Origin of the sequence: Pseudomonas sp. WAC2 (assembly GCF_030403525.1) — a bacterium.
GTDB lineage: Bacteria > Pseudomonadota > Gammaproteobacteria > Pseudomonadales > Pseudomonadaceae > Chryseomonas > Chryseomonas luteola.
Genome location: NZ_JAUEPD010000001.1, coordinates 456,610 through 513,935, shown reverse-complemented (window position 1 = coordinate 513,935; position 57,326 = coordinate 456,610). Strand labels below are relative to the sequence as shown.

The 57,326-nt window shown below is 53.5% G+C and carries 52 protein-coding genes and 4 tRNA genes (2 of these 56 only partly in view); 30 read left to right on the top strand and 26 right to left on the bottom strand.

Annotated elements, in window-relative coordinates:
• The 3 genes from QWJ10_RS02400 to yjiA all read left to right on the top strand — a co-directional run.
• Positions 1-613, top strand: the final stretch of a protein-coding gene (locus QWJ10_RS02400) for a carbon starvation CstA family protein (protein WP_074822916.1). It extends 1,454 nt beyond the left edge of the window; the window shows 613 of its 2,067 coding nt (coding positions 1,455-2,067); its start codon lies off the left edge, out of view; its stop codon occupies positions 611-613.
• A gap of 12 nt (positions 614-625) precedes the next feature.
• On the top strand, positions 626-829 hold the full coding sequence (locus QWJ10_RS02395) for a YbdD/YjiX family protein (protein WP_010797159.1): 204 nt from the start codon (positions 626-628) through the stop codon (positions 827-829).
• A gap of 68 nt (positions 830-897) precedes the next feature.
• Positions 898-1,875, top strand: coding sequence for a GTPase (yjiA, locus tag QWJ10_RS02390; RefSeq protein ID WP_289924118.1), 978 nt, complete (start codon positions 898-900; stop codon positions 1,873-1,875).
• A gap of 49 nt (positions 1,876-1,924) precedes the next feature.
• Here yjiA and glyA read toward each other — a convergent pair whose 3' ends face one another.
• The gene (gene glyA, locus QWJ10_RS02385; RefSeq protein WP_010797161.1) at positions 1,925-3,178 is read right to left on the bottom strand and encodes a serine hydroxymethyltransferase; all 1,254 of its coding nucleotides are present in this window, start codon (positions 3,176-3,178) and stop codon (positions 1,925-1,927) included.
• Between the two features lie 110 nt (positions 3,179-3,288).
• The gene (locus QWJ10_RS02380; RefSeq protein WP_289924114.1) at positions 3,289-7,458 is read right to left on the bottom strand and encodes an EAL domain-containing protein; all 4,170 of its coding nucleotides are present in this window, start codon (positions 7,456-7,458) and stop codon (positions 3,289-3,291) included.
• Positions 7,459-7,754: 296 nt separating this feature from the next.
• Between QWJ10_RS02380 and ettA the strand changes: the two genes are divergently transcribed.
• A complete protein-coding gene (gene ettA, locus QWJ10_RS02375; RefSeq protein ID WP_010797164.1) occupies positions 7,755-9,419 on the top strand; it encodes an energy-dependent translational throttle protein EttA in 1,665 nt (554 codons plus the stop codon).
• Between the two features lie 47 nt (positions 9,420-9,466).
• On the opposite strand, the gene QWJ10_RS02370 is transcribed toward ettA, so the two are convergent.
• The 3 genes from QWJ10_RS02370 to QWJ10_RS02360 form a co-directional block, all read right to left on the bottom strand.
• Positions 9,467-9,964, bottom strand: coding sequence for a gluconokinase (locus tag QWJ10_RS02370; protein ID WP_125887187.1), 498 nt, complete (start codon positions 9,962-9,964; stop codon positions 9,467-9,469).
• Positions 9,965-10,912, bottom strand: coding sequence for a threonine/homoserine exporter RhtA (gene rhtA / locus QWJ10_RS02365; protein WP_289924111.1), 948 nt, complete (start codon positions 10,910-10,912; stop codon positions 9,965-9,967).
• Positions 10,913-11,019: 107 nt separating this feature from the next.
• The gene (locus QWJ10_RS02360; RefSeq protein ID WP_289924109.1) at positions 11,020-11,400 is read right to left on the bottom strand and encodes a hypothetical protein; all 381 of its coding nucleotides are present in this window, start codon (positions 11,398-11,400) and stop codon (positions 11,020-11,022) included.
• Between the two features lie 283 nt (positions 11,401-11,683).
• Between QWJ10_RS02360 and QWJ10_RS02355 the strand changes: the two genes are divergently transcribed.
• The 5 genes from QWJ10_RS02355 (at position 11,684) to QWJ10_RS02335 (ending at position 16,340) form a co-directional block, all read left to right on the top strand.
• Positions 11,684-14,116, top strand: a complete 2,433-nt coding sequence (locus QWJ10_RS02355; RefSeq protein ID WP_010797168.1) for an ATP-binding protein — start codon at positions 11,684-11,686, stop codon at positions 14,114-14,116.
• A gap of 157 nt (positions 14,117-14,273) precedes the next feature.
• Positions 14,274-14,615 (top strand): hypothetical protein, encoded by a 342-nt coding sequence (locus tag QWJ10_RS02350; protein WP_010797169.1) that lies wholly within the window; start codon positions 14,274-14,276, stop codon positions 14,613-14,615.
• Positions 14,616-14,735: 120 nt separating this feature from the next.
• Positions 14,736-15,230: a TIGR00645 family protein gene (locus QWJ10_RS02345; protein ID WP_010797170.1), complete on the top strand. Its 495-nt coding sequence runs from the start codon at positions 14,736-14,738 to the stop codon at positions 15,228-15,230.
• 61 nt (positions 15,231-15,291) lie between these two features.
• A complete protein-coding gene (locus QWJ10_RS02340) occupies positions 15,292-15,609 on the top strand; it encodes a DUF6482 family protein (protein ID WP_010797171.1) in 318 nt (105 codons plus the stop codon).
• A gap of 113 nt (positions 15,610-15,722) precedes the next feature.
• Positions 15,723-16,340, top strand: coding sequence for an FKBP-type peptidyl-prolyl cis-trans isomerase (locus QWJ10_RS02335; protein ID WP_010797172.1), 618 nt, complete (start codon positions 15,723-15,725; stop codon positions 16,338-16,340).
• 26 nt (positions 16,341-16,366) lie between these two features.
• On the opposite strand, the gene QWJ10_RS02330 is transcribed toward QWJ10_RS02335, so the two are convergent.
• Together QWJ10_RS02330 and QWJ10_RS02325 are read right to left on the bottom strand one after the other, a co-directional pair.
• Complete coding sequence (locus QWJ10_RS02330) at positions 16,367-16,621, bottom strand: hypothetical protein (RefSeq protein ID WP_010797173.1); 255 nt, start codon at positions 16,619-16,621, stop codon at positions 16,367-16,369.
• Positions 16,622-16,783: 162 nt separating this feature from the next.
• Positions 16,784-17,755 (bottom strand): polyprenyl synthetase family protein, encoded by a 972-nt coding sequence (locus QWJ10_RS02325; protein WP_010797174.1) that lies wholly within the window; start codon positions 17,753-17,755, stop codon positions 16,784-16,786.
• Between the two features lie 311 nt (positions 17,756-18,066).
• Here QWJ10_RS02325 and rplU point away from each other — a divergent pair, with 311 nt between their 5' ends.
• The 4 genes from rplU (at position 18,067) to proB (ending at position 21,122) form a co-directional block, all read left to right on the top strand.
• Entirely contained in the window at positions 18,067-18,378 is a 312-nt protein-coding gene (gene rplU, locus QWJ10_RS02320; RefSeq protein WP_010797175.1) for a 50S ribosomal protein L21, read from the top strand.
• Between the two features lie 23 nt (positions 18,379-18,401).
• Positions 18,402-18,659, top strand: a complete 258-nt coding sequence (gene rpmA / locus QWJ10_RS02315) for a 50S ribosomal protein L27 (protein ID WP_010797176.1) — start codon at positions 18,402-18,404, stop codon at positions 18,657-18,659.
• Between the two features lie 107 nt (positions 18,660-18,766).
• Entirely contained in the window at positions 18,767-19,993 is a 1,227-nt protein-coding gene (gene cgtA, locus QWJ10_RS02310; protein ID WP_289924100.1) for an Obg family GTPase CgtA, read from the top strand.
• A 10-nt stretch (positions 19,994-20,003) separates the two neighbouring features.
• Complete coding sequence (proB, locus tag QWJ10_RS02305) at positions 20,004-21,122, top strand: glutamate 5-kinase (RefSeq protein WP_289924531.1); 1,119 nt, start codon at positions 20,004-20,006, stop codon at positions 21,120-21,122.
• A gap of 105 nt (positions 21,123-21,227) precedes the next feature.
• On the opposite strand, the gene rpsT is transcribed toward proB, so the two are convergent.
• Complete coding sequence (gene rpsT / locus QWJ10_RS02300) at positions 21,228-21,506, bottom strand: 30S ribosomal protein S20 (RefSeq protein ID WP_010797179.1); 279 nt, start codon at positions 21,504-21,506, stop codon at positions 21,228-21,230.
• Between the two features lie 236 nt (positions 21,507-21,742).
• Between rpsT and murJ the strand changes: the two genes are divergently transcribed.
• The 6 genes from murJ (at position 21,743) to ispH (ending at position 29,087) form a co-directional block, all read left to right on the top strand.
• On the top strand, positions 21,743-23,281 hold the full coding sequence (gene murJ / locus QWJ10_RS02295) for a murein biosynthesis integral membrane protein MurJ (RefSeq protein ID WP_289924097.1): 1,539 nt from the start codon (positions 21,743-21,745) through the stop codon (positions 23,279-23,281).
• 99 nt (positions 23,282-23,380) lie between these two features.
• Positions 23,381-24,325, top strand: coding sequence for a bifunctional riboflavin kinase/FAD synthetase (gene ribF / locus QWJ10_RS02290; protein ID WP_010797181.1), 945 nt, complete (start codon positions 23,381-23,383; stop codon positions 24,323-24,325).
• A gap of 10 nt (positions 24,326-24,335) precedes the next feature.
• The gene (gene ileS, locus QWJ10_RS02285; protein ID WP_289924094.1) at positions 24,336-27,167 is read left to right on the top strand and encodes an isoleucine--tRNA ligase; all 2,832 of its coding nucleotides are present in this window, start codon (positions 24,336-24,338) and stop codon (positions 27,165-27,167) included.
• Positions 27,160-27,663, top strand: a complete 504-nt coding sequence (gene lspA, locus QWJ10_RS02280; protein WP_010797183.1) for a signal peptidase II — start codon at positions 27,160-27,162, stop codon at positions 27,661-27,663. The genes ileS and lspA overlap by 8 nt, the downstream gene beginning before the upstream one ends.
• On the top strand, positions 27,656-28,102 hold the full coding sequence (locus tag QWJ10_RS02275) for a peptidylprolyl isomerase (RefSeq protein ID WP_010797184.1): 447 nt from the start codon (positions 27,656-27,658) through the stop codon (positions 28,100-28,102). Before lspA ends, QWJ10_RS02275 begins: the two co-directional genes overlap by 8 nt.
• 40 nt (positions 28,103-28,142) lie before the next feature.
• Positions 28,143-29,087: a 4-hydroxy-3-methylbut-2-enyl diphosphate reductase gene (gene ispH, locus QWJ10_RS02270; RefSeq protein WP_289924087.1), complete on the top strand. Its 945-nt coding sequence runs from the start codon at positions 28,143-28,145 to the stop codon at positions 29,085-29,087.
• Positions 29,088-29,143: 56 nt separating this feature from the next.
• Here ispH and QWJ10_RS02265 read toward each other — a convergent pair whose 3' ends face one another.
• The 7 genes from QWJ10_RS02265 to QWJ10_RS02235 form a co-directional block, all read right to left on the bottom strand.
• Entirely contained in the window at positions 29,144-29,602 is a 459-nt protein-coding gene (locus QWJ10_RS02265) for a type IV pilin protein (RefSeq protein WP_312482355.1), read from the bottom strand.
• A gap of 8 nt (positions 29,603-29,610) precedes the next feature.
• Positions 29,611-33,546: a PilC/PilY family type IV pilus protein gene (locus QWJ10_RS02260; RefSeq protein ID WP_289924084.1), complete on the bottom strand. Its 3,936-nt coding sequence runs from the start codon at positions 33,544-33,546 to the stop codon at positions 29,611-29,613.
• A gap of 2 nt (positions 33,547-33,548) precedes the next feature.
• On the bottom strand, positions 33,549-34,022 hold the full coding sequence (locus QWJ10_RS02255; protein ID WP_289924082.1) for a PilX N-terminal domain-containing pilus assembly protein: 474 nt from the start codon (positions 34,020-34,022) through the stop codon (positions 33,549-33,551).
• Positions 34,019-34,993, bottom strand: a complete 975-nt coding sequence (locus QWJ10_RS02250; protein WP_289924080.1) for a PilW family protein — start codon at positions 34,991-34,993, stop codon at positions 34,019-34,021. The genes QWJ10_RS02255 and QWJ10_RS02250 overlap by 4 nt, the downstream gene beginning before the upstream one ends.
• Positions 34,990-35,451 carry a type IV pilus modification protein PilV gene (gene pilV, locus QWJ10_RS02245; protein ID WP_289924079.1) on the bottom strand — a complete coding sequence of 154 codons (462 nt, stop codon included), beginning with the start codon at positions 35,449-35,451 and terminating at the stop codon, positions 34,990-34,992. Before pilV ends, QWJ10_RS02250 begins: the two co-directional genes overlap by 4 nt.
• Positions 35,448-35,927, bottom strand: a complete 480-nt coding sequence (locus QWJ10_RS02240; protein WP_288659134.1) for a GspH/FimT family pseudopilin — start codon at positions 35,925-35,927, stop codon at positions 35,448-35,450. The genes pilV and QWJ10_RS02240 overlap by 4 nt, the downstream gene beginning before the upstream one ends.
• A 115-nt stretch (positions 35,928-36,042) precedes the next feature.
• Complete coding sequence (locus QWJ10_RS02235; RefSeq protein ID WP_289924075.1) at positions 36,043-36,561, bottom strand: GspH/FimT family pseudopilin; 519 nt, start codon at positions 36,559-36,561, stop codon at positions 36,043-36,045.
• Positions 36,562-36,663: 102 nt separating this feature from the next.
• Here QWJ10_RS02235 and thiO point away from each other — a divergent pair, with 102 nt between their 5' ends.
• Positions 36,664-37,773, top strand: coding sequence for a glycine oxidase ThiO (thiO, locus tag QWJ10_RS02230; RefSeq protein WP_289924073.1), 1,110 nt, complete (start codon positions 36,664-36,666; stop codon positions 37,771-37,773).
• Here thiO and QWJ10_RS02225 read toward each other — a convergent pair whose 3' ends face one another.
• The 4 genes from QWJ10_RS02225 to QWJ10_RS02210 form a co-directional block, all read right to left on the bottom strand.
• The gene (locus QWJ10_RS02225; RefSeq protein WP_019367124.1) at positions 37,774-39,114 is read right to left on the bottom strand and encodes a sigma-54 dependent transcriptional regulator; all 1,341 of its coding nucleotides are present in this window, start codon (positions 39,112-39,114) and stop codon (positions 37,774-37,776) included.
• 2 nt (positions 39,115-39,116) lie between these two features.
• Entirely contained in the window at positions 39,117-40,700 is a 1,584-nt protein-coding gene (locus QWJ10_RS02220) for an ATP-binding protein (protein WP_289924069.1), read from the bottom strand.
• Positions 40,690-40,929, bottom strand: a complete 240-nt coding sequence (locus QWJ10_RS02215) for a PP0621 family protein (protein ID WP_019367126.1) — start codon at positions 40,927-40,929, stop codon at positions 40,690-40,692. Before QWJ10_RS02215 ends, QWJ10_RS02220 begins: the two co-directional genes overlap by 11 nt.
• A 217-nt stretch (positions 40,930-41,146) precedes the next feature.
• Complete coding sequence (locus QWJ10_RS02210; protein WP_019367127.1) at positions 41,147-42,160, bottom strand: outer membrane protein assembly factor BamD; 1,014 nt, start codon at positions 42,158-42,160, stop codon at positions 41,147-41,149.
• A gap of 157 nt (positions 42,161-42,317) precedes the next feature.
• Here QWJ10_RS02210 and rluD point away from each other — a divergent pair, with 157 nt between their 5' ends.
• The 6 genes from rluD to QWJ10_RS02180 all read left to right on the top strand — a co-directional run bounded on the left by rluD (position 42,318) and on the right by QWJ10_RS02180 (position 47,157).
• Complete coding sequence (rluD, locus tag QWJ10_RS02205) at positions 42,318-43,280, top strand: 23S rRNA pseudouridine(1911/1915/1917) synthase RluD (RefSeq protein ID WP_026004137.1); 963 nt, start codon at positions 42,318-42,320, stop codon at positions 43,278-43,280.
• Positions 43,277-44,020, top strand: coding sequence for a peptidoglycan editing factor PgeF (gene pgeF / locus QWJ10_RS02200; RefSeq protein WP_289924063.1), 744 nt, complete (start codon positions 43,277-43,279; stop codon positions 44,018-44,020). Before rluD ends, pgeF begins: the two co-directional genes overlap by 4 nt.
• A 136-nt stretch (positions 44,021-44,156) precedes the next feature.
• Positions 44,157-46,721, top strand: a complete 2,565-nt coding sequence (gene clpB, locus QWJ10_RS02195) for an ATP-dependent chaperone ClpB (RefSeq protein ID WP_289924061.1) — start codon at positions 44,157-44,159, stop codon at positions 46,719-46,721.
• 191 nt (positions 46,722-46,912) lie between these two features.
• Positions 46,913-46,988: transfer RNA gene (locus QWJ10_RS02190), tRNA-Asn, on the top strand.
• Positions 46,989-46,998: 10 nt separating this feature from the next.
• Positions 46,999-47,075 (top strand) — tRNA-Pro (locus tag QWJ10_RS02185).
• 6 nt (positions 47,076-47,081) lie between these two features.
• Positions 47,082-47,157: transfer RNA gene (locus QWJ10_RS02180), tRNA-Lys, on the top strand.
• Positions 47,158-47,344: 187 nt separating this feature from the next.
• On the opposite strand, the gene QWJ10_RS02175 is transcribed toward QWJ10_RS02180, so the two are convergent.
• The gene (locus tag QWJ10_RS02175) at positions 47,345-48,643 is read right to left on the bottom strand and encodes an NAD(P)/FAD-dependent oxidoreductase (RefSeq protein ID WP_289924058.1); all 1,299 of its coding nucleotides are present in this window, start codon (positions 48,641-48,643) and stop codon (positions 47,345-47,347) included.
• A gap of 105 nt (positions 48,644-48,748) precedes the next feature.
• Entirely contained in the window at positions 48,749-49,231 is a 483-nt protein-coding gene (locus QWJ10_RS02170) for an MOSC domain-containing protein (protein WP_197872022.1), read from the bottom strand.
• A gap of 203 nt (positions 49,232-49,434) precedes the next feature.
• On the opposite strand from QWJ10_RS02170, the gene QWJ10_RS02165 reads away from it, so the two are divergent.
• Positions 49,435-49,908, top strand: coding sequence for an FAD/FMN-containing dehydrogenase (locus QWJ10_RS02165; protein WP_139208705.1), 474 nt, complete (start codon positions 49,435-49,437; stop codon positions 49,906-49,908).
• A 90-nt stretch (positions 49,909-49,998) separates the two neighbouring features.
• Here the strand turns inward: QWJ10_RS02165 and yacG are convergent, their stop codons facing one another.
• The 5 genes from yacG to pilB all read right to left on the bottom strand — a co-directional run bounded on the left by yacG (position 49,999) and on the right by pilB (position 54,712).
• On the bottom strand, positions 49,999-50,202 hold the full coding sequence (yacG, locus tag QWJ10_RS02160; RefSeq protein ID WP_010797204.1) for a DNA gyrase inhibitor YacG: 204 nt from the start codon (positions 50,200-50,202) through the stop codon (positions 49,999-50,001).
• On the bottom strand, positions 50,195-50,809 hold the full coding sequence (coaE, locus tag QWJ10_RS02155) for a dephospho-CoA kinase (protein ID WP_289924050.1): 615 nt from the start codon (positions 50,807-50,809) through the stop codon (positions 50,195-50,197). The genes yacG and coaE overlap by 8 nt, the downstream gene beginning before the upstream one ends.
• Positions 50,809-51,678, bottom strand: a complete 870-nt coding sequence (locus QWJ10_RS02150; protein ID WP_289924048.1) for an A24 family peptidase — start codon at positions 51,676-51,678, stop codon at positions 50,809-50,811. The genes coaE and QWJ10_RS02150 overlap by 1 nt, the downstream gene beginning before the upstream one ends.
• A complete protein-coding gene (locus QWJ10_RS02145; protein WP_019366303.1) occupies positions 51,678-52,895 on the bottom strand; it encodes a type II secretion system F family protein in 1,218 nt (405 codons plus the stop codon). The genes QWJ10_RS02150 and QWJ10_RS02145 overlap by 1 nt, the downstream gene beginning before the upstream one ends.
• Positions 52,896-53,026: 131 nt before the next feature.
• Positions 53,027-54,712 carry a type IV-A pilus assembly ATPase PilB gene (gene pilB / locus QWJ10_RS02140; RefSeq protein WP_289924045.1) on the bottom strand — a complete coding sequence of 562 codons (1,686 nt, stop codon included), beginning with the start codon at positions 54,710-54,712 and terminating at the stop codon, positions 53,027-53,029.
• 219 nt (positions 54,713-54,931) lie between these two features.
• Here pilB and QWJ10_RS02135 point away from each other — a divergent pair, with 219 nt between their 5' ends.
• The 3 genes from QWJ10_RS02135 to QWJ10_RS02125 form a co-directional block, all read left to right on the top strand.
• Positions 54,932-55,390, top strand: a complete 459-nt coding sequence (locus QWJ10_RS02135) for a pilin (RefSeq protein ID WP_289924043.1) — start codon at positions 54,932-54,934, stop codon at positions 55,388-55,390.
• 126 nt (positions 55,391-55,516) lie between these two features.
• A tRNA-Thr gene (locus QWJ10_RS02130) sits at positions 55,517-55,592 on the top strand.
• 687 nt (positions 55,593-56,279) lie between these two features.
• Positions 56,280-57,326, top strand: partial view of a DUF1631 domain-containing protein gene (locus tag QWJ10_RS02125; protein ID WP_289924042.1) — the 5' portion only. It continues 1,149 nt past the right edge of the window; only the first 1,047 of its 2,196 coding nucleotides appear in the window; it begins with the start codon at positions 56,280-56,282; its stop codon lies off the right edge, out of view.

Genomic DNA, 57,326 nt, shown 5'->3' with positions numbered 1-57,326 from the left:
TGATGCCGGAACCCGTGCGGGTCGCTTCATGCTGCAGGATTTGTTGGGCAATTTCGTACCGGCACTCAAGCGTACCGACTCCTGGATCGCCAATATGATTGGCACAGGTGGCTGCGTTGCGCTCTGGGGGTATCTGTTGTACCAGGGCGTTGTCGATCCGCTGGGCGGCATCAATACGCTCTGGCCGCTGTTCGGTATCTCCAACCAGATGCTGGCCGGTGTTGCCTTGATGTTGGGTACGGTCGTGCTGATCAAGATGAAGCGCCAGCGTTACGCCTGGGTAACTGCACTACCGGCCGTGTGGCTGCTGATCTGTACAACCACGGCCAGTCTGATCAAGCTATTTGACAGCAATCCGGCGGTTGGCTTCCTGGCTCAGGCGCACAAATACCGTGATGCGCTGGCGGCTGACCAGATCCTGGCACCGGCCAAGTCGGTTGAGCAGATGCAGCAGATCATGATCAACAGTTATACCAATGCGACTCTGACCGTACTGTTCCTGATCGTAGTCGCCAGCGTACTGTTCTATACCGTGAAGGTGGGTTATGCCGCCTTGTCCAAGCCTCAGCGTACGGACAAGGAAACGCCTTTCCAACCGCTGACAAATGTCTGATGGGAGCTGCGCATGTTCAATGACCTCGCCAATCTTGGAAAGTACCTGGGGCAGGCGGCTCGCCTCATGGTCGGAATGCCGGATTACGACACCTATGTCGAGCACATGCGCGGCAAACATCCGGACCTGCCTGTCATGACCTACGAAGAGTTCTTTCGTGAGCGGCAGGAAGCGCGTTATGGTGGCGGCAAAGGCAAGACCTTCCGCTGCTGCTAAGCACGTCAAGGTGTGATTCAACCGGGCCAGGCCTTTTAGCCTGGCCCGTTTCATTTAAGGCCGCTTATATGTCTACAACTCCCATCCCTGTAACGGTTTTGACCGGCTTTCTCGGTGCTGGCAAGACAACCCTGCTGCGTTACCTGCTTGAAGGTGATCATGGCCTCAAGATCGCTGTCATCGAAAATGAGTTCAGTGAGGCCGACATTGACGGCGCCTTGCTGGGCGATAAGGCTGTACGCATCGTAAAGGTAGCCAATGGTTGCGTCTGCTGTACCGGCAGTAAAGACCTGTCCTACGCGCTGACGGTATTGCTGGAGCAGCTCGACCAGGGCGAGATCGAATTCGACCGACTGGTGATCGAGTGTACCGGCCTGGCCGATCCAGGCCCGGTTGCTCAGACCTTCTTCATGGATGAGGATCTGCGCGAACGCTATCTGCTGGATGGCATCATTACGCTGGTGGATGCTGTTCATGCCCAGGAGCAGCTATCCAGATCCATTGCCCAGGCCCAGGTGGGCTTTGCGGATCGCCTGTTGGTTAGCAAGCGCGATCTGGTGGATGAGGCTGCCTTCACGGCTTTGAGCGAGCGTTTGCAGCGCATCAACCGAAGGGCGCCGGTTCATGTGGTGGATCATGGTCAGGTTGACCTGAGCGTCCTGTTGGATATCAGAGGGTTCAATTTGAACGATCAGTTGGATCGTCAGATGCTTTTCCGCCCGCTAACGCCGGTGCGTACCCAGACGCCGGACAACATCACTTCGCTGGCGCTCAAGGCCGAACGTCCGCTCGATATCGACCGCGTCAGTCGCTTCATGGAAGGGGTGCTTGAGCGGCACGGCAGTAATCTGCTGCGTTACAAGGGTATTCTGGACATTGCCGGAGAACCTCGAAAGCTCTTGTTTCAGGGTGTTCAGCGGCTGTACGGCGCTGACTGGGACCGGGAGTGGGAGGAGGGCGAAGTACGGGAAAGCGTAATCGTCTTTATTGGCATGGAATTGCCGGAGGCCGAGCTGCGCGAAGGTCTCGAGGCGGCACAAGTCTGAGGCATATGAAAAAGCCCGGCATAAGCCGGGCTTTTCGTAAGGCTTAAGCTTACTGACCGTAAACCGGCAGCTTGGCGCAGATAGCCTGGACTTTTTCGCGTACGCCATCGATCACGGACTCATCGCCCATGTTATCGAGGATGTCGCAGATCCAGCCGGCCAGCTCACGGCATTCAGCTTCCTTGAAGCCGCGGGTGGTAACGGCCGGAGTACCGATACGCAGGCCCGAGGTCACGAAGGGGGAGCGGGGATCGTTCGGAACGGAGTTCTTGTTTACTGTGATGAATGCACGGCCTAGAGCCGCATCGGCATCCTTACCGGTGATGTCCTGCTTGATCAGGGACAGTAGGAACAAGTGGTTCTGAGTACCGCCGGAAACCACATCGAAGCCACGCTGGATAAACACCTCGGCCATGGCCTGGGCATTCTGGATGACTTGCTGCTGGTACTGCTTGAACTCAGGCGCCAGCGCTTCCTTAAAGCATACGGCCTTGGCGGCGATCACATGCATTAGCGGACCACCCTGGGCGCCTGGGAAGACAGCCGAGTTCAGCTTCTTCTCGATTTCTTCATTGGCTTTGGCCAGGATCAGGCCGCCACGAGGACCACGCAGGGTCTTGTGGGTCGTCGTGGTCACGACATCGGCGAACGGAACCGGATTCGGGTAGATACCTGCGGCAACCAGACCGGCAAAGTGAGCCATGTCGACGAACAGGTAAGCGCCCACCTTATCCGCGATTTCACGGAAACGGGCGAAATCCAGTACCTGCGAGTATGCCGAGTAACCGGCCACGATCATCTTCGGCTTGTGCTCAACCGCCAGACGCTCGACTTCATCATAGTCGATCAGGCCGTTTTCATTGATACCGTACTGAACTGCGTTATAAATCTTGCCGGAAGAGCTGACGCTGGCGCCGTGAGTCAAGTGACCACCATGGGCCAGGCTCATGCCGAGGATCGTATCACCAGGCTGCAGCAGCGCCAGGTAAACAGCAGAGTTGGCCTGCGAGCCTGCGTGGGGCTGAACGTTAGCGTAGTCGGCACCAAACAGCTGTTTGGCACGGTCAATTGCCAGTTGCTCGACCTTGTCGACGAATTCGCAACCACCGTAGTAGCGCTTGTGTGGATAGCCTTCGGCGTATTTGTTGGTCAGGACAGAGCCCTGGGCTTCCATGACAGCCGGGCTGGTGTAGTTTTCCGAAGCGATCAGTTCGATGTGATCTTCCTGACGCTGGGCTTCCTGCTCCATGGCGGCATACAGATCGGCGTCGAAGCGGGCGAGGGTTAAGTCACGGCTGAACATGGGGTTCCCCTGAAAAGCGGCTGGGCTAAAAGAGGGCGCATTCTATCCCAATCCATAGTGGACTGGGTATGAGCACCCGTCATGCAGCGGTCGAACAGCATTCATGGCGGCTACATCAGCCGCAATCGGGCCTCGATCAGCTCGGGTGACAGCGGTTTGTCGAACAGATACCCCTGAACTTCGTCGCATTCATGGTCACGCAGGAATTTGAGCTGCTCTTCATTTTCCACCCCTTCGGCAATGACCGACAGGTTGAGGCTGTGGGCCATGGCAATGATGGCGCGCGCAATCTGGGCATCCTGCTCTCCATGGGGCAAGCCATCCACAAAGCTGCGGTCGATCTTGAGAATGTCGATGGGAAGCTGCTTCAGGTAGTTGAGCGAGGAGTAGCCGGTTCCAAAGTCATCTACCGAAATGCATACCCCCAGCTCTTTCAGGCTTTTGAGTGTCATCAGCGCATCATCCACGTTCTGCATGAGGATGCTTTCCGTGAGTTCAAGCTCAAGACAGGCGGGGGATAAGCCCACTTCCTGCAGGATCTGGGCAATATGTTCGCCCAAGCGATTGTCGGCGAACTGTCGGGCCGAGAGATTGACGGACACCTTTGGAATGCGAACCTTTTCATCATGCCAGACGCGCAGCTGGCGGCAGGCTTCCTTGATGACCCAATCCCCAACCTGAATGATCAAACCGGTTTCTTCGAGCACTGGAATGAAATCGACAGGCGAGACGTTGCCGCGGCGCGGGTTGCTCCAGCGGAGCAGGGCCTCAAGGCCGGTCAGCTGACCATTGGAGCACCGGTACTGCGGCTGGTAATGCAGGGTAAATTCATTTTGCAGCAAGGCGTGTCGCAGATCGGCTTCAAGCTCGATGCGCTCCAGCGCACGGGCATTCATTTCCGCCTGGTAGAACTGGAAGTTGTTCTTGCCCATTTCCTTGGCGTGGTACATCGCCGTGTCCGCGTTTTTCATTAGCTGACTGAGTTCACTGCCATCCTGAGGCGATAGCGCGATCCCGATACTGGCGCTGACGAAAAACTCACGATTTTCCAGAATAAATGCTTCGGACAGGCTTTCCAGGATATTTTCGGCCACGCGGATAGCACAGGCCATGGCTTCCTCCCGACTACCTAGGTTGGCCAGCAGCAAGGTGAACTCATCGCCACCCATGCGAGCCACGCTATCCTCCGTTCCTACACAGGCGGTTAGGCGTACAGCTACCTCCTTGAGCATTCGGTCGCCAGCAGCATGCCCCAGCGAATCGTTGATCGGCTTGAAACGATCCAAATCTAGGAACATCAGCACAACCCAGTTGGCATGGTGAACCGCCTGCTCCAATGCAGTGTGGAGGCGATCCTGGAACAGCGTGCGGTTTGGCAGGAGCGTCAGGGCATCGTAATAGGCCAGACGGTGAATATGTCGCTCACTGGCCTTGCGCTCACTGATATCCACGAAGAAACACACGAAGCTGACCAGATCACCTTCATCGTCGCGTACGCCGGTAATGCCGATCCAGGACGGGTACGGCTCACCATCCTTGCGCTTTTGCCACAGTTCACCTTCCCAGCTGCCCTGTACCGCCATATGGTTCATGATATGAGAGAGTTGATTGGCTTCTTGAAGGTCTGCACATAGCATGCGCGGTTGCTGGTCGATGACTTCCTCTGGCTTGTAACCGGTCATACGGGTGAACATCTGGTTGACGCGTACGATGTAACCAGCCGGATCAGTGACCAGAATGGCGGCTGCCGAGTGATCGAAAACGGTAGCGGCCATCCGCATGTCTTTTTCCGCGCGTCGCTGGGCCGTGATGTCCCGGCAGATACCCAGCAGTCCTTCGAAACGACCATGCTTGTCCCATAGCGTTTCCAGACGCATTTCCAGGCTTAACTTGTGCCCGTCGGCGTGGAGGCAGTCCAGGATAATGACCTGACTGGCTTCCTGATCTACCTCCGCCATCAGCTGAGCTGACCTAAGCGATCGACGCAGCTTTTTTATCCAGTCCCGCAGTTTCTTGAGTTGCTGGGAGTGCGTCGCCAGATCATAGGGGTTGAGCTGGTAAAGCGTTTCGAGGTTATAGCCCAGAAGGTTTTCAGCCGAAGGGCTTATGTAGTTGATAGCCAACTGTTGGTCCGTGCTGAAAATGATGTCGCTGATACTTTCCGCCAGCAGGCGATAGCGACGCTCCTGGTCACGCAGCAGATCATTGGCATTGACCATCTCGGTGACATCCAGTGCAAGGCCGATGATCTGGCGCATCTGACCCTGGCTGTCACGTTGGAACGCCTGCTCGCGCAGATCGAACCAGCACCAGTGGCCGTTCTTGTGACGCCAGCGAACCAGGCAATCGTTCACCTGGCCTTCCTGAATGATCTGCCGCATGGTGCGCAGGCGCTCGAATAACTCGTGATCATCCGGGTGCAGAAGTGTAGTCAGGTAGTCCGGCCCCAGCGTCTCCAGTTCGGCCTCGCTGTAGCCGAGCTTGAGCCCAAAGGGATGGTTTTGATAATCAATGGTCTGGGTCTTGAGGTCATAGGTATAAAGCGTGTCCGGCGCCGCTTTGACCAAATCGGACCAGAAGCGCTCCCGCTCGATCAGCGAAAGTTCGGTGCGTTTGCGCCGTGATACATCCGTTATGCTCAGTGGTACGGCCTCGTATCCCATTTCTGCCGGAGGAAGGTGGACAGAGAACCAGAGATGGCGATCACCTTGCGGTGTTATGAGGCGGCCTTCCACATCCAGGGTCTGCTGTCCTTCAGCCAGCGCGGCAATCATCTTCATGCGCTTGCCATGGGCGTTGGGTTTGCTATCGCCGATCAGGTTGGCCAGTGCCTGATCAATGGTCGTAATGCCTAGCAGGGTCAGCGCCATCTGATTCATTTCAGTGATGCGAATCAGGCTGAGCAACTCGTGGCCCCGTGAAGGATTGATCTCAAGCCATTGATAGAATGTCCGGGCACTTGTGATGTGATGTGCTAGCAGGACCTGCTGCAGGCGGGAGAAGTCCAATACACAAATGCCGGTGTTGATGCCTTCGAAAATGCTCTGGTAGCGCTGGCGTGTACTTTCTATCGTCCGGAGCGCCTGCTGCTGCTCGGTGACGTCCCGCAGTATCCAGGCGCACCCGGTAAAGGCTGACGTATGATCTTCCAGTTCATCCAGGGAACGATTCGAGCCTACGCCGTAGCGGCTGACGGCAAACAGTCTGCGCTGGCCGTCAGGTTGGGATAGCTCGACGATCCAATCCTTGTCGGCCTCTTGCGGAGTCGATAGGTCTAGTGCAGGGAGCAGACCCCTCAAGGTGTGCTGCTCCGCATCTGTCTGTTCGATGCCCAAAAGAAGGGAGGCTTTCCGGTTGAGGTAAAGCAGGCGGCCCTCTTCATAGGTGACCAGTACGCACTCATCTACCGCATTCAGGGCTTGCATCATCAGACGCAGGCTCTGCCGTGACGAGCGTGAGGAAAGATGAAAGCCGGATTGCTCCCGCTGCAGGCAGTACACCAGAAGGGACGCGCATAGGGTCAGCAGCACAAACGTGGCAACCCGCCACAAAAACAGCGTTTTCCAAGACAGGACCGAAGGGCTCAAATGGCTACGGAGCTGCCAGTTGGTGCCATCTAATGTGAGGGCAAAGGTCTGGCTGTCCGAAACGGCAGGCTCCTCAGGCATATCCCTGGCCAACGTGGCGCCGCTTGCCTTGTCTGTAATAGTCCAGATCAGTTCATGGGTGTGGTTTTTCAGCCTTTCCAGCCCCAACCCGGCTTCGCCCGTGATCAGCCACCAGCCCTGATCGCTCTGGCTTTTCTGCTTGAGGAGCACATAGCTACCGTCGCGAGGCGTATAGCCGTAATAAAACGGTCTCGCCTCCAAACGTCGTAGGGCAGGGCTCAGGTAGTTTGGGTCGACTGCTGACGGAAATAAGGACGGGTCTTCAAGCGCGCCGGCTGGAACCCAATAGAGGTGGTTGGCCTTGGGATAGATAGCCTGCAACTGTGCCGGTAGCGCCTCGATGCCTGTCTCCGGCGTTACGTCATCAAGCTCTGCCGCCGCTTGGTGAGCAAGAAACGCAAGGGATTGCTCGATATATTCGGCCTTTTGCAGGCTCTGCTCCCGAGCGAAGCTGCCCAGCATGGCACTTCGCTGATTCAGCTCCTTATGGAGTTGCCAGGACAATACACCCAGCAATAACAGAATCAGCCCAGCCAGCACCCACTTCAACATACGGAGTGCAGGAGAGCGCGTCAGCAGGTTTCGTAAGGGTAGGCCGGCAGAAGCTTTCACATCGGTTTTCCAAAAGAGTGCAGTTACAAGCGGCAACCGCACACGCTATAGACAGTCCTGTCACTGGGTGAGGCGCTCATGGAAGGTATCGTCATCATCCTGTCCACCATTACAAAAGAGAATTTGGGATATCCTTTGCGTTATCGCCCGCGGGGTGCAGATTCTTGAATGATTGTTTGGCTGTCGTCTGAAGCGATAACCTGCAATCCATCAAATAGTGTGTGAGGGACTTCGACAGCTTGGCTCAGTCCCGCCATACTATTCGCCTACTTTTGCATCAGTACCAAGGTTCATCCATGGCTCAATACGTTTATTCCATGCATCGGGTCAGCAAGATCGTGCCCCCGAAGCGAGAGATTTTGAAAGACATCTCCCTGTCCTTCTTTCCTGGCGCCAAGATCGGCGTGCTGGGCTTGAATGGTGCGGGTAAGTCTACCCTGTTGCGCATCATGGCCGGGGTCGATACGGAGATCGACGGCGAAGCTCGCCCGATGCCCGGTATCAACGTAGGTTATCTTCCGCAGGAGCCGCAGCTCGATCCGAGCAAGACGGTTCGGGACATTGTCGAAGAGGCCGTTGGTGCGATCAAGGACGCTCAGGATCGCCTGAACGAAGTATACGCCGCTTATGCCGAGCCGGATGCCGACTTTGATGCGCTGGCTGCTGAGCAGGCGCGTCTGGAAGCCATCATTCAGGCCTCTGACGGCCACAATCTCGAGCGGCAGCTGGAAGTGGCCGCCGATGCCCTGCGCCTGCCGCCATGGGATGCGAAGATCGAGCACCTGTCCGGTGGTGAAAAGCGTCGCGTGGCGCTGTGCCGTCTGCTGCTGTCTGCACCTGATATGCTGCTGCTCGACGAGCCTACCAACCACCTGGACGCCGATTCCGTTGCCTGGCTCGAGCACTTCCTGCACGACTTCGCTGGTACTGTCGTAGCCATCACGCATGACCGCTACTTCCTGGACAACGTGGCTGGCTGGATTCTCGAACTGGACCGTGGCCACGGTATCCCGTTTGAAGGTAACTATTCCGGCTGGCTGGAATCCAAAGCCAACCGTCTGGCGCAGGAAGCCAAGCAGGAAGCGGCTCACCAGAAGGCCATGAAAGCGGAACTGGAGTGGGTGCGCTCCGGTGCCAAGGCCCGTCAGTCCAAGTCCAAGGCTCGTCTGCAGCGTTTCGAGGAATTGCAATCTCAGGAATTCCAGAAGCGCAGCGAGACCAATGAAATCTACATCCCGGCTGGTCCGCGCCTGGGTGACAAGGTTATCGAGTTCCATAACGTCACCAAGGGCTACGGTGATCGCGTTCTGATCGATAATCTGAGCTTCAGTGTGCCCAAGGGCGCGATTGTTGGTGTGATCGGGGGTAACGGTGCCGGTAAATCCACACTGTTCCGCATGATCACCGGCAAAGAGCAGCCAGATTCGGGCACCATCGAGATCGGTGAAACCGTACAGATCGCCAGTGTCGATCAGAGTCGCGATAGCCTGGAAGGCAACAAGACTGTATGGGAGCAGGTCTCCGATGGTCTGGATATGATTCGCGTGGGTAACTATGAAGTGCCTTCCCGCGGCTATGTCGGTCGCTTCAACTTCAAGGGTGCCGATCAGCAGAAGTTCGTCAAGGACCTGTCCGGTGGTGAGCGTGGCCGCTTGCATATGGCGCTGACGCTGAAGCAGGGCGGTAACGTACTGCTGTTGGACGAACCGTCCAACGACCTCGACATCGAAACCCTGCGCGCACTGGAAGAAGCATTGCTGGACTTCCCAGGCACCGCCATCGTGATCTCGCACGATCGCTGGTTCCTCGACCGTATCGCCACTCATATCCTTTCCTACGAAGATAACTCTCAGGTGGTGTTCTTCGAAGGGAACTACACTGAGTACGAAGCGGATCGCAAGAAGCGTCTTGGCGATGCTGCCACGCAGCCCAAGCGGGTGAAGTACAAAAAGCTGAGCTGATCAGCCCTTTTGTACCCAAAGGCCGCCGCTTAATGCTGCGGCCTTTTTTATTTCTTGTGCTGAGTGGCCCGGAGAATGCTGTCTATGATTTCATCCGGAGACTGGCGAATATCAACCAGTAGCGCCTCCTGCTCACCGGGCGGCTCAAGTGTGTCGATCTGACTTTGTAGTAGCCGTGGATCGAAAAAGTGCCCGCGTCGATTGAGGATGCGCTCGCTGAGTATCTCGGCCGGTCCATTCAAAAAGACCAGAACGATCCCGTCGGTGGCGGTTTGCAGCCGTTCCCGGTACTGCTTCTTCAGGGCTGAGCAGGCAAATACCTGGGTTCGCTGATGGCGATGGGCATCCTGCATCGCAGTGCGAATGGCATCCAGCCACGGCCAGCGGTCCTCATCATCAAGAGGAATGCCCTTGGCCATTTTTTGCCGGTTGGCGTCGCTGTGGAACTCGTCGGCATCGGAAAACTGGCAGCCCAGACGCTGGGCCAGGCGTTCCCCTATAGTGGTTTTTCCACTGCCAGATACACCCATGATCAGATAAATCATTCATCCTCCACGATTGGGTTTCGATCCTTTAAGGGTAGTCCCTTCACCCGCAAGCGCCTCCCCGGATTCAGGGGGAGGTGCATCAGAAGATTTCCCGATGGTAAGTGTCGTCCCGATAGAGGCAGCTACAATACAGGCCAGCGCCGTCCATTGGCCGAGGGTCAATGTTTCGCCGAGAAAGATAAAGCCTGACAGGGCACCCAAGGCCGGTGACAGGCTCATCAAGGTGCCAAAGGTCTGGGTAGGCAACTTTGTCAGCGCCATCATTTCCAGAACGTAGGGGAGCGCGGAGGACATGACGGCAATTGCCAGAATGACTGGCAATGTTTCCACCGCAAACAGACCGGGACCTGCCTCATAAAGTCCAAGTGGCAGAACTCCCAGTGCTGCGATGCACGAGCCCAGCGCAACGGTGCTCGCACCATAGACGGCCCCGGATTTCTTGCCGAACACAATGTAGAGGGCCCAGCAGGCACCTGCCAGCAAGGCGAAAAACGCGCCCAGTAGATCTACACCGCTGGCAGCATGCCCGACCGGCAAAAGCAATACCAGCCCTAAAATGGCTAGGATGATCCAGACAAAATCGATCAGCCGGCGAGAGGCAATAATGGCGACAGCCAGGGGGCCTGTGAACTCAAGGGCGACTGCGATTCCAATGGGAATCCGCTGCATGGCCAGATAAATCGAAACATTCATGATGCCTAGGGCAATGCCATATACGACCAGAGATTTCCATGGCTTCCCTTTGCCAAGGACTTTCCACGGTCGAAGAACAGCTACAAGCAGTAGGGCGGAAAAGAGAAGGCGCAGCGCGGTTACGCCAATCGGACCCAGGACAGGGAAAAGACTTTTGGCCAAGCTGGCGCTGCTTTGAAGAGAGATCATTGCCACCAGTAACAGGCAGACCGGTATGAGAGTAGCCAGGGGTCGGGCGTTTAGTTGAGACATTCTGCTAGTGCTTATCCGTTTTGATTGAGCAATAGCAGAATGGGAAAGCCAAAGCGAGCACTACTTAGTCGCGTCACGCCAGAGCGTCGGATGTTTCTGGTGTGCGTTCAATTGCTGTCTTTCTGTTCCTTGCTGTCGCCGCGCAGGGCCCGGGCCATTCCACGGCGTTTGCTGCGTTCCCAGTCCTCCTCGTGCTCACTCCAATGTTCTTCATAATAGCGACGGGTCTGTTCGTTCTGAGCCGTGCTGGCACACTGGCGATAACCGTCTTCCCACCCCTGCGCGTAATAACGCTCCTGGTCATAGCGCGGGACGTTCTTGTAGAGGGCTCCAATGCCATCCACTGCCTGTTTGCCTGTCAGGCACCCGTCGTGATAGCCATCGGCATAAGGAGGCGGATAACCCTTTGCAACCAACTGGTCATGGTAGCTCTCACAGCCGCTCAGCCCGGTAAGTAGCGTTACAGCTAATAACATTCTCATCCACATGGTCTTACTCCTGCGCAAACTTCGTCGCTGGCGCAGTACGAAGCCCCTTGGATTGACTGCGCATAACCTGTTTCTTTTCCTGCTCCCTTCCCTTAAGCGTAGCCCCGGACTGGCGAGTCGGTGTTATTTCTGAAGTTAGGCACTTCCATGTCACAAATTCGTCAAAACGGTGTGACCGCTTCGTGTGCCATGATGACCGGGTAGGCAGTGCCATGCCTTGCTCTTATCCGGCTCGCAACGCCAGAATGCGGACAGATATGTCCGAACGACACAAGGATTTCCGATGCATGATCCTGTAGCTGCCGGCCTGCGCCTGGCACCTGACGAATTGACCAGTCCCTTTGATCCCGCTCAGCTGTCCTTTAGTACTACCGATGAGCTAGACCCATTCCGGGGTATTCTCGGGCAGGAGCGCGCTGTAGAGGCCCTGCAGTTTGGTGTGGCGATGCCACGTCCAGGCTATAACGTATATGTCATGGGAGAGCCGGGAACGGGACGGTTTTCCTTCGTGCAACGGTTCCTGAAAGCGGAAGGCAAGCGATTGCCTACGCCCTCGGACTGGGCCTACCTGAACAATTTCGAAGAGCTACGCGAGCCCCGTGCTGTCGAGCTGACGCCAGGCAATGGCGATGACTTCATCGCTGATATCGAGCAGCTGATCGATAACCTGCTCTCCACATTTCCAGCCGTGTTCGAGCATCCTGCCTATCAGCAGAAAAAGAGCGCCATCGATCGAGCCTTCAACCAGCGCTACGACCAGGCACTGGATGCGGTAGAACGTGCAGCGTTGGAAAAAAGCGTAGCGCTCTACCGCGACAGTACCAATATTGCCTTTACGCCCATGAAAGAGGGCAAGGCTCTGGATGAGGCTGAATTCGCCCAGTTGCCTGAAGCGGAGCGCGAACAGTTCCATGCCGATATATCCTCATTAGAGGAGCGGCTCAATGAGGAGCTGGCCAGTCTGCCGCAATGGCGTCGCGAATCCAGTAATGAGCTGCGCCGCCTGAATGAAGAAACCATCACGTTGGCTCTCCAACCGCTGCTGGCTCCGCTGGTTGAGAAATACAATGACAACCCGGGTGTGTGTGCCTACTTGCAGGCCATGCAGGTCGACCTGCTCAAAACGGTGGTCGATCTGCTGATCGACGATGCCAAAACGGACACACAGCGCCGTAAGGATCTGAAAGAGCAATACCTGCCCAATCTGGTTATTGGGCACCATGCGACCAGTGGTGCACCGGTCATTTTCGAGCCTCATCCCACCTATGACAATCTGTTCGGTCGTATCGAGTACAGCTCTGATCAAGGCGCGCTCTACACCAGCTACCGACAGTTGCGTCCAGGAGCACTGCATCGGGCCAACGGCGGCTTTCTGATCGTCGAGGCGGAAAAACTGCTTACCGAACCCTTTGTCTGGGACGCCTTGAAGCGCGCCCTGCATTCACGTCAGCTCAAGATGGAGTCGCCGCTGGCCGATCTTGGTCGCTTTGCGACTGTCAGTCTGACGCCCCAGGTTATTCCGCTAAACATCAAGGTCATCATTATTGGCTCGCGGCAGCTCTATTACACCCTTCAGGAGCTCGACTCGGAGTTCCAGGAGATGTTTCGTGTGCTGGTGGACTTTGATGAAGAGATTCCGCTGCGTGACGACAGTCTCGAACAATTTGCACAGCTCCTCAAAACACGGACCTCCGAAGAGGGCATGGCGCCCCTGACCGCAACGGCAGTTGCGCGTCTTGCCACTTACAGTGCTCGTCTGGCAGAACATCAGGGGCGATTGTCGGCTCGAATCGGCGATCTGTTCCAACTGGTCAGCGAGGCGGATTTCATTCGTCAGCTGGCAGGCGACGAAGTGACCGATCGAGGCCACGTAGAGCGTGCCTTGAAAGCCAAGGAAACCCGTACAGGTCGTGTCTCGGCCCGTGTGCTGGACGACATCATGGCGGGTCAAATACTGATTGATACAGAAGGCGCTGCGGTTGGCAAATGCAACGGCCTAACCGTCCTTGAGGTAGCAGACTCGGCCTTTGGTATGCCAGCGCGTATCTCCGCTACAGTCTATCCCGGCGCCAGTGGCATTCTCGATATCGAGCGAGAGGTCAGTCTTGGGCAGCCGATCCACTCCAAGGGTGTGATGATCCTGACAGGCTATCTGGGGAGTCGCTATGCCCAGGAATTCCCTTTGGCCATTTCTGCCAGCATTGCCCTTGAGCAGTCCTATGGCTATGTGGATGGTGACAGCGCCTCTCTGGGAGAAGCCTGCACCTTGATTTCCGCGCTTTCACGTACGCCGTTGAAGCAGTGTTTTGCCATAACCGGCTCCATCAACCAGTTTGGTGAGGTGCAGCCTGTTGGCGGCGTCAACGAAAAAATCGAAGGCTTCTTCCGCCTATGTGCTGCTCGCGGCCTTACCGGCGAGCAGGGCGTGATCATTCCTAGGGCCAATGTAATCAACCTCATGCTTGATGAGCGCGTGGTAGAGGCAGTTAGAGAGGGGCGCTTCCACATCTATGCCGTTCGTCAGGCAGACGAAGCGCTAAGCCTTCTGGTCGGTGAGCCGGCAGGTGCACCAGACGCACAAGGACGTTTTCCTGAGGGCAGCGTGAATGCTCGGGTTGTCGAGCGGCTTAAAGACATCGCTGAACTCGAGATAGAAGATGAACTGGCCGACAAATTGAAAGATAAGAGCAAAAAGGACACGCACGACGAGAACTGAGTACATAGCGGTCAGGTCGGAAGAATGAGAGATGTGCCATGGCCTGCGGGTCATGGCACACCGCAGCTGGCTTGCGCTGCTGAAGTTCGTTATCGCTCCTCGATAACTCCTCGGGCACGACAGGCTTATTAGAAAAAAACAGATCGAGGAAGATGCCATGCCGCGCAGCATCACTCTAATTCGTCCTTGCCTGGGTCTTGTTACCCGTATCGAATGTGAAGTCAAACCATTGGCTCATCAGCCAGGAATGTGGACTCTACTGTGTGCTGCTGGTCTGACGGGTCAGCATCCAACGGCGATCAAGGCGCAAGGGCCTTTTCACGGACCGGTTGTCGCTGAGGCAGTCATGGCAGCGATTGCCGAGAATCTGCAGGAACAAGGCTATGTTCCTGCGTCTGATCCACAGATCTGGCGCTTGCACATTCAAGGTGAACTCCGTCGAATGAACGGAGAACGTGCACAACCTGTCATGAAGTACCAAGCTCGACCCGAGCTGTGAGCAAATTGGCCCAAAAGGGTTGGGCCTCTCATGATTTGCCATGATTTGTACCGTTCCAGGCGTTTGTCGGGGCGGTATGCGCCGGTATACTCGCCGGATCACTTGTCATGAGCGAGTTACATGGAACGCTTTTTCGAAAATGCTATGTATGCTGCCCGCTGGCTGCTGGCACCTATCTATTTTGGCCTTTCGCTAGCCCTGGTCATGCTGGCCATCAAGTTTTTCCAGGAAATCTTTCATTTACTTCCGCATATATTCGAACAAACTGAAGCAGATCTGATCCTGTTGGTCCTGTCGCTGATCGATATGGCTCTGGTGGGCGGTTTGCTAGTCATGGTCATGCTGTCAGGCTACGAGAACTTTGTGTCTCAACTTGAATTGGGAGATGACAAGGAAAAACTCAGTTGGCTCGGCAAAATGGATTCCAGTTCATTGAAGAACAAGGTCGCCGCTTCCATTGTTGCGATTTCATCGATTCACTTGCTGCGAATCTTCATGGACGCAAAAAATGTCGATACCACCTATCTGAAATGGTACGTGATCATTCATCTGACCTTCGTGCTCTCGGCATTTGCCATGGGTTATCTAGACAAGCTCACCAAGCATGACCATTAACGGGTCATAAGAGGTCAAGACAGTTGTTAGCCGTGCTGGCAGCTACTTTCCCGGAGGCGCTATGAGACTCGAAGAGTTAAAGGCATTAGCCCAGGCAGGTCGCATTCAGGAACTCAACCTTCTATCGCTGGAAGGAGGGTTCTATATCCTTGACATACTCGGCGTAGAGACTCGCAGCTGCCTTCAGGAAAACGATGGCAAGACCATGCACCTGCGCTCGCCCGGCCATGCCCAGCATGTGCTCAGGGAGATACCGGAGCTTCCCTTCTACCTTGTGCAGTATTCTCCCTATGACGAAATGGTGGGCGCTGCGCCGCGTAGCGAGGCGCCTTTAAAGACGCGCCTTGGTTTCAACCGTAACGGTGAAGCAAGCGTTTGAGCCTGAGCGGTAGCTCAAAGAGAGACAGTATCACCCGTCATTTACCTGCCGCATGCACGCCGAGCCTTGCAGTCGTCTGTGTTAGGCTGGGCGTTTTGTAGCCGAGGTAACTAATGAGCGAACTCAATCTGGACACGCATGAAAGTCGTGTGAGCTACGGCATTGGCCGTCAACTGGGCGATCAGCTTCGTCAGAATCCGGTACCTGGCATGTCTCTTGAGGCTGTGCTAGCGGGTTTGTCGGATGCCTACACCGAGCAAGACAGTCGTGTGTCGGTTGATGATCTGAATGACAGCTTCAAACACATTCGCGAGCGTATGCAGGCTGAAGCGCAGGCCAAGGCTGCTGCAGCCGCAGAAACCGGTGCCGCCTACCTGCTGGAAAACGCCAAGCGCGACGGCGTTGTGCTGTTGCCTTCTGGCCTTCAGTACGAAGTGCTGGTTGAAGGGCAGGGCGACAAGCCTAGCCGCCAGAGTCATGTGCGTACCCATTATCATGGCACCCTGATCGACGGCAGCGTCTTTGACAGCTCTTATGAACGTGGCCAGCCTGCCGAATTTCCCGTCGGTGGCGTCATTGCAGGCTGGACCGAAGCGTTGCAGCTGATGAGTGTAGGCAGCAAATGGCGCCTAACCGTGCCGAGTGAGCTGGCTTATGGCGCTCAAGGTGTTGGCAGTATCCCGCCCCATAGCGTACTGGTCTTCGATGTAGAGCTGCTCGAGATTCTCTGAGTCTTAGGACTGACCGCAAGACCAGCTTAGCCAAAGCTCTGCTGACTGCTGTCCTCCGGCCGCAAGGCGCGTGCATAGCAGAACAGAAAGAGTTGGCGGACCTGTTCCTTTTGGCGAGCAGGTTCGCTGCTGCTCAAACTTTGCACATCAAGCTCGCCCATCTCCCACAGTTCATTCAATGCGTCTTCATCCAGTACAACGCATACCTGTCCAGTCTCGCGATTGAGTATGCGAAGGTAGGGGTGTGGGCGGTCCAGCCAGGCATCGATCAAATAAGTCATGACATATCCCTCCATATCGGGTGTATGAATGAGAATAATTCTTGTTATTGATTAATCAAGGGTTAATCCGAATTTTTCTGGCCAAGGCGACCAGCAGCACAAAACAGACATAAAAAAACGCCACGTGCCTGACGGCAGGTGGCGTTCTTTTTGCTTGCTATATCAGTGCGTACGCGCTACTGCAAATTGGCTTAGCTCGATGAGCGCATCACGGTGAACGCTGTCAGGCAGGCTTTCCAGGCAGGCAATGGCCCGCTCGGCATAGTCACGTGCCAGATTGGCGGTGTAGTCAAGCGCGCCGGCGGCTTCGACTGCAGTGCGAATACCCTCCAGGTCCTTGCTGCCACCTTGCTGGATGGCCTTGCGAACCAGGGTCGCCTGTTCCTCGGTGCCTTCTCGCATGGTTACGATCAGGGGAAGGGTAGGCTTACCCTCTGCCAGGTCATCACCCACATTCTTGCCTAGCGTCGTAGCGTCGCCGCGGTAATCCAGCAGGTCATCGACCAGCTGGAAGGCGATACCAAGATAATCCCCAAACTGCCGAAGGGACTCTGCCTGCGCACTTGAGGCGCCACACAGGGCCGCAGCACTGTGTGTTGACGCTTCGAACAGCATGGCGGTCTTACCCCGAATGACCTCCATATAGATCTCTTCGGTTGTGCTGGCGTCACGGACCTTGGAAAGCTGTAGCACTTCCCCTTCGGCAATAACGCGTGTTGCCTGGGAGATAATGCGCATGACCTCCATGGAGCCCAGCTCGACCATCATCTCGAAGGAGCGGGCATAGAGAAAGTCACCCACCAGCACGCTAGGGGCATTACCCCAAAGGGCATTGGCCGTTGAACGTCCGCGACGTAGACCTGAGGCATCGACAACATCATCGTGCAGCAGGGTTGAGGTGTGCAGGAACTCGATGGTGGCTGCAAGTAGCCGAATCGGGTAATCGCTATGGCCCAATGCATTTCCAGTCAGCAGGACCAGGAGGGGACGTAGGCGTTTCCCGCCAGCGGAGACGATGTAGTCTCCGATTTTTTCGACCAGGGGCACGCGGGAGGTGAGTTGTCGGCGAATGATGCCATCGACTGCGGCGAAATCATCAGCCACCACGCGATAAAAGGCCTGGGGTTGCGTCATGTAGGGCGTATCCAAGTGCGGTGCGTTGTTACAGCACAGTGCGCGCCGGGGCGGAGCGCTGGGCGCGTAACCTGCCGGGGCTCCAATAGGGTTGCGCGGCATGCTAGGGGGGAGGGGTGGCACTGTCAAGGCAGAGTAGTGCAGCCCTTGCTACATTATCCCTTCTTGCGTAGAATTGCTGGCCCTGAAATCCCAAGGGTTAACCCCCTGTCTTACGCAATTGCCTGGGCGTCTATCCACCCCATGCAGCCATGCCGGTCAATCACTCTTTTTATAAAGCACCGGGTGAGCAGGTTAAACGGAGATATTCCATGTACGCAGTAATCGTTACCGGTGGCAAGCAGCACAAAGTCACCGAAGGTGAATTCCTGAAGGTCGAGAAGCTCGACATCGCAACTGGCGAAACCGTGACTTTTGATCGCGTTCTGCTGGTTGGCAACGGCGATGACGTCAAGATCGGTCTGCCGGTAGTTGATGGTGCCAAAGTAACTGCTGAAGTAGTTGCTCAGGGTCGTCACGACAAGGTCAGCATCATCAAATTCCGTCGTCGTAAGCATCACATGAAGCGTCAGGGCCACCGTCAGTGGTTCACTGAAATCAAAATCACCGGCATTCAGGCCTGATTGCCTTTTCGGAGAATTGACACATGGCACACAAAAAAGCTGGCGGTTCCACCCGCAACGGTCGCGATTCAGAGTCTAAACGCCTTGGCGTGAAGCTGTTCGGCGGCCAGGTTGTTAAAGCAGGTAACATCATCGTGCGTCAGCGCGGTACTCAGTTCCACCCCGGTTACGGCGTTGGTCTGGGCAAGGATCACACTCTGTTCGCTAAAGTCGACGGCGTGATCAAGTTCGAAGTGAAGGGCGCCTTCGGCCGTCGCTATGTAAGCGTCGTTGCTGCCTAAGCGCAGATTCACCGAAAAAGCCCTGTCTTAACGACGGGGCTTTTTTGTTTCTGTATTCTATTCTTTTCCAGTTATTTTCAGTCGGCCCGCTCCGGCGGGAGGTTTTAATGAAATTTGTCGACGAAGTTTCCATTCACGTGCAAGCCGGCGATGGCGGTAATGGCATGATGAGTTTCCGCCGGGAAAAGTTCATCGAGAAAGGTGGGCCGAACGGTGGTGATGGTGGTGACGGTGGCTCTGTATGGTTGGAGGCCAACGTCAACCTCAATACCCTGGTGGATTATCGGTACACCCGCCGTTTCCAGGCGCAGCGTGGCGAAAACGGTGGCAGTACGGATTGTACGGGTGCCAAGGGCGAAGACCTGGTTCTCCAGGTGCCTGTAGGTACGACTGTTATCGATGCGGGCACCCAGGAAGTGATTGGCGATCTGACTCAGCCAGGACAGCGTCTGCGTGTAGCGCAAGGCGGCTGGCACGGGTTGGGTAACACGCGCTTCAAGTCCAGTACCAACCGTGCTCCCCGCCAGACCACCAAAGGCAAGCCTGGTGAGGCGCGTGATCTCAAGCTTGAATTGAAGGTCTTGGCAGACGTAGGTCTGCTTGGTCTGCCAAATGCGGGCAAGAGTACATTTATCCGGGCGGTGTCGGCAGCCAAGCCCAAAGTAGCGGATTACCCTTTTACAACGTTGGTGCCTAATCTGGGTGTTGTGAGTGTGGGGCGCCTCAAGAGCTTTGTTGTGGCGGATATTCCCGGTCTGATCGAAGGCGCTTCCGAAGGTGCAGGGCTAGGGATTCGCTTCCTCAAGCACTTGGCGCGTACACGCCTGTTATTGCATCTGGTCGATATGGCGCCGCTGGATGAAAGCGATCCGGCTGATGCGGCTGAGACGATTCTCAATGAGTTGAACAAATTCAGTCCGGCACTGATGGAGCGTGACCGCTGGCTAGTTCTGAATAAGGCTGACCAGATCCTGGATGAGGAAGAGCGTGATGCTCGGGTCAAGGCTGTCGTTGAGCGTCTGAGCTGGGAAGGGCCTGTCTTTGTGATCTCGGCCCTGGAGCGTAACGGCACCGAAGCGTTGTGTCAGGCTATCATGCGCTATCTGGATGAGCGTGCCGAGCGTATCGCTGAAGATCCAGCCTTTGCTGAGGCGGCGCAGGAACTGGATCAGCAGATCGAGGATGAGGCCCGTGCTCGTCTGCAGGCGTTGGACGATGCGCGTGCGCTGCGTCGTGCTGGCATAAAGAGCGTCGATGATGAAAATCTCGACGATGACTTCGATGATGATGACGAAGACGATGGTGAAGGACCAGAGATCATCTATGTCAGATAAAGAGCTTTCGATACGCGATCGGGTGACTCGCTCCGAGCGTTGGGTGGTAAAGATTGGCAGTGCCTTGCTGACGGATGATGGGCGCTGCCTTGATAGCCGTGCCATGTCGGGTTGGGTCGAGCAGATGGTTGCTCTGCATCGTGCGGGTGTTGAGCTTGTCCTCGTATCCTCTGGCGCAGTGGCGGCAGGCATGAGTCGATTGGGCTGGGCTTCGCGGCCCAGTGCCATTCACGAGTTGCAGGCTGCTGCGGCTGTTGGTCAGATGGGCTTGGTTCAGGCATGGGAGTCCAGTTTTGCCGAGCATGATGTGCAAACGGCACAGGTGCTGCTTACCCATGATGACTTGTCCGACCGAAAGCGTTATCTGAATGCTCGAAGCACCCTTCGAACCCTGGTTGAGTTGGGGGTGGTGCCTGTCATCAATGAAAACGATACGGTCGTTACGGATGAGATCCGTTTTGGTGACAACGATACATTGGCTGCTCTGGTGGCAAACCTGGTTGAAGCGGATCTGTTGGTTATCCTGACGGATCGTGACGGTATGTTCGATGCCGACCCGCGACATAATCCTGAAGCCGCGCTAATCAGCGAGGCTCGTGCAGACGATCCAGCGCTGGATACGGTGGCTGGTGGCTCTGCAGGGGCGTTGGGGCGTGGTGGTATGCAGACAAAGCTGCGTGCGGCTCGTCTGGCAGCTCGCTCTGGTGCCTGTACGGTTATCGTAGGTGGGCGCATTGAGCGCGTACTGAGCCGGTTGCGTGAGGGTGAGCGGCTGGGTACGTTGCTTTCCCCTGAGCGGGGCTTGGTGGCGGCTCGCAAGCAATGGCTGGCAGGTCATCTTCAAATGCGTGGCACATTAGTGCTGGACGCGGGGGCGGTAAAGGCCCTCACTGAAGACCATAAGAGTCTCTTGCCTGTGGGTGTTAAGGCGATAGAAGGCAGCTTCCGTCGTGGTGAGATGGTGGCGTGTGTGGGACCTGACGGAAATGAAGTGGCGCGCGGGCTGGTAAATTACAGTGCTGCCGAGGCACAGAAGATCATGGGGCAGTCCTCGGAGTTCATTGGTCAGGCGCTTGGGTATGTCTATGAGCCTGAACTTGTTCACCGAGACAATATGGTGCTGGTGTAACGTCACCCGCATGAAGCACGGCGCCGATGGGCGCCGTTTTTTTATGCCTGAAAACGCAGGCAATAAAAAACCGGCTTTCGCCGGTTTTTTATTGCAAGCTAAGCCTTAAGCGGCAGCAGCTTGGCTCATAGCCTTGATATGGGCATTCAGGCGGCCTTTGTGACGAGCAGCCTTGTTCTTGTGAATGATGCCCTTGTCGGCCATGCGATCAATCACAGGTACTGCAGCGGCGTAGGCAGCTTGTGCTTTTTCCAGATCTTTAGCGTCGATCGCTTTAACTACGTTCTTGATGTAAGTACGAACCATTGAACGCAGGCTAGCATTGTGGCTGCGACGCTTCTCAGCCTGTTTGGCGCGTTTTTTGGCGGAAGGTGTGTTTGCCACCGTCGAGCTCCTCGAAAAACTGGGGGGGTACCACGCAAATAAGGCCGCGAATCATGCCGATGTGTTAATCGATTGTCAAGGTTATAAAGACGGCTGGACGAGTGGTTAGCAACAACTGCATCTGTACGTGCTTTATCTGTTTGATCGTCCTACACTCGCGGGCTTGCCTATGAGGCATCTTCTTGAGGCTTGGAGATACACAGGCCCTGTCATCGGTATGTATAGAATCCAAACGCATGAACCTTCTTAAATCGCTAGCTGCGGTTAGCTCAATGACGCTTGTTTCCCGGGTGTTGGGCTTTATTCGCGATACCATCGTAGCACGTATTTTTGGCGCAGGGATCGCCACTGATGCTTTCTTCGTAGCGTTCAAGCTGCCGAATCTGTTGCGGCGCATCTTTGCAGAGGGCGCATTCTCCCAGGCGTTTGTCCCGATTCTGGCAGAATACAAGAGCCAGCGCGGAGAAGAGGCGACCCGAACCTTTATCGCCTACGTATCAGGCCTGCTGACGCTGGTCCTGGCGATTGTGACCCTGGTGGGCATGGTAGCTGCGCCCTGGGTTATCTGGATTACCGCCCCTGGCTTTAGCGATACGCCTGAAAAGTTTGCGCTGACCACTTCACTTCTTCGCGTAACCTTTCCGTATATTCTGTTGATTTCCCTGTCATCGCTTGCCGGTGCAGTGCTCAACACATGGAATCGGTTCTCCGTCCCGGCGTTTGTGCCCACGCTCCTAAACGTCAGCATGATCTTTTTTGCTGTCTTCCTGACGCCATACTTTGATCCACCGGTCATGGTGCTTGGATGGGCTGTACTGGCGGGCGGTTTTCTACAGCTGGTGTACCAGCTGCCACACTTGAAAAAAATTGGCATGCTTGTGCTGCCTCGCCTCAATCTACGGGACAGCGGAGTCTGGCGGGTATTGAGGCAAATGATCCCGGCCATTATCGGAGTGTCGGTTAGCCAGATTTCCCTGATCATCAACACCATCTTTGCCTCTTTTCTGGCTGCCGGTTCGGTTTCATGGATGTATTACGCCGACCGCTTGATGGAGCTGCCTTCCGGTGTTCTGGGTGTTGCGCTCGGTACTATTCTTTTGCCGGCGCTAGCCAAGACTTATGCCAAGGATGATCGGCACGAATACTCCCGTCTTTTGGATTGGGGACTTAGGCTTTGCTTTCTTTTGGTTCTGCCGTGCTCGTTGGCGCTAGCGATTCTGTCCGAGCCGCTGACTATTTCCCTGTTCCAGTACGGTCGTTTTACGGCTCATGATGCACAAATGACCCAGCATGCCTTGATCGCCTATTCGGTAGGTTTGGTCGGAATCATTTTGGTCAAGGTACTGGCCCCCGGGTTTTATGCTCGACAGAACATCAAGACGCCTGTTCGGATCGCTATTTTCACATTGGTAGTAACCCAGCTCATGAACCTGGCCTTTATTGGTCCGCTTCAGCATGTAGGTCTGGCCTTGGCGATCGGGCTGGCCGCCTGTATCAACGCAGGTCTTCTTTATTGGCAGTTGAGAAAGCACAAGCTTTTCGAGCCGCAGCCCGGATGGACCTTGTTCCTGATCAAGCTAGTGGTTGCGGTTGTGGTCATGTCGACCGTACTTCTAGGGCTGCTTTATGTCATGCCCGCATGGGATCAGGGCAATATGCTGGCGCGCTTTTCACGGCTTGGGCTAGTCGTTGCTGCTGGAATGATCGCTTATTTTGGCGTGTTGGCGGCATTTGGATTTCGTATCAAAGACTTCACGAAAAAAGCGCTGGTATGACCAATGGTTTGATGTTCATGGGCAAGCTTGTCAGTGACTGCCTGTTGTCTGCGGGCAAGCGTGCGTATAATCGTAGAATTTGCAAATAGAACGCGTGCTATGCAGCTGGTTCGAGGCCTTCATAATCTCAGTCCCCTGCCGCAGGGCTGTGTTGCCACCATAGGCAATTTCGACGGAGTACACCTGGGACATCAGGCGATTCTGGCTCGTCTGCATGAACGAGCAATAGAGCTCAGAGTGCCTAGTTGTGTAGTTATATTCGAGCCACAGCCGCGTGAGTACTTTGCGCCTGAACAAGCTCCGGTGCGGTTGACGCGCCTTCGCGAGAAGCTGGAGTTACTATCCAGGGCAGGCGTAGACCGTGTTGTGTGTCTGGCCTTCAACCGTCGACTGCGTGAGCTTTCAGCACGAGCCTTTATCGACCAGGTGCTTATCCAGGGATTAGGCATCAAGCACCTTGAGGTCGGGGATGACTTCCGCTTTGGCTGTGACCGTGCCGGCGACTTTGATTTTCTGGTCGATGCAGGGCGGATCAACGGGTTTACGGTTGAGGCTGCTACAACGGTCGAGCTGGATGGCATGAGAATAAGCAGTACGCGCATTCGAGAAGCGTTGGCTTCGGGGGATCTGTCTCTTGCAAATCGAATGCTGGGACGCCCCTATACCTTATCCGGGCGTGTACTGCATGGACAGAAGCTTGCTCGCCAATTAGGCTGGCCTACTGCTAATGTTCAGCTGAAGCGCCGTCTGCCACCCATGAAAGGGGTTTATCTGGTCAACGTGGATATTCATGGCCAGATCCGGGGAGGCGTTGCAAATATTGGTCTTCGTCCTACTGTAAAAGGCGATGGCCGTCCCCATCTTGAAGTACATCTTCTCGAATATGCTGGCGATCTGTATGGTCAGCATCTGACTGTTGTTTTTCACCGCAAGCTGCGAGACGAGCAGCGTTTCGCCTCTCTGGAGGCATTGAAGGCGGCGATTGATGCCGATGTCGCCGCCGCCCGAGCTTATTGGCTGGGCCAACCGCTTGATGAGATCTGAAGAGCCCGAAATGACCGATTACAAAGCCACGCTTAACCTTCCAGCTACCGATTTCCCCATGAAAGCCGGCTTGCCGCAACGCGAGCCTGAAACCCTCAAGTACTGGAATGGTATTGGTCTCTACCAGAAGCTGCGCGAAATTGGCAAAGGGCGTCCTACCTTCATCCTTCATGATGGCCCGCCCTATGCCAACGGCAATATTCATATTGGTCATGCGGTCAACAAGATCATCAAGGACATTATTGTCCGCTCCAAAACCCTGTCGGGTTATGACGCACCCTATGTTCCCGGCTGGGATTGCCATGGCCTGCCTATCGAACACAAGGTTGAGATCACCCACGGCAAGAATCTGCCAGCCGACAAAACCCGCGAACTCTGCCGTGCCTATGCGGCTGAGCAGGTAGAAGGGCAGAAAGCCGACTTCATCCGCTTGGGTGTGTTGGGTGAGTGGGATAATCCCTACAAAACCATGGATTATGCCAACGAGGCGGGAGAAATCCGTGCATTGGCTGAAATGGTTCGTAAAGGCTTTGTATTCAAGGGTCTGAAGCCGGTCAACTGGTGCTTCGATTGCGGTTCTGCATTGGCCGAAGCTGAAGTGGAGTACGCGGACAAGCAGTCCATGACGATCGATGTAGCCTTCCCCAGCGCCGAGGATGACAAGCTTGCTGCTGCCTTCGGCCTGGAAGCGCTGCCCAAGAAAGCCTATATCGTCATCTGGACTACTACACCCTGGACCATCCCGGCCAACCAGGCGCTTAATGTGCATCCCGAGTTTGACTATGCACTGGTGGACGTGGGTGACAAGCTGCTTCTGCTGGCTGAGGAACTGGTCGAGAGCTGCCTGACGCGGTACTCGCTGGAAGGACAGGTCATCGCGACGGCCAAGGGTGAAGCGCTGGAGCTGATCGCCTTCAATCATCCTTTTTACGATCGCCGCTCGCCCATTTACCTTGCTGACTATGTTGAGCTGGGTGCTGGTACAGGTATTGTGCACAGTGCGCCTGCTTACGGTGAGGATGACTTCCGGTCCTGCAAGCGCTATGGCATGACTAACGATGACATCCTGAGCCCCGTGCAGAGCAACGGCGTTTATGTCGAGTCGTTGCCCTTTTTTGGTGGTCAGTTCATCTGGAAAGCCAATCCCGCCATTGTCGAGAAGCTACGCGAAGTCGGCTGCCTGATGGCCAGCGAGAATATTACTCACAGCTACATGCATTGCTGGCGTCACAAGACCCCGCTGATCTACCGTGCGACCGCGCAGTGGTTTGTGGGCATGGACAAGCAGCCGGTAGAGGGCGGCACCCTTCGTGAGCGTGCCTTGGCAGGCATCGAGCAGACCCAGTTTGTGCCCGCCTGGGGGCAGGCGCGTCTGCATGGCATGATTGCCGGTCGGCCTGACTGGTGTATCTCGCGTCAACGCACCTGGGGTGTTCCGATTCCATTCTTCCTGCATAAGGAAAGCGGAGAGCTGCATCCTCGCACGGTAGAATTGATGGAGGAGGTTGCTCAGCGCGTTGAGCAGGCCGGTATCGAGGCGTGGTTTAAGCTGGATGCCGCCGAGTTGCTGGGTGATGAAGCTGCCCAGTATGAAAAAATCGCTGATACGTTGGACGTCTGGTTCGACTCGGGCACTACCCACTGGCATGTGCTGCGTGGCTCGCATCAGCTGGGCCATGATCAGGGGCCAGTTGCTGACCTGTATCTGGAAGGCTCCGACCAGCATCGTGGTTGGTTCCACTCATCGCTGCTGACTGGTTGTGCCATCGACGACCACCCACCCTACAAAGCATTGCTCACGCACGGGTTTACCGTAGATGAGAATGGCCGCAAGATGTCCAAGTCGCTGGGCAACGTGATTGCACCGCAGCAGGTGACGGATACGCTGGGCGCTGACATTTTGCGCCTATGGGTTTCGGCGACTGACTACTCGGGTGAAATGGCGGTCTCCCAACAGATCTTGCAGCGTTCGGCTGATTCTTATCGCCGTATCCGCAATACTGCACGTTTCCTCCTTTCCAACCTGAACGGCTTCGATCCTGAGCAGCATCTGCTGGCATCGGAAGACATGATCGCTATTGACCGCTGGGCTGTGGATCGCGCGCTCCTGCTGCAACATGAGCTTGAGGAAGCCTACAACGAGTATCGTTTCTGGAACGTGTACCAGAAAGTGCACAACTTCTGTGTGCATGAACTGGGTGGCTTCTATCTCGACATCATCAAGGATCGCCAGTACACCACGGGCACTGACAGCCGCGCTCGCCGTTCCTGCCAAACAGCCATGTTCCATATTGCGGAAGCACTGGTTCGTTGGATCGCGCCCATCCTGGCCTTCACTGCCGAGGAAATCTGGCAATACCTGCCAGGCAAGCGCAACGAGTCTGTCATGCTTAATACCTGGTATGACCAGTTGACCGAGCTGCCAGCTGACACTGAGCTTGATCGCGCATTCTGGGATCAGGTGATGGCGGTCAAGGCTGCTGTCAACAAGGAGCTGGAAAACCAGCGTAACGCCAAGACAATCGGCGGCAACCTTCAGGCAGAAATCACGCTGTTCGTTGACGGCCCGCTGAGTGCGGTACTGAAGAAACTGGGTGAAGACCTGCGCTTTATCCTGATTACTTCTCGGGTCGAGGTTGCAGCGTTTGACGAGGCGCCTGACGAAGCGGTAGAGAGCGAGGTAGCAGGTCTCAAACTTTTGGTTCGCAAATCAGGCAGCACCAAGTGTGCCCGTTGCTGGCACCATCGTGATGACGTAGGAATTGATCCCAACCACCCTGAAATCTGTGGCCGTTGCGTCAGTAACGTCTTTGGCAGTGGTGAGGTGCGCCGCTATGCCTGAGGCAGGCCGTTTTGGCCGTCTGGCCTGGTTATGGTTGAGTGTGGTCGTCGTTGTGTTGGATCAACTGAGCAAGGCTTATTTTGAAGGGCAGCTCAGTCTGTATCAGCGCATCGAGGTGATCCCTGATCTGTTCAGCTGGACGCTCGCCTATAACACAGGCGCAGCGTTCAGCTTTCTGGCGGATCATTCCGGTTGGCAGCGTTGGCTTTTTGCTGCGATTGCCATTGCAGTCAGCATTACCCTGGTAGTCTGGCTCAAGCGGTTGGGACGCAACGATACCTGGATTGCCATTGCCCTGGCGCTGATCCTTGGCGGCGCTATCGGTAACCTGTACGACCGTATCGTGTTGGGGCACGTTATTGATTTCGTCCTTGTACATTGGCGGGAACATCTGTTTCCCGCTTTCAACCTGGCAGACAGCGCCATTACCGTAGGTGCCATCATGCTTGCCCTGGATATGTTCCGTACCAAAAAGACGGGAGAAGCCCATGTCTGAGATAACAGTTGGTCCGGAAACGCGCGTAACGCTCAATTTCGCGATCAAGCTGGAAAACGGCGATATTGTTGACACAACCTTCGACAAGGCGCCTGCAACGTTCAGGGTAGGGGACGGCAATCTCCTGCCTGGCTTCGAGCAAGCGTTGTTCGGCTTGCCTGAGGGCGCGCGTAGTAGCCTGACGATTCTGCCTGAGCAGGGGTTTGGTCAGCCAAACCCGCAAAATCTGCAGCAGATGCCTCGAGACGATTTCGAGAATATGGACTTGTCCGAAGGGTTGCTGATTATCTTTACCGATGCGGCAGGAGGCGAAATGCCCGGCATCGTTAAATCCTTCGATGATCATGCGGTGATTATAGACTTCAACCACCCGCTTGCTGGGCGCACGTTGACGTTCGAAGTCGAAATTATCGCTATTGAGCCGGTTGTTGCCCATTGAGGCCTGCTCAGTAGCAGACGCTGAGCGAAAGGAATTCAACATGCAAATCAAATTAGCCAACCCTCGCGGATTTTGCGCAGGGGTTGATCGCGCAATCGATATCGTCAATCGCGCGCTTGATGTGTTCGGCCCGCCGATCTATGTCCGACATGAAGTGGTGCATAACAAGTTCGTCGTAGAAAACCTGCGCAACCGTGGCGCCGTTTTTGTCGAAGAGCTCGATCAGGTGCCTGATGACGTCATCGTGATCTTCAGTGCCCATGGCGTTTCGCAGGCGGTACGCAAGGAAGCTGAAAACAGAGGGCTCAAAGTCTTCGATGCTACGTGTCCGCTGGTGACCAAGGTTCACATGGAAGTAGCCAAATACAGCCGTGACGGCCGCGAATGCATTCTGATTGGTCATGAAGGCCATCCAGAAGTAGAGGGCACCATGGGCCAGTACGATACGCGTAATGGCGGATCGATCTACCTTGTAGAAGACGAGGAAGACGTTGCGGCGCTTCAGGTCCGTAACCCTGACTCGCTAGCTTTCGTTACTCAGACTACACTGTCTATGGACGACACAAGCAAGGTCATCGATGCCTTGCGTGGCAAGTTTCCAAACATTGGCGGCCCACGTAAAGACGATATTTGCTACGCCACTCAGAACCGCCAGGATGCCGTTAAAACACTGGCAGCTGAGTCAGACATCGTTCTAGTCGTCGGAAGTCCCAATAGCTCCAATTCTAATCGCCTACGTGAACTCTCCGAGCGTATGGGAACCCCGGCCTACCTTATCGATGGTGCGGAAGATCTCAAGCAGGAGTGGTTTAGTGGGGTAGAGCGGATCGGTATCACCGCAGGCGCCTCAGCTCCTGAGGTTCTGGTCAAAGGCGTTATCGACCAGCTAAAAGCCTGGGGCGCAAGCGAGGGCCTTGAGCTTGAAGGGCAGCCAGAGAATATTACGTTCTCACTGCCGAAGGAGCTTAGAGTAAAAGCTATATAATGTTTAAAACCGCCTTTGAAGACTCAAGGGCGGTAGTCGTTCCTTCACTTCTTGTTTTATCGTCGCCAACACTCAGTCGAAGTTCCTGTCGCTGCTTGTCCTCTTACACCTGTGTTTGTAATCGTTAATGTTCCACAACGATCACTTGCCATCACTTTTCCGGCAACCGGCACCGCTTGTAGTGTGAAACTACTTTTAGTTACCGAACTTAGCTCTAGATTGTAAACGGCATTTCCATCTCTTGGAGAGGTTGTAAACGGTAAAGCCGGAGCTGTTCCGTCCGAATTGGAATACATTCCAGTTGAGGTGTAATTTCTTTCCATAAATTGCACAAGCTCCATTAAAGAAGCTTGTGCAGCTGTTCTGTTTGTTTTACGTATATGCTCGGTGTAAGACGGATAAGCTATTGCTGCAAGTATTCCAATAATAGCAACTACTACCATTACCTCGATTAAAGTAAAACCACGCTGAATAGTGCGGCGAGGGACAGCTTTGCCTAATCGCATTTTGCTCATAACTTTTATCATCTGATTTCTCGCCATGAAACTCTGTCAGACGTTCTTGATCCTAGAGGTGCAGGACTGCAGACGGGCTCATCTGCATTTGCGGACCCCGCAAAACAGATGAGGTCGGTACTACCTTCATTAGTAGCATTGCCATTGAAATAGCTAGGTGTATCTATGGCACCTAAATCAGGGTTGGAGATTCCAGAAAAAGGAATCTTATTTCCATTAGAGTCTGTGAAATAGTCATTATCATTGATAAGCCCATCACCGTTGAAATCGAAATAGTTATACGCCAATCGAGCACCAGTAAATACGTCTAGAGACATTACCCAACTAGTGGCCCCGCCTGAACAGGGATCATCAGAGGGTGTTAATGTACTGAATGTGATGGTGCCATTTCTTAAAACCCCTGCTGAAACAACCCGTTCACCAGTAAGCGAATTGGATCCACCCTCAGAGGCCTTCCATAATAGATCTAATACCCAACCAGACTTACCGGACATGTCCCCAGTGGCTGCTTCGCTCAAAATTCGGCCTTTTTGGCCGTTTACGTTTACTTCTTTTAGAATCTTACGTTCAGCTAGGTTCGTTCGGTTAACCGAACTGTCTCTGTCAATGATGGCGTAATAGGACTCAATGCGTTGATTCTGCAAGAGATCAGTATCGACAGTTTGGTAGAAACTACCTGTACCAAATAGAATAATTGGTTTGCCATCAGTATTAAGAGCGGCTGTAAGAGGTGCTGTAATAGGCTGGACTCTACCTGAGCTATCCCGTGCTGAGAAAATGGGAATGATGTTTTGGTTACCATTTCTAAAACCATCCCACTTACTTACATCCTCCCCCGTTATATCGAATCGCCAAAGATTGCCTTGGGTATCGCCTACGTAAATGCGATCCGCTACTCGGTCATTATTAATATCGATTGCTAAGGGTTGTGCCATTCCGCCAGTAGTATTGACTGTGAATTTTTTCAGCACATTTCCGTTAGCTGCATCAAGTACCCAAACATGACCTTTAGTAACAGATGAGTTTGTAAATCCACTACTAACGATAACACCGAATTTTCCATTTGCTAATGCAACTACTGAGGGCTTCTGTACTGGATAAGACATGTCAGGTGCGGTGAACTCCCACATTACGCTCCTGGCAGACATAGTGTCCGGGTTGGTGGCGTCTAAAGCGAAAACGCTTTTGCCTCCAGCACCGGTTGTGCCCACAACAATAGTTTTCCAGCTACCGTTTATCCAGGCGTCAGAGCTTGTCGGCGAGCCATCTACATAATACTGATGGGAGTAATTTGGGTCGGTAAGCTTATATAAGTCACCTGTTATGCTTCGAGGTATATAGGCAAAGAGCTCACTACCTCCAGTTGACGAAACGGTCGCGTCAAATCCATGCAGCATCCCATCATTTGTACCTACCACCACCATGGGCTTACGATTGATATAGTCAGTGCTGCGACGAAAGCTCAAATAGTTGCTGCCTGCACCGCCCCACATTGAGCCGGTCAGTAAGTTATAGCCATAATCTTGATTAGAAACATATTGGGGATCTGAGTTAATAATATCGCCCAATCGGCTGCCCCTTGAGCGGAACGGGTTAGAAGGAGTCGTTTTGGTTTTTTCTAGGTTTCGCTCGCCACGTAAGTAATTTAAGCGATTCTGGCCGGTATCACCTTCTACAGTAACGCCATTCGCTCTAGGTGTCTGAAGAGCGGTTTTGGCGTCATTGTCCAGATTATTATTCCAGAAAAAGTCTATACCTCCGATGGATGTAGAGTAGACCCCTTGTTCTCTGGCGGTAAATCCATTCGATAGGAATATTTTTCGTGTACTGAGATTAGTTAACGCATCTAGTTTAGACGCAGCGCTCCACGTTGGCGTTGCCGCAACTGAGCCAGAACCGCTGACAGTTTTTGCGAGAAGGTCTCCACTCCAGTTGGAGCTATTATAGAGAGTCTGAAAAACAGCGCTTTCCGTATTAAGCTGAGTCGAGTTGGTAGCAAGAGACGTAGATGTGCTTCTAACCTCTTTAACAATTTGGGAGAAAGCTGTTTTTAAGCTGGCTGTCATGTTGGCCGCGTCGCTTGCTACGAAAAAGTTATCAGGCCGCTTATCTCCAGTGGACAGTTTTTCACCATTTGTCCACCAAAGATCATCTGTAATGATGGCGCTGGTGGTCTCGTTTGAATAAGGAGAAAAGTTAGATGGTACTTTAAAACCGCCATATTTAGCGGCAAGCCAGTATTGGTTCGACGCACGCCCCGCCAAACTCTGGTTCTCTCTTACGTCTACCCAATATGTAGAAAGGGTTTGCTTGCCGCCCATATTGGGTCTGAGATCAACAGTATGCGAGTCGTAAGCTAAGCCTGCTATATAAGCTGAGTTAGAACGTCCAGTATAGCTACTCGACGTTTCTTTAAGGTTGACGCCTTCAAGACTGCCAACTTTTGCTGTGGCGGTAACGACGTTAACTGTCGTATCTTCTACGACCTCTTGTGGCTTAGGGCTAACTTCATCTACTGAGCTGGTTGGGCCGGGGAGGTTTTTATCTCTATGAGTGTTTGTGTCGCCAATGCCTAAAATAACATTTTTTTGGCATGAATAGTTAATAGGATCCTGCCAGTTTGTAATAACAGGAAAACCATCTGCTTCTGCGTATCGCTCTGCTGTGGTTTTTCCAGAGAAATTGCTATATGCTGAGACGTTTTTTTGATTTTTATAATATCTTACAGCTGTATAATAAAGCTCACTGACAGGGTCATGGCTTTTAAGTTTTTTATAAGCAGTTGGGTTTGTTTGATAAGGCATTGAGCCAAATTTGTTTAAGTAATTAATTACACCGCTATCAGCAACACCATTGCCTGTACTAGTAGCATCGGCAGGGTTAGGGTTTTTTACTAAAATGCCAGTGGTGACATTCCATTCTGCATATGGGTTCGTTGATCCGTCAGTATCTTTCGGACCTATACCTTTTTGGTTGGCTCGTAAAACGCCTCCATCGCGTCCCTCGCTGGAGTCGTTAAGATAGCCAAATACGCTGTAGCGCAGCGTATCCGCATATTGCTGAAGTAGGCCTTCTGGTTTGTAGTTAGTTGACGAGTAGCGCTTACAGTTACTTTCCAGACCGCCAGCCGCAGGGCTTGGGTCGCATACTTTTACCTGAATTCTTAAACGATAAACGCTTTTAACTTGTGATCCTCTGTTCTCGTTGACGCGATACGAAGGTATGAGCCTGCCACTGTTAAACTGGGCGCTATTGTTTGGGTCATAGTCGACCCATTCACTCCTTGATGTTGAATCATCGCCAAGCTTGTCCGACCAATTTGAAAATACCATGTCGGTATCTAGACCACTTAGACGGATATACATGCTATTCCAGCCAGAGGATACTGGTGTGGCGCCCGAGAACTCGGCTGCTGGAATCATTCCTTGACCTGAGTTAGTTCTATCGCCTGTACTATTTTGGCCACTGTGGCGCGCCTTTTGCAAAATAGTAAGGTTTTCTTGGTCAACAGCTCTTAAGCCGCCCGTTAGCGCGCTGCGGAAGGGATCAATAGTCGGTGTTGCAGCCCAATTTAAGAAGTTTCCGCTCCACTTGCCATTACATTTATGGTTGGTAGCTACACCATTTGGATAGAACCAGCCATCGTTGCTGGTCTTGTTATATAGATAGCACTTGTCAGAATCGAAGTAACCAGAGTACTCATTGGCTGAGTTATAATTGCCTAGGTTTGCAACGGACAAAACAGTAGGCCATTCCACGGAAGGTACCAATGCTAAGCTTCCGGGAACGTTTCCACTGCCTAGTAACAGCGGTGTCTGGGAAACTTCTGCATGAACGCTTGTTGCTGTAAAGGAAGCAAAAGTTGCTAAAGCAAGACTTTTAAAGATTGAGTAATTATTTTTTAAGGGAGTCATTGTGGCGATAATTTCCTTATGCGTTAGCATCTTTAGCGCCTGATAAAAGTTGATTGGAGTAATACATTTGAGCTTGCCGTAGAGTCGTTAGTATCGACTGCGGCGCCGTAACCTTCTGCTTCTACTCTTACTAGAGCAACTTCAATTGCCTTGCCAGCTTCAAGGCTATCGCCAGGCTTTATAATAGTTACACCAGGGATGGGTGTGATTCGGAACCGTGGCTTGCTTACGCCAGTAAGATTATCGACGTTTTGCCAGCTTCTTTCTGTAGAGGTATTCTGCCAAAAGCTGACTTCTTTACTTAAAACAAATGCTTCGGCTTGGCGCATAGCCGTTTCTGCGCCTTGGAAAGCTAGATTTTGATCGCGCATGTTTCCAGCCATCCGCTCTTGTAATGACGTGACGCGCATGCTGCTTATACCAATAATGGTCATTAGCAGGAGTACGATAAGAGCGACGAGAAGAACAGCACCTTTCTCTCTAGTAGGAAAAATTTCTGTTCTCATGGCAGACGATTCCGTATTCCTACAGTGGTAGAAAAAACCTGAGCTAAACGGCCATTGTTAATAGTGATGTCTTGCCCGTTAAATCTTATTACTTGATTTGGTGAAACAACATTACTGTCATTGCTAGTGGCTAGTAGGGTTATTTTTACAGAAACCACACTTGACCAATCGGTAATATTATTGGCGTCTAGATAATCTCCAGTAATATTTCCTTCGCTGTCACCTTGGGCGTATTTTATTTGCATGTTTTGTATGCCCTCTACAATTTCTTCGGTAACTATGTCTGAAGGGTTGTCATAACGAACTCGCCATAAAGATGGAGTATTATTACTGCCATTGTTAATGTAGTAGATTGAGCTTTGATATTTAAGTAGATCTGCTTTTTGACTATAAGCGTATCGAAATTCGTTTGAAGAGCTTACAGATAGTGATGTTGCAGTTTTCTGGTTTTGAAAGATGTCACATCCAACTGGCTCAGCTATAACTAGAAGTGTGCCAAAAGCTAGTTTTGTAGCTGTGGTTGTCGTAATCGTATCATTAGTTGGTGCGGATGCTAATGTGACGCCTGCAGAGTTAGCAGCATGTTTAAGCAAAACCATATCTGTTCCAGGTAACCTTTTTGAGGCTGGAAACCAGCTAGGCAGTGCAGAGTCGGCTTCACTATTATCCCAGCCTTTAATGCCAGATATTAAAATATATCTTTCATCATTATTAAGTGGTGAGGGTAGATTATTTAAACTTCCAACGCACTCGCCTCGGTAAGACGCATTGCGAGTGTCAAAAGTCAAAAAATCCATTGCAAATCGGCCGGACTCTTGTACTTTAGAAAGGGCAAGGTTTGTAATATAGGTTTTTTTACTTGACAAGAATATTTGTAGAACGCCGCCAATTAGGAGAAGGCCTAATACCATTGCCACCATTAGCTCGACTAAAGACAGACCACTTTGCTTGGTCTGAAAAAAAACTTTCATAGCTGGGTCCGGTAGGTGAATATAAAGTCTTGATCTGTGTCTTGGGCTGAAGAGCTTCTAATCCTGGCACGGTTGTCGTTCCATTTTATGGAGATGACAAAGATTTTGTTGCTGTATTCTATTTTTCCTGTCCCGTCAGGAAGCAGGCTTGCAAGTGAGTTCAGCCACTCTGCCTTATCTTTCTCAGCGCGTACTGCGTTGGCAGTATTGTTTGTTGTGGAGGAAGAGGGAAAAGAACTTATATTGTAACTTCCTGCTAAGGCCGCTGTGCGGTTAGCTCGCATGCGATCTGCCATATCCCCAGCTAAGAGTGTCGCTTGTGATCTGTAATAAGCGCCTTGGTTGCTCTTAATGCTAGTTGATTGCAAACCTGCAAGGCCTAAAAGCCCTACTGCAAGAATAAAAACAGTAACTAGGACTTCAATAAGTGTAGCGCCTCTTTGGCAAGTGTTTTTCATTGGGATTTACACGCTATGCCTGTGCTGCCTGTAGAGGTAACAGACACCGTTGGTTTTTCGTCATTTTTTTTGCAATTTGTCGGGCTAATAACTAGTTTGCCTCCGGCAGTAGCTGCTCCATTAGGCAAAAAAGTAAATCCAGTGGCAGGATCGGCCTCGACATTTAATGATTGAGCATCCCAAACGCGAATCACATCGCCGCCTACTTGGCGAATCAACCAGCCATTAGACCAGTCTGTCCCGTTATCACAGGCAGTACCTGCTTCATTACGACGGCAGACAATCACATTCTTGCGCCGTTTTAGTGCTTCAGAACGAGCAATCTGAAGCGTGCCGTTGAGTTCATTAACGAGGGCGTTCGTGCGGGAGCTTTGAATTAAGTTGCTGAATGATGGCACCGCAATAGTAAGTACAATCGCAAGGACTGCTACAGTCACCATGAGCTCGATTAGCGTAAAGCCGCGTACGGAACGCATCCTTGATTCCTTGCAGAGAAATAATCGGCATGATGCCTTTGCAGATCAGGTTGCTCAAAAACACAGGTGACGTCTGGTCAATTGTTTTATCTGTGTGGTCACCAAGCCATTTCCTCTAGCATCGGCTACCAGTCGGAGCAGACTGTATCCGTACTCTACCTGCTTTATTAATCACCACCTGTTTTAGGGCTTCGCTGTTTCGACAGAGAGTAAAGGTGCCATTTTGATAATCAGTAGCGCCGTTAGGCTTGAAGGTCAGGAAGGGGCGTGCGCGAAAACCGGACCAGTGCCAACTGTAGCCAGTCGGTATGTTTTCGCTTGATACAATATTAAGTATTTCATCAGTCTGCTCGTGTTGGTTTGCAGTCTGGTAAATCAGCATCGCTCCTTGCCAGATGAAAGAGCTACTGCAACTACCCTGGCTTTCGTGACAGACAGTTGTGCTTCTATTTTGCGTTATAGCCTGAAAGCGGGCGCGGTAAAGCGTCTGAGCTAATCGGTTAGTAGCTTCGTACTGTGTTATTCGGTCTGTAAGCGCGCTAAAGGAGGGTATTGCGATGCCAATGGTAACGCTAAGAACAACGATAGTTGTAAGTAGTTCGATAAGGCTGAAGCCTTGTTGATAGACTTTCATTAACGGCGTCCATGTACGTTAAGTCAATTTAGCCATCCTGGCGTGATGGCTTTTTGCTCCTGTATGCATTACTTGTCAATTGAGCGGTTATTGAGGTGTGACGTGGTTTTTGACGTGGCGATCATTGGTGGGGGTGTTATTGGCCTGCTTTCGACTTTGCAGCTCGCCTTGGCAGGGCAAAGCGTCTTACTTCTGGAAAGAGCAGAGCTTGGTCAAGAGGCCTCCTGGGCCGGCGGCGGTATCGTTTCTCCGCTTTATCCCTGGCGCTATAGCGCTCCCGTCACCGCGTTGGCGCATTGGTCTCAAGACTTCTACCCGGAACTTGGTGCTCAGCTTTTTGAAAGGACAGGTGTAGATCCTGAAGTCCATGTAACAGGGCTATATTGGCTGGATCTTGATGATGAAGCTGAGGCGCTTTCGTGGGCTAGAGAAAGGCAACGGCCTCTGGCCTCGATACCTATTCAAGAGGTCTATTCCCACGTTCCGGTATTAGGGGAGGGCTTCAAGAAGGCTATTTATATGGCGGATGTGGCTAATGTCAGAAACCCGCGGCTGGTTAAGTCCCTTCAAGCCGCTCTGGCTGCTATGCCCAACGTAACCATAAAGACTGGAAGCGAAGTGCAGGCATTTCTTCAGGAAGCGGACGCTGTCACCGGTGTCTATGTGGATGGCATTGCCGTCCAGGCTAAGCATGTTGTGGTTTCAGCGGGAGCATGGAGCGGTTCGTTATTGGAAAGCGTTGGCATCAGCTTGCCTGTCGAGCCGGTTAAGGGCCAGATGATGCTATTCAAATGCGCAGATGATTTTCTGCCCAGTATGGTGCTGGCGAAAGGGCGCTATGCCATCCCGCGGCGAGATGGACATATTCTGGTAGGTAGTACATTGGAGCATGCAGGCTTTGACAAGAAGCCTACCCAGGCAGCGCACGAAAGTCTTTTGCGTTCAGCCATCGAGCTGTTGCCTGCACTGGAAGACAGCCCAATGGTTGGTCATTGGGCTGGGCTACGACCAGGATCGCCTGAAGGCATTCCCTATATTGGCCCAGTATCCGCGCGGCCTGGCTTGTGGCTCAACTGCGGTCATTATCGTAACGGTTTGGTTTTGGCGCCTGCCTCCTGCCAGCTGCTGACCAATCTGATCACAGGGGAGGCGCCTATCATCGATCCGGCACCTTATCTGCCGGACTCACGGCTGGAGATCAGCCACGTGTAATCAATCGATGCCCAGCTTTTTCAGGCGATACCGCATCGAGCGGAAGGAAAGTCCGAGCCGTTCAGCGGCGGCTGTACGGTTCCAGCGCGTCTCTTCAAGCGCTTGCATGATCAGCTTTCGCTCGATCTCTTCCAGGTAATCCTCAAGGTTACTGATATTGGCCAGACTGGTTTCGCCAGCGCTGGACGACTGAGGGGTATCTGCAAGGCGCAAATCGCTTGGTTTGATCAGGTTGTCTTCACAAAGGGTATAGGCTCGCTCAAGCATGTTCTCCAACTCGCGAACATTACCCGGAAAGCGATAGCTCTTGAGTTTGGCGAGAGCATCATCTGTCAGCTGGGCCAGATCCTGCTGTGATTCCTTGGCGAGACGTTTCAGGATAGTCGAGCACAGTTCCGCAATGTCTTCGCGTCGTTCACGTAGCGGGGGTACGCGAAGCTCAATGACGTTGAGGCGATAAAATAAGTCTTGCCGGAAGCGATCAGCGGCTACTTCGGCGGCCAGATCTTTATGTGTGGCACTTAGTATCCGTACATCCAGCGCTACTTCCTGCTGCCCGCCGACGGGGCGTACAGCCTTTTCCTGAATGGCACGAAGCAGTTTTACCTGCATGGCTAGCGGCAGATCGGCGACCTCATCCAGAAATAAAGTACCGCCCTGGGCGGCCTGGAATAGGCCCTGCTTGTCTTCAATGGCACCCGTAAAGCTGCCTTTTTTGTGACCAAAAAACTCGCTTTCCATCAGCTCTGATGGAATGGCGCCACAGTTGACCGGAATAAAGGGGCGATCCGCACGAGGGCCTTGCTCGTGAATCAGTCGGGCGACCAACTCTTTACCGCTGCCGGACTCACCGCTGATATAGACGGGCGCCTGGCTGCGAGCGAGTTTGCCGATCTGAGCCCGTAGCGTACGCATGGGCGGTGAGTCACCCAGCAGCCTGTGATCTGCCACCTTGATGGGGGCAGGCGCTGAGCTGCTCAGGCGTAAGGCAGTGCTTACAAGCTCCCGGAGCCGAGGAAGATCAACAGGTTTGGTCAGGTAATCGAAGGCGCCGGCTTTCAATGCCTGGATGGCCGTATCCAGACTTCCAAAAGCGGTAATCATGGCTACGGGAAGGTTTGGATATTTCTGCTGGATGTATTGCACGAGGTCAAGACCGGAGCCATCTGGAAGACGCATGTCGGTCAGACACAAGTCAAAGGATTCTCGAGCCAGCAGATCCTTTGCGTCTTTCACGTTTTTTGCGCTAAAGGTGTCGAGCTTCATGCGACCCAATGTAATTTCTAACAACTCTCGGATATCGGGTTCGTCATCAACGATCAGGACTTTCTGTCGATTCATGTTCAGCTCAACTTGCGCGGATGGGCAAAGGTAATGCGGAAGCAGCCGCCTTGTTCCTGCTGGCGGTAGTCGAGGCGGGCCTGGTTACTCTCGCATAATTCGCGGGAAATATAGAGGCCGAGCCCGGTTCCTTTGCTTTCGGTGGTAAAGAAGGGTTCGAAAAGGTTGGTGATCTGGTCTTCAGGTACACCTGGCCCATCATCAATGACATCCAATATGGGAAGGTCTGAGTCGGGGTCACGGAAGAGATCCAGCCACACTTGTCCCTTGCCGTGCAGCTTGCTGCTATGGCGTAGGCCATTTTGAACGAGGTTGGTTAGCACCTGAGTCAGCTGGCTAGGGTCCATGCGGGTCTGTATCGTACCTGATGTCGTTTGCACATAGACAAACTGTTGCTCACGTAGGGTGGTTCTGAATTCACCCGCAAAGCGGTGCACCCAGTATTTGAGGTCCAGCAGCTGGGGCTCTGCCTGGCGGCGTCTGGACAGTTGCAGGACATTCTCGATGATGATGTTCATGCGTCGGGAGTGATCCTGAATGATCTGGGCCAGGCGAAGATCATGCTGATCGAGTACTTCTGATTCCTGAAGAAGCTGTGCCGCGTGGCTTATGGCGCCCAGCGGATTGCGAATTTCATGGGCGATGCCCGCCGTGAGGCGTCCCAGTGATGCAAGCTTCAGCTGCTGTGCCTGCTGAGCAATACGAGAAATGTTTTCCAAAAAAATCAGAGTATGCTGATTGCCGCTCCGCTGAATAGGGACGAAGCTGGGCTGGATCAGTGGGCCTTCGCTGAATGCCTGCATGGGTGCAGGGCGAAGCGTCCGATTCCTTTCCCACTGTTGTAGCCGGTCCATCAATTCTGGGCATTGATCATTCAGGTCCCCGGTATCCAGGTCTGGATGACCGAGCAGCTCTCGAGCGGCAGGATTGGCCAGGATAGGCGCCATTCTTGAGTCCAGAACCAGAATGCCGGTGCGCATACGATCCAGGATCAGCGCATTCAGATTTTCCAGATCGGCAACGACGTGCGCCCGCTCTTCTGCCAGGGTCTGGCTTTTGGACAGTCGGCTGACGAGACTTTGCACCAGAAATGCGGCGGCAAAGCACAGCGCGCCCAGGCCTCCCGCCTGAACATACTGATTGGCCTCTGTGGGAAGGCTAAGCGTTCTATAGGCGGTGGCATAAATGAGGGCAAGGGTAGCCAAGGCCGCCAGCAGAATTCCAATACGCCCAACGAGAAGAATGTTGGCGATCGATACGGTAATGATGATGAGGTTGCCAATACCACTCGGTGTACCGCCAGCGCTGTACATGAGATAGGTCAGCAGCCCGATATCCACTAGAGCCAGGGCAAAGATCTGTTTTTGCTTGCGCAGTGGTGGCAGAAAAATCGCCAGGATATTACCCGCTAGGTAAATCCAGCTGCCGACCACAAAGTTTTTACCCTCGGTTACCTTCAGAAGGTTGTCGTCCAGATTGGTGGAAACCAGAAGGATAAAAACCAGCCCGACAATGACCCGGTAGTAGTGATACAACCTCAGGATACGACTGTCCTGCAGGTTGTAATGAAAAAAATCAGCGCTCACTGCTCAGGCTTTTTTGTAAGTGATCTTGGCAGCAGAACCAGCGCTCCCCGTGGGGTAGGGCTTTATCGCGAGGAATGTGTACCCCGCAGTGACCGCAGCGAACCATTGGCTGTGGTTTGGCCAGGCGTGTTTTCTGTGACTTCTGTGGTTTCGCCTGTAGCAGGCGGCGGCACAGCCATACAACAGCGATAATCAGAGCTAGCCAGAAAAGCAGGCGAAACAAACCCATAGTGCTCTCTAAATAGTAGTACGACCGTTACTAAACCCGTTTCAGGTGTTATGGCACATTAGAAGACTGCAAAAGGAAGCCCCATCGCAGCGTGTGATGGCCGTTGGAGCGTTATACCTCATCATGATCTTCTTATGAATGAGGTGTCTTATTTTGACGGACCTTCAGGGGTAAATAAAAAGGAGGCTTAAAGCCTCCTTTTTTGTTCAGGTTCGCATCAGTCGAAAAGACCAAACGTCAAACGGCTGAACCATGAGCGACGCGGAGCATCAGGATTTTCGGACTCTCCAGCTGCAGGTTGATTCTCTGGAAGCAGCTCCTGTGGAATTTCACGCTTCGCATCTTCGTATTGGCGCTGTACATCCTGAGCAGCTCGTGTCTCGCCTGGCGGGAGCGGCTCGCTGGGACGATCAACCAGACCGAGGGTTGCGCGTGCCAGCCATGAACGATCATCTTCGCTCCGTTGCTTGGGTTTGAACTCCCCGTTATCCAGGCTCGGGTTGTCCGGATAGTTCATTTTCAGCGTTTCCAGGCTGGTGGCTGCCAGGTCGTTGAGCCCCAGGTGCTGATAGGCCTCTGTCATGACTGCCAAGCCATCCCCTACCGATGGGGTGCCCTGGAAGTTTTCGACAACATAACGACCACGGTTGGCCGCAGCGACATAAGCCTTGCGGCGCAGGTAGTAATCGGCCACATGGACTTCATACGCTGCCAGCAGGTTGCGCAGATAGGTCATGCGCGCCTTGGCGTCGGGTGCGTACCGGCTGTTCGGAAAACGGCTGGTAAACTGGGCAAAATCGTTGAATGAGTCACGGGCAGCACCCGGGTCACGCTTGGTCATATCCAATGGCAGGAAGCGCGCCAGAAGACTGCGGTCCTGTTCAAAGGATGCTACACCTTTCATGTAGTAGGCGTAGTCGACATTTGGATGCTGCGGGTGTAGACGAATGAAGCGGTCTGCCGATGTACGGGCAGCTTCAGGCTCTCCGTTCTTGTAGTTGGCGTAGATAAGCTCAAGCTGAGACTGATCTGCATAACGGCCAAACGGATAGCGGGACTCAAGAGCCTTGAGTTTGCTGACAGCCTGGTTGTAGTTGTTGTTGTTCAAATCTTCCTGAGCTTGCTTGTAGAGCTCGGTTTCGCTCAGGTTTTCTGCCACTTCAGGTGCTTTAGAGGAACAGGCAGCGGTGAGGGCGAGGCTGGCGATCAGCAGCAGGTGCTTCAATTGCATGGCGGCTTTGCGTTCCCTGAAACGGTCGGCTGACGGAGCCGGAACCGTCCTGTTATGATGAACAACCCGGCATGAACATCATGCCAGGGCAAAAAGTTTTCGTATTTAACCACAGCGTGTGGCTGAAACCAAAAGCTACACGCCTTTGTTGGCTGCTATGTCCGATATTATCCAACTCAACGCCGAAGTGCCTACAGAACTCGGCGGTCAGCGTCTCGACCAGGTAGCGGCTCAGCTGTTCTCTGAATATTCCCGTTCTCGCCTGTCGTCCTGGATCAAGGAAGGCAGCCTAACTGTTGATGGCGCGGTCCTGCGTCCACGTGATCTGGTGCATGGCGGCGCCGTACTGTCCTTGCGCGCGGAGCGAGAAGCGCAGGGCGATTGGGTGGCGCAGGATATCGAGCTCAATATCGTCTATGAGGACGATCATTTGCTCGTGCTGGACAAGCCTGCCGGGCTGGTCGTCCATCCTGCGGCAGGCCATGCCGATGGTACGCTCCTCAATGCGTTACTCCATCATGTACCGTCGCTGGCAAACGTGCCCCGTGCCGGTATTGTCCATCGTCTGGACAAGGATACGACCGGCCTGATGGTTGTCGCCAAGACTCTAGAAGCGCAAACCAATCTGGTGGCTCAGCTTCAGGCACGCTCCGTCAGTCGTATTTATGAGGCGGTTGTAGCGGGCGTGGTGGTTTCCGGCGGTACGGTAGATGCGCCTATAGGCCGTCACTCCCAACGGCGCCAGCAAATGGCTGTGGTTACCGGAGGAAAGCCGGCGGTCAGCCATTATCGTGTCCTGGATCGATTCCGGGCCTATACGCATGTGCGCGTCAAGCTGGAGACTGGCAGAACCCACCAGATACGGGTCCATATGACCCACATTGGCTTTCCGCTGGTAGGGGACCCGGTATACAGCGGGCGTTTCCGAATTCCGCCTGCTACCAACCCAACACTGGTCAAGACGCTTCGAGAGTTTCCTAGGCAGGCGCTGCATGCCCGCTTCCTGGAGCTCGATCATCCGGTGACGGGGGAGCGTATGAGCTGGGAGTCTCCTCTGCCTGAGGATATCGTCTGGCTGCTTAGCCTTTTACGTCAGGATCGTGAGGCGTTTACCGGATGAATGACTGGCTGATTCCCGACTGGCCTGCGCCTGCCAATGTGAGAGGCTGCGTTACGACTCGGTCAGGGGGCGTCAGTCATGGACCTTATCAGAGCCTTAATCTAGGCGATCATGTGCAGGATGATCCGGCCGCCGTGGCGGAAAACCGGCAACGGTTGGTCGACTCGCTAGGGTGTCGACCCGCCTGGCTAAAGCAGGTGCATGGGATTTCTGTTGTTGAGGCTGATCCGGCCCAAGTGCTTGAGGCTGATGCCTCCTGGACGTCGACGCCTGGCATTGCTGCAACGATCATGACGGCAGACTGCCTGCCTGTCTTTTTTTGTAATCGGCAAGGGACGCGTGTCGCGGCTGCTCATGCTGGATGGCGAGGGCTGGTTAGTGGTGTGCTGGAAGCAACGGCTGCGTCGCTTGAGTCGAGCCCACGAGATATCCTGGTGTGGTTTGGGCCTGCAATCGGCCCTGACGCCTTTGAAGTTGGAGCTGAAGTGCGCGAGGCGTTCGTATCAGAGCATTCCCGGGCAAAAACAGTCTTCAAACCCAGCGTCAATGACGGACGCTTCATGGCGGATATTTACCAGCTGGCGCGGTTGCGGCTGGCATCCATCGGCATTGATGCTATCTACGGTGGCGGATGGTGCACGTATACCGACACTGCGCGATTTTATTCCTTTAGGCGCTCCTCGCAGACAGGGCGCCTGGCCAGCCTGATCTGGCTGACCCAACCTCTGGATGAGGCGTAATCCGACTGATCCAAGTCAAATGGCCAGCGCTTGAATCGAGCAGAATTGTCCTTATGTAAGAGGCATCTCGGCGGGTAATCGTTGTGACGCTTTTTATGGTGCGTCCCTGACCCGCGCTCATATAAAGGACATAGTCATGCGAATTGACCGTTTAACCAGTAAATTGCAACTTGCGTTGGCCGACGCCCAATCCCTCGCGGTAGGGCATGACCATCCGGCCATCGAGCCCGTGCATCTTTTTTCTGCCTTGCTGGATCAGCAGGGCGGTTCGATTCTGCCGCTGCTTCGTCAGGTCGGCTTTGATATTCAGATGCTCCGCCAGGCCCTGACCAAGGAGCTGGACAGTCTTCCAAAGATTCAGAACCCTACCGGGGATGTCAGCCTATCTCAGGATCTGGCGCGTCTGTTGAATCAGGCCGATCGGCTGGCTCAGCAGAAGGGAGACCAATTCATTTCAAGCGAACTGGTGCTGCTGTCTGCTATGGACGAGAACACCAAGCTTGGCAGGATACTGCTGGCGCAGGGTGTTTCCCGTAAGGCTCTGGAAAATGCCGTCAACAACCTGCGCGGCGGTGACGCTGTCAACGATCCTAATGCTGAGGAGTCCCGTCAGGCGTTGGATAAGTTTACGGTTGACCTTACCAAGCGCGCGGAGGAGGGCAAGCTTGACCCTGTGATCGGTCGTGACGACGAGATTCGCCGCACTATCCAGGTTCTGCAGCGCCGTACCAAGAATAACCCGGTGCTGATCGGTGAGCCGGGGGTTGGTAAAACAGCCATTGTTGAAGGGCTGGCTCAGCGGATAGTCAATGGTGAAGTGCCCGATGGCCTGAAGGATAAGCGCCTGTTGGCCCTGGACATGGGATCGTTGATTGCTGGTGCCAAATTCCGAGGAGAGTTCGAGGAGCGCCTCAAGGGGGTGTTGAATGAGCTTTCCAAACAGGAAGGGCGTGTCATCCTCTTTATCGATGAGCTCCATACCATGGTAGGTGCCGGTAAGGCGGAAGGCGCCATGGACGCAGGTAACATGCTCAAGCCTGCATTGGCCCGCGGCGAGCTGCATTGTGTGGGCGCTACCACGCTTGACGAGTATCGTCAGTACATTGAAAAGGACGCCGCCTTGGAGCGTCGTTTCCAGAAAGTCCTGGTCGATGAGCCGAGCGAGGAGGATACCATTGCGATCCTGCGCGGCTTGAAAGAGCGGTATGAAGTGCACCACAAGGTCGCGATTACTGATGGGGCCATCATTGCGGCCGCCAAGCTGTCGCATCGCTACATTACGGATCGGCAACTGCCCGACAAAGCAATTGACCTGATCGACGAGGCCGCAAGTCGTATTCGGATGGAAATCGACTCCAAGCCCGAAGCGCTCGACCGCCTGGAGCGTCGTTTGATCCAGCTGAAGGTTGAGCAGGAAGCGCTCAAGAAAGAAAGTGACGAAGGTGCCCTGAAGCGCCTTGGCAAGCTCCGTGAAGACATCGCCCGGCTTGAGCAGGAGTATGCCGATCTGGAAGAGGTCTGGAAGGCGGAGAAAGCGGAGGTTCAAGGCTCTGCACAACTGCAGCAGAAGATTGAACAAGCCAAACAGGAGCTTGAGTTGGCGCGCCGCAAGGGTGATCTCAACCGTATGGCAGAATTGCAATACGGAGTCATTCCTGACCTTGAGCGTAGCCTGCAGATGGTGGACCAGCATGAAAAGCCGGCCAATCAGCTGCTGCGCAACAAGGTGACCGAGGACGAAATTGCTGAAGTGGTCTCCAAGTGGACGGGCATTCCGGTCAGCAAAATGCTCGAAGGCGAGCGTGACAAGCTGCTGCGCATGGAAGATGCGCTTCATCAGCGTGTCATTGGGCAGAATGAGGCGGTGACGGCGGTAGCGAACGCCGTCAGACGCTCGCGTGCAGGATTGGCCGATCCGAACCGGCCGAGCGGGTCGTTCCTGTTCTTGGGCCCAACCGGGGTGGGTAAGACCGAGCTTTGCAAAGCGTTGGCTGAGTTCCTGTTCGATACAGAAGACGCCATGATTCGTATCGACATGTCTGAGTTCATGGAGAAGCATTCCGTTGCCCGTCTGATTGGTGCGCCTCCGGGATATGTAGGCTATGAGGAAGGTGGCTATCTCACCGAGGCGGTGCGGCGTAAGCCATACTCCGTGGTTCTGCTGGACGAAGTGGAAAAGGCGCATCCGGATGTCTTCAACATTCTGCTGCAAGTGCTGGACGATGGTCGGCTGACCGATAGCCAGGGGCGTACTGTCGACTTCCGTAATGCGGTTATTGTCATGACTTCGAACCTGGGGTCAGCGCAAATACAGGAGTTGGTTGGCGACCCGGAAGCTCAGCGTGCTGCTGTCATGGATGCGGTCTCGGCCCACTTCCGGCCGGAGTTCATCAACCGGATCGACGAAGTTGTTGTGTTCGAACCGCTCGGTCGTGATCAGATCGCCGGTATCGCTGATATTCAACTGAGCCGCCTGCGTCAGCGTCTGGCTGAGCGTGAGCTGGATCTGGCGCTTTCGGCAGAGGCAATGAACAAGCTGGTTGCAGTAGGTTACGACCCTGTCTATGGGGCGCGTCCGTTGAAGCGTGCCATACAGCGCTGGATCGAGAACCCTCTTGCCCAACAGATTCTGTCTGGGCAGTTTGTCCCGGGCAGCAAGATAGAGGCGAGGGTAGAGGGCGACGACATCGTATTTGCTTAGTCTGCTAAAGGGCGCCTTAAGGCGCCCTTTGCGTTTCCAGACGAGGCGTATCTTAAGTGCATGAATTTTTTGCAATAAAATTTGCTAAAGGGTGTTGACACAGGAATCAATACCCGTAAAATGGCGCACCTCAGCTGATGCAGCGCAGCTTAACGCTGAAGAGCAAAGGTTGAGATTGGAAGCTTAGAAGTTCCGCGATAGCTCAGTCGGTAGAGCAAATGACTGTTAATCATTGGGTCCCTGGTTCGAGTCCAGGTCGCGGAGCCAACTTCCTTGTCGGGGTATAGCGCAGCCCGGTAGCGCGCCTGCTTTGGGAGCAGGATGTCGGGAGTTCGAATCCCCCTACCCCGACCATTAAGTGGGTCGTTAGCTCAGTCGGTAGAGCAGTTGGCTTTTAACCAATTGGTCGTAGGTTCGAATCCTACACGACCCACCATTTTCTTATCTAAGCGTTAACCTCCTAAGCATTTCTGCTAAGCAGCGAGTTCTTCGCTGTGTCTCGTTTTAAAGTCTTCTTCTTTTCAGCAAATGTTTGTTTGGCGCAGCGCTATTTGCTTTGTGCAAATTCGTCATGTCCAGGGTTTTGTGCCCTGTCTGCACCTTGCAAACAGGGCATCTACCATTTAATGCAGCTTTAGCCTTGGCTTGAGTGTATGGCCCAGGTGATCGCTAATGATCAGCAGCAACGTTCTGAAGTTTCCATAAAGCGCTCTCTGGTGCAGCCGATAGAGTGACACGTAAAACATGCGCGCCAGCCAGCCTTCCAGCATGATGTTCCCGGTCAGATTACCCATCAGGTTGCCCACGGCTGAATAACGCGAAAGCGAGATCAGTGAGCCATAATCCTTGTAATGGTATTCAGGCAGCGCTTCGCCCTTCAGGCGGGCCGTTATGGATTTCACCAGCAGAGAGGCCTGTTGGTGCGCGGCCTGTGCCCGGGGCGGGACATTACGATTGTCCTCCCCAGACATTGGGCACGCAGCGCAATCGCCAAAGGCAAAGATGTCATCATCCTGCGTGGTTTGAAGCGTAGGACGTACCACTAATTGATTGATTCGATTGCTTTCCAGCCCGTCCATATTAGCCAGAAACTCCGGTGCACGAATGCCAGCTGCCCATACCTTAAGCTTGGCAGGGATGAATTCGCCGCTCTTGGTGGTTAGACCATCTTCGGTGATAGAGCTTACGGCTGCGCCTGTCACAAGGCGGACGCCTAGTTTCTGCAGCTGCTGAGCGACCGGCTCTCCTATGCGTTCAGGCAGTGCTGGTAGTACGCGTGGGCCTGCCTCGATAATCGTGATGCGAAGGTCTTCCGGGCGAATACGATTCAAGCCGTAGGAGACCAGTTGCTGAGCGGTATTGCGAAGTTCTGCCGCCAGCTCCACGCCCGTGGCGCCAGCGCCAACAATCGCGATATCAATGGGCGCTGCCGTTTCACTGCTTGCCTGAGCATGCAGATATTGATTGAGCAGCTGCTGATGAAAGCGCTCGGCCTGGGCGCGGGTATCCAGAAACAGGCAGTGCTCTGCAGCGCCAGGCGTGCCGAAGTCATTTGTTTTACTGCCGATGGAAATAACGAGCGTGTCATAGGGCATGGTTCGCTCAGCAAGAACTTCCTTGCCTTGCTCGTCGGTGATAGGTGCAAGACGAATGCGCTTATTTGCTCTGTCCAGGCCAGTCAGGCGACCTAGCTGAAACTCAAAGTGATTCCATTTGGCCTGGGCGACATAATTGAGTTCGTCGGCTGAAGAATTCAGGGAGCCTGCGGCGATTTCATGCATGAGCGGCTTCCAGATATGGGTCAGGTTGGCATCGACCAGCGTGACATGTGCCTGGTTGCGCTTACCGAACTTTCTGCCCAGGCGGGTAGCCAGCTCCAAGCCCCCAGCGCCGCCGCCGACGATTACGATTCGATGTGTCATGGTGTTTCATACTCATAGTGTTGGAATTCTTTGGCGCGGGCAGCCAAGGTGCCTGCGGTGATACGAGCCGCTGATGAGGCGGCTCGTATGAAGTAATTCGTTGGGTTAGTCGTCGATGACGCTTACGGTATCGCCGACTCTAATGATTCCGCCGCTCAAGATGCGGGCAGTAATTCCACCGTGGCCACGCATTGCTTGAAACGTGCCCGGTCCTAGGCGCTCTTCCAGGCGAGCGCATGGCTGGCACCAGCCGGTTGTTTCGAAAATGGCCTGACCGATCTGAAAGCGGCGATTTTTAAGGCTGAAAAGGTTAATACCTGTGACTGCTATATTGCGGCGCAAATCCTGAGGTTCAAGCGATCGTCCGATGAGCGCGCTGACGACCGCCAGATGTTCCCACTGGATAAGCGTGACCTGACGTGCATTGCGTGGGCTGGGGCGGGTATGGTCGCCCGTCAAGCCAGCCTCGCGGCGAGCCTCAACTGCATCAACAATGATCATCTCTGCTCGAGCCGCGGGGCGGACACCCATCCACTGTACGGTTCCCGTTTGAGGCACAGCTGCCAAAAGCTCTTTTAGCGGTATCATCAGGTGGGCCTATTACGATAGTAGGGTAGCGGCGTACAACGCCCTTGTTCTAGAGGAGGTTTGCGGATCTGCGACAGATGTTCTGCTTATATTGAAAAATGGCTGGCGTGAATATTTTTACAGTGATGACAGCGAAATGCCAGTCACCCTGGCGCTGCTCGCTGATACAGTTTTCACTCTTTGAACCAGTAACTGGAGGCTCCATGCGCGTCTTGCGCTCTGTGCTATTGCTGATTGCTTTACTGCCCGGCTTGACCTGGGCACTGGCGCCAGGAGAGCGCCTTGCACCCTGGACGCTGTTGGATCAGAACGACCAGCCTTATACGCTGGACGATGATCTGCAGGTTTTGCTGGTTGCGCGCAGCATGACGGGTGCAAATCTCGTGAAGGCGGCTTTGAAGGATCAGCCCAAGGGCTATCTAGAGGCTAACAAGGTAGCCTTCCTGGCTGATATCAGTCAGATGCCCAAGGTGATATCGACGTTGTTCGCTATTCCTGCCATGCGTGACTATAACTACCGCGTGCTATTGGATCATGAAGGGCGGGTGGCGCCCCGTTACCCTGGTGACAAGGAAAAGGTTCTTTGGCTCATGCTGGATCATGGCCGTTTCGTAGGGCAGCGAGAGTTTGATTCTGCCGAAGGGCTGAAAGATGCGTTAAAGGCCAAGGCCAAATAAGGGAGGCGCTAGCCGAAACGTTATTGAGCGCTTCGGCTTAAAGCCAAGTGTGGCGAAAATGGTCAGTATGGGACGCCATGGAGCAGTGGTTCAATGGTCCCGGCGTGGCATGTCTTCTGAAAACAAATCGTCTTCCAGATCGTTGCCGGGAATGGCATGCTCCTCTGCTGCCCAGGCGCCCAGGTCTATTAGTTTGCAGCGGTCTGAACAGAAGGGGCGGTTGGGGCTGGCTTCGCTCCACTCTACGGGGGCGCCGCACGTAGGGCAATCTACAGTCAAAGGTGGCTTAGGCATGCTTGCCTCCTTGTAGGGTGAGATAAAAGTGATGCAGGCGTTCGACATGCTCATGGAGCTGCGCGAGCGTCCCGTCATTAATGAGGACATCATCCGCGTGTTTCAAGCGCTCGTCTCGCTTCATTTGCGCCTGAAGGATGGCCTTTATCTGTGTCTCGTCAGCCTGATCGCGCCGCATGGCACGTTCGAGCTGCAAAGCTTCCGGCACATCTACGACGAGTACCCGTTGGGTAAGCTGCGTCTGGCCGGATTCGATAAGCAAAGGGGAAACCAGAACGGCATAGGGCGATGTGGCTTCGTTTAATGCTCGAATGATTTCCTGACGGATCAAAGGGTGTAACAACGACTCAAGCCAGCGCCTTTCTTCGGGGATAGCAAATATGCGAGCACGTAGCTCTGAGCGATTCAGTCGACCATTATCGAGCAGAATATCGCCGCCAAAATGCAGAGCAATTTGCTCAAGAGCGGGCTGACCAGGCTCTACCACCCAGCGGGCCGCGTGATCAGCATCTACTGTGTGAATGCCCAGCGAGCCGAAATGTTCGGCAGCGGCGCTTTTACCGCTACCAATCCCGCCCGTAAGGCCGAGAATCCAAGGGGTGCTCATCAAAAACCGGCAAAGTGAAGGTACATGCCTGTTATTTGATCACCCCAAAGCAAAGCAATCCACCCCGCAATGGCCAGATAAGGCCCAAACGGTATTGGTGTGCTGTTTTCGGCATTCTTGAGACGAAGCAGAATAATGCCAAGGATCGCGCCCACAAAAGAGGACAGCAATATCGTAAGCGGCAGGATTTGCCAGCCGCCCCAGGCGCCCAACATAGCCAGCAGCTTGAAGTCACCAAAGCCCATGCCTTCCTTGCCTGTGATCAGCCTGAAAAGCTGGAAGACCACCCACAAGCTCATATAGCCCGCTGCTGCGCCCCAGACTGCATCGGAAAGGCTAGAGAAGAGCTCAAATTGATTAACCAGCAGGCCAACCCATAGCAACGGAAGAACGATGACGTCAGGAAGAATCTGATGATCGGCATCAATCAGGCTGGCGGCGAGCAGGCTCCAGGTTAGTAACAGGGCGCTGGCTGCCTGCCAGGTAAAGCCAAAATGCCAGACAACAAACAGGGAAAGCAGGCCGCATGTTAATTCAACCAGCGGATAGCGAGCACTAATGGGCGCCTTACAGCTGGAGCATTTGCCGCGCAGCATGACATAGCTGATAACAGGAATGTTTTCCCACGGCCGAATGCGATGTTGGCAGTGAGGACAATGGGAGTGGGGCTTGGCAAGGTTATAGGTTTCCGCCTCGCCTTCGCTGGGTAGCTCCAGCATTTGGCGAGACTGGGCTATCCAGTCCCGCTCAAGCATTTTAGGAAGCCGGTGTACGACTACATTGAGAAAGCTGCCAACCAATAAGCCTAGTACCAGCGCACAACCCAAGTACGCGGCGGGGTAGGTTGCTAAAAGCTCGATAGCCTCCATTAAACAACCGAGCCCAACTGGAAGATAGGAAGATACATGGCGATGATCAAACCGCCCACCAGTACGCCCAGAACCGCCATGATCATGGGCTCCATCAGAGCGGTAAGGCTATCGACCATGTTGTCCACTTCTTCTTCATAGAAAGTGGCCACTTTATCCAGCATTTCGTCCAGTGCACCCGACTCCTCACCAATGGCCGTCATTTGCACTGCCATAGAGGTAAACACGGCAGTTGTACGCATGGAGAAGTTCAGCTGCATACCGGTCGAGACGTCTTGCTTGATCTTGTCGACGGCATTGCGGAAGACAACGTTACCCGTAGCGCCGGAAACCGAATCCAGCGCATCTACCAGCGGTACGCCCGCAGCAAAGGTGGTGGATAAGGTACGCGCATAGCGTGCAATCGCAGACTTATAAAGAATGGCGCCCACGACAGGTATTTTGAGTACAAAACGGTCAACGGCATCGCGGAATTTTTCAGACCGTTTGTGCGCCATTTGAAAGCCGAAACCTAAAGCGAAAAGGGCCAGCAGAACGATGAACCACCATTCCTGCAAGGTTTCTGAAAGGCCAATCACCATTAACGTAAACGCAGGCAGCTCTGCGCCAAAGCCCTCGAAGACGGATTGGAACTGAGGTACAACCTTAATCAGTAGAATGGCTGAAACCACAATCGCTACCACTACAACCGCGGCAGGGTAGGTCATAGCCTTTTTGATTTTTTTCTTGAGCTGCTCGGTTTTTTCTTTGTAGGTCGCTACGCGATCCAGCAGCGTTTCCAGCGCACCAGACTGCTCACCCGCATCAACCAGGTTGCAGTAGAGGTCATCGAAGTATTGGGGCTTTTTACGCAACGAGCTAGACAGGCTGTTACCCGCCGCCACGTCCTGCTTGATGTCGTCGACCAGCTTGCGCATGTTCGGATTATCAAAGCCTTCGCTGATAATGTCGAACGATTGCAGCAAAGGAACACCTGCCCCCAGCATGGTAGCCAGCTGGCGAGTGAATAGGGCGATGTCCATCGGCTTGATCTTTTTGCCGCGGCTGAAGATCGAGACTGATTTTTTGCGTACGCGCGTGGGGTTGATCCCCTGTTTGCGTAGTTGGGCCTTGACCAGGGCAGGGTTCAGCCCGGTCATCTCGCCCTTGATCTTGACGCCTTTACGGTCCGTTCCCTCCCAGGTAAAAGCGCTCATTTTTAATGCTTTGTCGGCCATGCAATCCGCTCTTCAGGTGCTGGAGTGCGTCTTGTCAATGTGCAGCCATGCTGTTTGACGACGTCCACTCTTGTTCATGTGACTGACCAGCCCTTCATGGGCATCGAGTGGACACGCAAAGTTCGCGCCAATCAGTCCTTGGTAACGCGGTTTACTTCTTCCAGGCTGGTTACGCCTTGCATGGCCTTGAGCAGGCCAGATGTCCGTAAGTCATTAAAGCCTTCCTCACGCGCCTTGCGAGCAATCTCGATTGAGTTGCCTTCTTCCATGATCAAGTTCTGCATGGCAGACGTAATCTTTACAACTTCATAAATACCCACGCGGCCACGGTAGCCGTTATTACACTCCTCGCAACCCACAGGTGAGTACAGCGTAAACTTACCGATCTGGCTTTCAGGGAAGCCTTCACTCAACAGGGTTTCCCTAGGTACATCATGTGGCTTTTTGCATCTAGGGCACAGCTTGCGTGCCAGTCGTTGAGCAATGATCAGGTTGACTGATGTGGCGATGTTAAAAGCAGGCACGCCCATATTCCGCAGGCGCGTCAGTGTTTCTGCCGCGCTGTTGGTATGCAGCGTCGACATAACCATGTGGCCCGTTTGTGCAGCCTTGATTGCAATCTCTGCCGTTTCAAGGTCGCGGATCTCGCCCACCATGATCACGTCAGGATCTTGACGGAGAAACGCCCTAAGCGCCTGGGCAAAGTCCATTCCTTGACGCGGATTGACGTTAACCTGGTTAATACCCTCCAGGTTGATCTCTACCGGGTCTTCTGCCGTCGAGATATTGATGTCGACCGTATTTAGGATATTCAAGCCCGTGTATAGCGATACGGTCTTGCCGGAGCCGGTAGGGCCGGTTACCAGAATCATGCCCTGTGGTTGGCTAAGTGCTTCCATATATAGCTCTTTCTGGCGCTCTTCATAGCCCAATGCATCAATACCCATCTGAGCACTAGAGGGGTCGAGAATTCGCATCACGATCTTCTCGCCCCAAAGGGTCGGAAGCGTGTTCACACGGAAATCGATGGACTTGTTTTTGGAAACCTTGAGCTTTACCCGACCATCCTGCGGCTTGCGGCGTTCGGAGATGTCCATGCTCGCCATAACCTTAAGGCGGGCCGAAATACGTGGGGCCAGCTGAATGGGCGGACGTGCCATTTCATGCATGACGCCATCGGTACGAAAGCGTACTCGGTACATCTTTTCGTACGGCTCGAAATGCAAATCAGAAGAGCCGCGTTTGATGGCATCGAGCAGCATTTTGTTGACGAAGCGAACAACTGGGGCATCGTCAGTGTCTACTTCAGACTTTTTCTCTTCTTCTGTATTGATCTCGATATCGAGGTCGATATCGCCAAGATCCAGCCCGCCTGTGCCATTATCCAGGTACTGATCAATGGCGTTATGAAGTTTGTCATCCTCAACCAGTATGGGTTCGGCAGTCAGCCCTGTGCTGAACTGTATGTCATTGATCGCTTGCTGGTTGGTCGGGTCGGATATACCAATAAAGAGCTTATTGCCGCGCTTGGCAAGCGGCAGGAAGTGATGCTGCTGCATCAGCTTTTCACTCACGACCTCCTTGGGCAGGGACTCCTTATCAACCGCGCTCAGGTCTAAAAACGCCAAACCAAATTGTTCAGCAGACAGCTCCGCAATCGCACGGCTCTTAACGAGGCGGTTTTGGACTAGGTGCGTCACCAGCGGGACTTTACTGATCTTGCTCTGCGCAACCGCGCTTTGAGCCGTTTTTTCATCTAGCAGCTCCGCCAAAACAAGCTGACGGGCAAGACCAGAGAGGGGCGCTAAATCATTCATAAGACTGGCCGATAAGGATAAGCGATGCCTGCCTTATAGCAGCCGTAGACAGTCCTATCAAATACGGCCTTTTGCATGACAATTATTGTCAGTACTTGTCATGCAGGCGAAGCGGCAAGGAATCTACTTCACACAAATACTGTGACCTAAGCGGTTGGCACGCTGAATGCTTAAGGAGAATCAGGCATGTTGAGCCTACTTCTTCTAATGGAGACAAGCATGAACGCTCAAAAAGGTTTTACCCTAATTGAATTGATGATTGTGGTAGCGATCATTGGTATCTTGGCTGCCGTCGCTCTTCCTGCATATCAAGACTACACGGTCCGTGCCCGTGTATCTGAAGCTATGGTTGCAGCTTCTGCTGTAAAGACGACAGTTACAGAGAATATTTCTAATCACAATAAAATTGAGGCAGGAATGTGCCTTGGCTTTACCGACAATACAACTGCAACAGATAACGTAAAAAGCATTAAATGCACTGATACAACAGGTGTTGTTACTGTTGCAACGACAGCAAGAGCAGGCGAGGCAACTATAGCTCTGACTCCTACAATGAGTACTACAGGCGTGATCACTTGGAAATGTACCACTGCTAACGAAAAGTTTAAATACGTTCCTTCTGAATGCCGTAATGCGGTTGCAGATGCAGATGCAGATGCAGCTGCAGATCCAGAGTAATATTGATTATTTTGCAAACTTATAGGCTGCTTTTGTAGTTTTAACGTTAATGAGAGGCATCTTTAAAACGTTATCGCTGGAAGTTTTGCCAAGTATGCTTGCTTGTATGTATTATTCGAGTCTGTAGCCGGTGTAGCTCAGTTGGTAGAGCAGCGCATTCGTAATGCGAAGGTCGTAGGTTCGACTCCTATCTCCGGCACCATACTTAAAGCCCAGCTAATTAGCTGGGCTTTTTGTTTTAGTTGGAAATATAGAGGTCTTGTATTAAAGCAAGCTACTTAACTCTAATGAACTAAGTTTTAGATATGGGTATTTGTAATTGCCTGAAAAGCTTTGGTGAGCTTCGCTTGTGTCTTTAAGGAGCTTTTCAGGCCAGATACTTGCTTAAGGGAATATAAAGGCAGCGCTCTTTCTAGAAAAGGCACTGGCCTGGCATAACTGCTCTTGTCAGCCTAGCTCTTAAAAAACAGGCCAAAAGGTTTCTTAGCAATATCCTAGCCAGCTTTGCCTAAAGTAGGCGTAGCGCTACCGACAAGCTTCTTCTTAATGCATTTCTGTGAAGTCTCCAGACCAATCAGCGTTTGGCTGGTGATTGGTCGAAATCTTGATGGTTAGCTCACGCTTCTCAGGGTACGATTAGCGGGTAAAGGCAACTTTATGGATGAACGCTGTTCAGATTCCCTCACTAGAGATGGGAGTCGCCGTAGCTCAACCATAAACATGATCAAGGTCATACCTATGCGGTGATCTCGGTTAGCTGGTACAGCTACTCTGTAATGATGATCAACGCAACGTTCACTTATCAACGCTATGGGATCAACGTTGTTCAAGGCTCGTAACGTGGTATGCAGGCAGGCTGGTCATAACGGTACGCTGCAGGAGGCGGGCAATGCAGAACGACGCTAATGTGGTTCATTTCAAAACGCTCAGTGATGCGGCGTTGCGGATTCCTGCTGCCCTCGTTCCGGTACGCGACAAAGCTGCCCAGCGGCTCAATGCAGCGCTCCAGCAATTGTTCGATAACGCGGACGATGCGTTGTTCGAGATGGCTGACCGCGCCACCAGCAACAACGAGCAGAATCTGTTCTTCGAAGCGATGCGTGACTTGCGCCTGAAGCGCAAGACGATCGAGCGTAATTTCTTGCAACGCTACTTTGAGCGTTTCGCGGGTCTGAATCAGGCAGACACGGCAAAAAATACTGCGCAGCTCGACGCCATTTCGTTCGAGGATCTGAGCCTGGTCCAGAATGATCAGCTCGAAGAGTCTGTCGCACTCGATACAATGGTGACCAAAGCTGTCACCCGTAATGCGCTGGCCTTGGGCCATCTAAGTATTCGTTTCAACACCCAGTTAAGCCGAACGCTGGATGAAAACTCCAACCCGTTGGCGCCTCGCCCTTTGTGCGAAGCGTTTCTGGATGCGTGCCGTGGTTTGGGTGTTGAGATCAAGGTCAAGCTGATCATTCTCAAACTGTTCGAGCGCTTTGTGCTGAACGGTTTGGACCGTGTGTATGCCGAGGCGAATCAGCAATTGATCGATGCAGGGATTCTCCCCCATCTCAAACTGGCGCCGCCGCGTAATACAGGCCGCAGTGCATCGGGTTATACCGGCCGCACGGCATCCACCACGCCGGACAGCGAACAGGATCAGGAAGTATTCAGCGCGCTGCAGGGGCTGCTTGCGCAGGTACGTCGCAGTGGCGGCGGCTCAATGGGCCTATCTGGCGGTGAGTCAGCAGGCACAGCTGAGCTTCATCCTATTACCAGTTACGACCTGATGCGGCTGTTGTCGCACTTGCAGCAGCATGTGCCTTCGCATGTCGAGAACAGTTACGACTTGCGCGGGATGCTGGATGACGCGCTGGGGCGTATCAGTGCGCGTAGCGGTCGAAAGCGGGTAGTGGGGCAGGTTGATGATGATGTTATCAATCTGGTG

Coding starts and splice junctions, on each gene's coding strand:
- QWJ10_RS02395 (WP_010797159.1), top strand. CDS start 626: ATGTTCAATGACCTCGCCAATCTTGGAAAGTACCTGGGGCAGGCGGCT.
- yjiA (WP_289924118.1), top strand. CDS start 898: ATGTCTACAACTCCCATCCCTGTAACGGTTTTGACCGGCTTTCTCGGT.
- glyA (WP_010797161.1), bottom strand. CDS start 3,178: ATGTTCAGCCGTGACTTAACCCTCGCCCGCTTCGACGCCGATCTGTAT.
- ettA (WP_010797164.1), top strand. CDS start 7,755: ATGGCTCAATACGTTTATTCCATGCATCGGGTCAGCAAGATCGTGCCC.
- QWJ10_RS02370 (WP_125887187.1), bottom strand. CDS start 9,964: ATGATTTATCTGATCATGGGTGTATCTGGCAGTGGAAAAACCACTATA.
- rhtA (WP_289924111.1), bottom strand. CDS start 10,912: ATGTCTCAACTAAACGCCCGACCCCTGGCTACTCTCATACCGGTCTGC.
- QWJ10_RS02360 (WP_289924109.1), bottom strand. CDS start 11,400: ATGTGGATGAGAATGTTATTAGCTGTAACGCTACTTACCGGGCTGAGC.
- QWJ10_RS02355 (WP_010797168.1), top strand. CDS start 11,684: ATGCATGATCCTGTAGCTGCCGGCCTGCGCCTGGCACCTGACGAATTG.
- QWJ10_RS02350 (WP_010797169.1), top strand. CDS start 14,274: ATGCCGCGCAGCATCACTCTAATTCGTCCTTGCCTGGGTCTTGTTACC.
- QWJ10_RS02345 (WP_010797170.1), top strand. CDS start 14,736: ATGGAACGCTTTTTCGAAAATGCTATGTATGCTGCCCGCTGGCTGCTG.
- QWJ10_RS02340 (WP_010797171.1), top strand. CDS start 15,292: ATGAGACTCGAAGAGTTAAAGGCATTAGCCCAGGCAGGTCGCATTCAG.
- QWJ10_RS02335 (WP_010797172.1), top strand. CDS start 15,723: ATGAGCGAACTCAATCTGGACACGCATGAAAGTCGTGTGAGCTACGGC.
- QWJ10_RS02330 (WP_010797173.1), bottom strand. CDS start 16,621: ATGACTTATTTGATCGATGCCTGGCTGGACCGCCCACACCCCTACCTT.
- QWJ10_RS02325 (WP_010797174.1), bottom strand. CDS start 17,755: ATGACGCAACCCCAGGCCTTTTATCGCGTGGTGGCTGATGATTTCGCC.
- rplU (WP_010797175.1), top strand. CDS start 18,067: ATGTACGCAGTAATCGTTACCGGTGGCAAGCAGCACAAAGTCACCGAA.
- rpmA (WP_010797176.1), top strand. CDS start 18,402: ATGGCACACAAAAAAGCTGGCGGTTCCACCCGCAACGGTCGCGATTCA.
- cgtA (WP_289924100.1), top strand. CDS start 18,767: ATGAAATTTGTCGACGAAGTTTCCATTCACGTGCAAGCCGGCGATGGC.
- murJ (WP_289924097.1), top strand. CDS start 21,743: ATGAACCTTCTTAAATCGCTAGCTGCGGTTAGCTCAATGACGCTTGTT.
- ribF (WP_010797181.1), top strand. CDS start 23,381: ATGCAGCTGGTTCGAGGCCTTCATAATCTCAGTCCCCTGCCGCAGGGC.
- ileS (WP_289924094.1), top strand. CDS start 24,336: ATGACCGATTACAAAGCCACGCTTAACCTTCCAGCTACCGATTTCCCC.
- lspA (WP_010797183.1), top strand. CDS start 27,160: ATGCCTGAGGCAGGCCGTTTTGGCCGTCTGGCCTGGTTATGGTTGAGT.
- QWJ10_RS02275 (WP_010797184.1), top strand. CDS start 27,656: ATGTCTGAGATAACAGTTGGTCCGGAAACGCGCGTAACGCTCAATTTC.
- ispH (WP_289924087.1), top strand. CDS start 28,143: ATGCAAATCAAATTAGCCAACCCTCGCGGATTTTGCGCAGGGGTTGAT.
- QWJ10_RS02265 (WP_312482355.1), bottom strand. CDS start 29,602: ATGAGCAAAATGCGATTAGGCAAAGCTGTCCCTCGCCGCACTATTCAG.
- QWJ10_RS02260 (WP_289924084.1), bottom strand. CDS start 33,546: ATGCTAACGCATAAGGAAATTATCGCCACAATGACTCCCTTAAAAAAT.
- QWJ10_RS02255 (WP_289924082.1), bottom strand. CDS start 34,022: ATGAGAACAGAAATTTTTCCTACTAGAGAGAAAGGTGCTGTTCTTCTC.
- QWJ10_RS02250 (WP_289924080.1), bottom strand. CDS start 34,993: ATGAAAGTTTTTTTTCAGACCAAGCAAAGTGGTCTGTCTTTAGTCGAG.
- pilV (WP_289924079.1), bottom strand. CDS start 35,451: ATGAAAAACACTTGCCAAAGAGGCGCTACACTTATTGAAGTCCTAGTT.
- QWJ10_RS02240 (WP_288659134.1), bottom strand. CDS start 35,927: ATGCGTTCCGTACGCGGCTTTACGCTAATCGAGCTCATGGTGACTGTA.
- QWJ10_RS02235 (WP_289924075.1), bottom strand. CDS start 36,561: ATGAAAGTCTATCAACAAGGCTTCAGCCTTATCGAACTACTTACAACT.
- QWJ10_RS02225 (WP_019367124.1), bottom strand. CDS start 39,114: ATGAATCGACAGAAAGTCCTGATCGTTGATGACGAACCCGATATCCGA.
- QWJ10_RS02215 (WP_019367126.1), bottom strand. CDS start 40,929: ATGGGTTTGTTTCGCCTGCTTTTCTGGCTAGCTCTGATTATCGCTGTT.
- QWJ10_RS02210 (WP_019367127.1), bottom strand. CDS start 42,160: ATGCAATTGAAGCACCTGCTGCTGATCGCCAGCCTCGCCCTCACCGCT.
- rluD (WP_026004137.1), top strand. CDS start 42,318: ATGTCCGATATTATCCAACTCAACGCCGAAGTGCCTACAGAACTCGGC.
- pgeF (WP_289924063.1), top strand. CDS start 43,277: ATGAATGACTGGCTGATTCCCGACTGGCCTGCGCCTGCCAATGTGAGA.
- clpB (WP_289924061.1), top strand. CDS start 44,157: ATGCGAATTGACCGTTTAACCAGTAAATTGCAACTTGCGTTGGCCGAC.
- QWJ10_RS02175 (WP_289924058.1), bottom strand. CDS start 48,643: ATGACACATCGAATCGTAATCGTCGGCGGCGGCGCTGGGGGCTTGGAG.
- QWJ10_RS02170 (WP_197872022.1), bottom strand. CDS start 49,231: ATGATACCGCTAAAAGAGCTTTTGGCAGCTGTGCCTCAAACGGGAACC.
- QWJ10_RS02165 (WP_139208705.1), top strand. CDS start 49,435: ATGCGCGTCTTGCGCTCTGTGCTATTGCTGATTGCTTTACTGCCCGGC.
- yacG (WP_010797204.1), bottom strand. CDS start 50,202: ATGCCTAAGCCACCTTTGACTGTAGATTGCCCTACGTGCGGCGCCCCC.
- coaE (WP_289924050.1), bottom strand. CDS start 50,809: ATGAGCACCCCTTGGATTCTCGGCCTTACGGGCGGGATTGGTAGCGGT.
- QWJ10_RS02150 (WP_289924048.1), bottom strand. CDS start 51,678: ATGGAGGCTATCGAGCTTTTAGCAACCTACCCCGCCGCGTACTTGGGT.
- QWJ10_RS02145 (WP_019366303.1), bottom strand. CDS start 52,895: ATGGCCGACAAAGCATTAAAAATGAGCGCTTTTACCTGGGAGGGAACG.
- pilB (WP_289924045.1), bottom strand. CDS start 54,712: ATGAATGATTTAGCGCCCCTCTCTGGTCTTGCCCGTCAGCTTGTTTTG.
- QWJ10_RS02135 (WP_289924043.1), top strand. CDS start 54,932: ATGAACGCTCAAAAAGGTTTTACCCTAATTGAATTGATGATTGTGGTA.